Below are 55,830 nucleotides of genomic sequence, written 5' to 3'. Positions count from 1 at the left end.
CACGGTGGCGGAGGGCGTGGGCGAGGGTGCGCCGTACTCGTCCGTGGACTGGCCGAGCGCGGGGGCGGGCGGGAACTGCTGGACGGGCTGTCCCCGGAGGGCGGCGGTCATGTAGCCGGTCCACACCTCGGTGGGCATGTCGGCGCCGAAGACCTTGGCGTAGCCGCCGACCCCCTGCATGGACTGGAGGCCGGCGTTCTTCGGGTCCTCCTTGAACATGCTCACGGCCGTGGTGAGCTGCGGGGTGTAGCCGATGAACCAGGCGGACTTGTAGTCGTCGGTGGTACCCGTCTTGCCGGCCGCCGGACGGCCCAGGGCCTGGGCGTTGGTACCGGTGCCGTTCTTGACGACGTCCCGCAGGACGTCGGTGACGGTGTCGGCGGTCGAGGCGGGCATGGCCATGGTGCCCTTGGGCTTGTCGAAGCCGGGCAGCTGCCGGCCGTCGGCGACGACCTTGGTCACCGAGTACGGCTCGTGCTGGACTCCGCCGTCGTCGAAGGTGGCGTACGCGTCCGCCATGCGGATCGCCGACGGGGTGGACGTACCGATGTAGAAGCCCGGGGTGTCGTACTGCAGGCTCGGGCGCAGGAGCCCGGCCTTCAGGGCCTCGCCCTCCACGGCGTCGTAGCCGACGTACTCGCCGAGCTGGACGTACGGGGTGTTGACCGACTGCTCCATCGCCTTGCGCAGGGTGATGTAGCCCCACTTCGTGGTGACGTCGTTGCGCTGGTGCAGGAGTCCCGTGGGGTCCTTCGCGTCCGGCAGCTCCTGGCCCTGCTGGTTCTTGATGGTGATGCCGTCGTCGCCGTCGAACTTCGAGTCCGGGGTGATGGGCGAGGCCGGCTGCCCGGGTGAGAGGACGGCGCCGTGGTCGAGGGCGGCGGCCAGGTCGAGGGGTTTGAAGGTGGAGCCGACCGGGACGCCGGTCGCGTCGGCGTTGTCCGTCCAGTGCCCCTTGTTCCAGCCGGGCCCTCCGTACAGCGCGACGAGCGCGCCGGTGGACGGATCGATCGACGCCGCGCCGACCTGGACGTCCTTGTCGGCCGCGCGGTGCTGCGGATCCAGGTGCTTGCGCTCCATCGCCGTGACGGACGCCGACAGGGCGCCGACCTTCTTCTTGTCGAAGGTGGTGTAGATCTGGTAGCCGCCGTGGCCCAGCTGCTGGTCCGTGAGGGACGTGTGGGCCTCGACGTACTTCTCCGCGGCCTGCACCAGGTACCCGGTCTGCCCGGCCATGCCCGCCGAGGGCGCGTACGGCTTGGGCGTGGGGAACCCTGCCGCCAGGTACTGCTGTTCCTGGGCCGCGGTGATCTTGTGGATCTTGGCCATCCGGTCCAGCACGTACCTCCAGCGGGCCGTGGCCTGGGCCTTGGCCTGCGGGTCGGTGTCGGCGTGCATCAGCACGCTCGGCTCGTTGACCGTGGCGGCGATGAAGGCCCCCTGGCTGACGGTCAGCTGGAAGGCGTGCACGTGGTAGTAGGTGCGGGCCGCCGCTTCTATGCCGTAGGCGTCCCGGCCGTAGTAGCAGGTGTTCAGGTACCCCTGCAGGATCTGCTGCTTGGACATCTGCCCGCCGATCTTCAGGGAGATCATGATCTCCCTGAGCTTGCGGGTCACCGACTGGTCCTGGCTGAGGTAGGTGTTCTTCACGAACTGCTGGGTGATGGTGGACCCCGACTGCACCTCACCGCCCGTGGCCATGTGGTAGACGGCGCGGAGCATGCCCTGCGTGTCGACGCCCGGATCGGTGTAGAAGGTGGCGTTCTCCGCGGCGAGGAAGTCCCACTGCACCAGCTTCGGCACCTGGGCGAGCTCGACGTTCTGCCGGTTGGTGGACCCCTGGGTGGTCATCACCGAGCCGTCCGACCAGTAGTAGGTGTTGCTCTGCGCCTGGGTGCTGGGGTTCGCGCCGGGGATGGTCGTCGTGGCGTAGGCGTAGCCGAACAGGCCCAGCAGGCCGGCGGCGAACAGCAGGAAGGTGCCGGACACCAGCTTCCACGACGGCAGCCACCGCCGGAGGCCGCGTCGGCCGGCCCGCGGGTAGTCGATCAGGCCGCGTCGACGGGGGCGCCCGGCGTCCGCCTGCCGGGTAGCGACGGCTCGGCGGCCGCGCCCGTCCCGGGTCTGCGCGGCCCGGCGCGCCGCGGCCCGGCCGCCGTGTTGCGTGCCGTCGGGGCCGGGCGGTACGGCCCGCCCCGACGGTCGGCGCCGGTGTTCGCTCATTCTCGCCACTCCTCGGTCAGCGCCCGTCCCCGTCGGCGCCGGGAGGCGGCCCACGGAGTGCGCTCTTGACCTGCCGGGGCGCGCTCGCACCCCGGGCAGCTCCTACATGTTGTAAGACTAAGGTGCGCGGGTGCCGGGCAGGCAGCCGCCCCCTCGGCCGCGGGCGCGGGGCCGCGCCGTCTCCGGGGGCTCCGCGCCCCACGCCCGCGGGCCAGGACGCCGAGCGCGAGCGCCGCGACGAGCGAGACGGCGCCGCCCAGGACCAGGGTGAAGCGGGCTCCGAGCGTATCGGACACCAGACCGACCAGAGGTGCGCCGACGGGGGTGCCGCCGAGGAGGACGAGGAAGTACACGGACAGGACCCGGCCGCGCAGCGGTGGGTCGGCGTGCAGCTGGATCAGCGCGTTGGCGGTGGTGGTGACGGTCACCGCGGCGCATCCGGTGAGGAACAGCAGGAGCAGGAACGAGCCGTAGCCCGGCATGAGGCCCTGCGCGATCTCCAGTGCGCCGAAGCCGATCGCGGTGGAGGTCAGACGGCGCCGGGTGGGGGGCTTGCCGTGGTGGGCCCAGTAGAGCGCGCCGAGGAGGCCGCCCAGGGCGTAGGCGGCGGAGAGCCAGCCGAAGGAGGCGGCGCCCGTGTGGAACACCGTGACGGCCACGAGCGAGATGGTGACCTGGAAGTTGAGGCCGAAGGTGCCGACGAAGGCGACGAGGCCGATCGGGAGCAGCAGGTCCGGGGTGGTGGCGATGTGGCGGAGCGCCTCGCTCACTCGGGCGGGGCCCGCTCGGGCGGGGGCGGGGGCGTCCGGCGTGTCGGTACGGATGGTGATCAGGCCGTGCAGGACGGCCAGGTACGAGGCGGTGTTCAGGAGGAACACCGGGCCGGTGCCGAAGGCCGCGACGGCCAGGCCGGCGAGGGCCGGGCCGACGGCGCGGGCCACGTTGAACTGGGCGGCGTTCAGGCTGACGGCGCCGGCCGTGTGCTCACGGGAGACGAGTTCGCCGATGTAGGCGTTGCGGGCGGGACCGTCCACGGCGGTGGCGGCGCCGAGGACGAGGGCCAGCGCGTAGAGGGACGGCAGGTTCACCGCTCCGGTGACCGTGAGCAGTCCCAGCAGGAGCGACTGGGCGGCCATCGCCGTCTGGGTCAGGAGCAGGGTCCGTCGTTTGGGATACCGGTCGGCCAGTACGCCTCCGGTCAGGCCCAGCAGGGTCCCGGGCAGGAACTGCAGCGCGGTCACGATGCCGACCGCGCTGCCGCTGTTGCCGGTGGTGTGCAGGACGAGCAGGTCCTGGGCGGCGCGCTGCATCCACGTGCCGATGTTGGAGACCAGCTGTCCGATGAGGTAGCGCCGGAAGTTCCGGACGGCGAGCGCGTGCGTCGCCGGCGGGCGGACGACGGCACTCATGACGTCCGGCGGGCAGACATGCCGCCCGTGGCGGGCGCCTGGGCGTCGTCGAGGTGGTGGAAGGTCGGGTGCGGGTGCATGAGGAACGCGTGGTGGGAGATGTTCCACGCGTAGGCGCCGGCCATCGCGAAGGCGACCCGGTCGCCGACCCGCAGCCGTTCCGTCGTGATCCGGCTCGCCAGGACGTCCTTGGGCGTGCAGAGCTGTCCGACCAGCGTCACCGGCTCGTCCCTGATCTCGGGACGGTTCCAGGGCCGCGGCCAGGTCTCCCGGGGGATCACCTCGAAGGGCTGGTCGTGCTGTTTCGCGGCCGGGGTGCGCAGGTGGTGGGTGCCGCCGCGCAGGACGGCGAACGCGTGCCCCCGGCTGGACTTGAGGTCCAGGACTTCGGTGACGTACCAGCCGCAGTACGCCGTGACCGAGCGGCCGGGCTCGATCCGCAGAGTGAGGTGGGGGTGGCGGGCGAGGATCCGGCGCAGTCCGGCGCCCAGGGCGGGCCAGTCGAACACCCTGGGCGGGTGCGTGTAGTCGACGCCCATGCCGCCGCCGACGTTGACCTCGCGCAGCTCGACCCCGCGCTCGCCGGCCCAGCTCGCGGCCCAGGTGAGGATCTCGTCGACGAGCAGCAGCTGGGGCCGGGCCTGGAGGCCGCTGGCGAGGTGGAGGTGGAGGCCGCGCAACCGGACGCCCGGTACCGACCGCATCAGCTCCAGGCAGCGGTCCAGCTGTACGGGATCCATGCCGAACGGACCCCCGCCCATGGCCAGGGCGACCGGGCCCACGTCGACGGGCAGGTTGACGCGCAGCAGGACGTCCACGATCCGCCCGCCCAGCAGGGTGGTCAGCAGGCGGAGTTCGTGTTCGCTCTCGATGTGCAGGCGCCCGACTCCCGCGGCCAGCGCCCGGGTCAGCTCCTGCGAGGTCTTGCCGGGACCGCCGAAGGCGATCGGCGCGCCCGGGACGACGGCGCGGACGTGGTCCAGTTCGCCGCCGGAGGCCACCTCGAAGCCGTGGACGTGTGCGGTGAGCGTGCGCAGGATCCGGGGGTCGGAGTTGGCCTTGGCCGCGTAGAGCAGCTCGACGCGGTCCGGCAGCGCGGCCCGGATCGCGCGCACGTGGTCGCGCAGGCCGGGCAGGTCGTAGACGTAGGCGGGCAGGTCGTCGTCGGGCAGTGCCGCGACGAGATCGTACGTCTCGGGCCTCACCGGACCACCTCGCGGGGGAAGTCCGCGCCGAGCGGGCTGGGCAGCGGCACGTAGGTCGCGTGCCGGTCGGCCTTGCGGGACCAGCGCAGCAGCAGGTTGGCCTTGGCCGGCAGCGGCACGCCGGACAGCAGGGCACGCAGGCGCGGCGGTTCGGCGGCGGTGCGGGCGTACGCGGCGAGGTGGTCGCGGACCAGTCCCCACAGGGCGGGTTCCAGGGTCGGGTCGAGGTCGGCCAGGGCGCTGAGCACCTCGGCGGTGTGGTTGACGAGGAGGCAGTACGCGACCCGGTTCCAGCCGTGTTCGGGATCGTAGGTGAGGGGGCCGCGCACGGCGTCGGGGAGGTCCGCGAGGGCCTGCCGGTGGCGGCCCGGCAGGAGCTTGGTGCCCTCCAGGTCGCGGAAGAACATCTGCGCGGGCGTACCGTCGGCCCGGACGCCGACGACGACGTTCTGCAGGTGGGGTTCGAGGACGACGCCGTGCTCGAAGTAGGCGGCCAGGACCGGCGGCAGCAACAGCCCGAGATACGCGTCCCACCAGGCCAGGACGTCGCCGTCGCCGCGGGCGAGCAGCCGGGAGACATGGGCCGCGCCGGTCGGGTACTCGTCGGCCACCGCGGCGGCGAGCAGGGGCGTGACCCCGGGACGCAGATGACCGCGCAGGCCGGAGCGGACGATGACGCCGAAGCCCTCCAGGAGGGCGGTGTCGCCGGCCGGGTCGAGGGTGCGGTAGCCGGGCTCGGCCAGCAGCGCACAGCCCGGGAAGCGGTCGGTGAGCCGGGCGAAGACCGGCTGGAGCAGCCGGTTGAGGGCGACGGCCCCGGACAGTTCGTAACTCGCGTGCTTGCGGACGCAGTTGGTGAGGCGGACGTTGAGGCTGAACTTCAGGAACGTGTCGGCCTCCGGTGCGTACAGCGTCCGCACGGACGCGGTCGGCACCAGCTCCGGGCCGCCCGTGCCGGTGTCCACGACGTCCCCGGCGGCGACCGCCTCGCGCAGCCGGTCGTGGTCCTTCAGCAGCCGGTACTGCCAGGGGTGCACGGGGAGTACGGCGAACTCCGGGCCGGCCACCGGGTGCAGCGCGTCCAGCGCCTGCGGCTCGCCCTCCTCCCGTACGAGGTGGCGGCGCACGGCCAGGTAGCGCAGGCGGAAGCGGGTGCCGGTCTCCGGGCCGTACGCCAGCCAGTCCGCCGGGTCGCCGGTACGGGCCTTGGGCGTGGGATGGAAGCGGTGGCCGAACACCAGGGACTGCTCCGAGGCGACGTACGGGTCCGCGGGCGCGCGGGTCCCCGCCCGCTCCTCCAGCACGACGCGGATCGTCTCCCGGCTGTCCGCGACCTGGCCCAGGAACTCCTCGTTGGCCAGACCGGTGCGCTGTTCCAGTTCGTCCTGGATGCAGGCGGCCAGCTCGCGCCAGTCCACGCTCACCCAGGCGTCGCCGTCGAGCCGCTGCACCGAGCCCTGGAAGCGGTGCGCTCCGATCAGCGAGGTCCGCCGCAGCGCGGCCCGCAGCAGCAGGCCCCGGCGGGGCAGCCGGAGCAGGAGGTGGTCGTCGACGACCGTCACCTGGTGCTCGGGGGCGGACACCTCGCGGATCAGGCAGTTGAGCAGTGTGTGGGCCGTGACGAGGTCGGCCGTCCGTGACGGCTCGGCGGTCGGGGCGGGGGCGGTGGTGGTGCGGTCGGTGTGGGGGGCGGGGGCGGTGGTGGCACGGTCGGTGCCGGGGGCGGTGCCGGTGGTCATGTGGTCGCTCCTGGGGGAAAGCGGTCGGTGTCGGAGGTCAACGGCACAGCGCCAGGGGGTTGGGTACGGACGTCCATTGCGCGGCGCCCGGGTTGGCGGACAGGCGCATGGCGACGGTCGCCTTCAGCGGCATCGTGTCCCCGAAGAACGCCGCCGCGTCCTCCTGGTCCGGCAGGTCGGCGAAGACACGGCGGCCGGCCTCGGCGACCGTGCCCCACAGCGCCCGCGGCTCAGCCGCCCGGGTCCGGCCGAGGACGTCGACCAGCTCACTGAAGACGCCGCTGACCAGGCCGCCGAAGAGCTTGGTGCGCAGCGCGCCGATGTCGTCGCCGGCGCGGCTGCCGAGCAGCGGCGGCAGCGTGAAACCGCACCGGGCCAGGCGGCGCGGGCTGACCCGGACGCCGTCCAGGTCCCGGTACAGCACCCGCACCGGCCGTCCGTCCCGCAGGACGACCAGGGTGTTCTGGCCGTGTGCCTCGAGGGCCACCCCCATGGACAGCAGCGTCAGGGCCGGCGGCAGGACGAGACCGGCGAGGTCCGCCAGCCAGCGCACCGGGTCCCCCGACACCACGACGGCTCCGGTCGCGTGCACGGCTGTGAGCGGCACGGCGATCTCACCGGCGTCGAGGTGGCACTCGGTCGATTCGCGGATCATGGCCGTCAGGCTCGCGGACGGCTGCCCGTCCACGCGCACCGAGCCGCCGCCCAGCTCCCGCAGGACGCGCAGGCCGTCGCCGTGTCCGGCCTTGTCGAGGGCGGCCGCGACCAGCTCGGACAGCGGGGGCCCGTCGGCGACCTCGGCCGCGGAGATGGTGCGCCGGTAGTTGGTGACCTGGACGTCGAGCGCGGTCTTGACGTGGCAGCCGGGCAGGGCGCCGCCCACCGGTGCGAGGGTGCGCAGCGACAGCAACGGGCGGGCCGGGAGCGTCTCCTCGACGACTGCCAGGTCCCGGTGGTGCCGGAGCACGTGGTCGCGCTGCCAGGGGTGCACCGGCAGCAGGCGGGCGTCGCCGTCGCGCAGGGTCGCCGGCCAGTCGCCGGCGCCCTGCCAGCGGTCGGCCGGGACCCGGAGCAGCGCCAGCCGGACGACCGGGTGGTGTTCGGGCGCGTAGGCGAGCACGTCGGCGACGGACATGCCGGTGCGGGTCCGGCAGCAGGGGTGCTGCGGGTGGCCGTCGACGACCGCCTGCTCGGCCTCCGCCGAGTCGGCCGGAGCGGCCTTCCGGCCCGCGTTCGCGGCTCTGGCGAGGGCCAGGTTGACGACGCTGTTGTCGAGTTCGGCCGCCAGCCGCTGCGCCGCGGCGGTCCGCAGGCCCAGCTGTGCCAGCAGCCGGACCGGGTCGCCGATCGGTCCCTGCGGCCCCGACACGGCGAAGTCGGGCGGTACGTCGGCGAACGGCCGCGCCGCCGCCTCGGGCGCCGAGAGCGAACCGCCCCGTCGCAGGTGGACCACCAGGGATCCGGACGCACGGCGACGCGTGGCCACACCGGGCAGGGGTTCTCGTGCGAAGGCGCCCCACAGGCGGGACAGCACGGTGGCGCGTGCTCCCGGGAGCGCGGTCGCGAAGGGCTCCACCAGGTCCGGGCGGACGCGGCGCAGTTCGTCGATGGGCATGCGGTGTCCCTGGTTCTCGCGGTGGCGGGTGGTCCGGTGGTGCTCCGGTGGCACCGACCGCCCGGCCGACGCTACGGGAAGACGATCAAGGGAACTGCCAGAGCGAAGACAGCGAGAGGCTCGCGGACCCCCCTGAAACAGCGTTTCTCCCGGCGCGGTTCCGGCCGGACCGGCCGCACAGGACGCCGGGCCCCGCGAGCTGACTTTGGATCAGCATCCGCGCGTGACCTGGGAGACCGGGGGCGGGCGTCCGGCGTCTTAACTCTCGGCTTACGCCACGCTGGCCGGGCCCTTGATGTCGTCAGAAAACCGCGCCCCACCGCATGAGCCGGTCGTGGAAGATCACTGACTCGGGGGAGCTTGCGGCGTTTGCGCCACGCGCCGGGGCCGGCGTCTGTGAGCCTTTCGGCATGCGTGTCTTGCTGATCGAGGACGACGAGCGGGTGGCCGGGCCGCTGGCGGAGGGGCTGCACCGGTTCGGGTTCACCGTGGACCACGCCCGGACGGGGGCCGAGGGCCTCGCCGCGCCGGAGGCGGCGATGGTGCTGCTGGACCTGGGGCTGCCCGACATGGACGGCATCGACGTCTGCCGGGCGCTACGGTCCCGCTCGGCCGTGCCGATCATCATGATCACGGCCAGGGACGACGAGGTGGACCGGGTGCTCGGCCTCGAACTGGGTGCGGACGACTACGTCTCCAAGCCGTTCGGAGTGCGGGAGCTCGTCGCCAGGATCCGTGCCGTCACCCGCCGTGCCCGCCCGGCCCTCGCCGACCCCCCGGGTGGCTCGGCGCGGCCCGCCGACGGCCCTGATCGTCCCGGGACGCCCGGCGTCCAGCGGATCGGCCCGCTGACCATCGACTGCCGCACCCGGCAGGTACGCCTGCACCGGTCGTCCATCGCCCTCGCGCCCAAGGAGTTCGACCTGCTCGCCTGCCTGGCGGAGGACCCCGGCGCCGTCTGCTCCCGCCGGCAGATCCTCGACACGGTCTGGGAGCCGAACTTCTTCGGCCCCACCAAGACCCTGGACGTCCACATCGCCGCGCTGCGCCGCAAACTCGGCGACGCGTCCTGGATCGAGAACATCCGCGGAATCGGCTTCCGCCTCGTCCCCCCGGCAGAGATCCGGTGACCCGTCGCCTCCTGCTCAGCCACCTGAGCCTGATACTGCTCGTCCTGCTCGCACTCGAAGTGCCCTTCGGCGTCTTCTACGCCCGCAGCGAGCTGGCCCGCTTCTCCCGCACGGCGGAGCAGGGGGCGATGACGCTCGCCGAGGTGTGCGAGGACAAGATGGAGCACGGGCTGACGGCGGACCTGCCCGACCTCGCCCGCGCGTACGGGCGGCGGACCGGCGCCACCGTGCTCGTCGCCGACCGCCGGGGCCTCGTCCTCACCGACACCGCTGCCCACGCCCCGGTCGGCACGGACCTGTCCGCGGAGCCGGACATCTCCACGGCGCTGCGCGACCGCCCCGCCGTGGGCACGCGCCGGGACCCGTCCGCGGACGGTGGACTCCTCTTCGTCACCGTGCCGGGCGGCTCCGCCCCCACCGTGGCCTGTGTGGTGCGAACGGAGTACGCGCTGGGCCCGGTCAAGGACAGGGTGCGCACCACCTGGCTGGTCCTCGCCGCCGTCGGTCTCTCCGTCCTCGCCGCGGCCTCGCTGATCGGCTTCGCTCTCGCGCGTTCGATCACCCGCCCCGTGCAGGCCCTGGAACGCGCCACCGCGCAGCTCGCCGAGGGCCGGATCACCGATCCGCCGGCCACCGGCCACGGGCCACCGGAACTGCGCAGGCTCACCGCGTCGTTCACCCGGACCGCGACCCGGCTCCAGCACCTGCTCCAGGCTCAGCAGGCGTTCGCCTCCGACGTGTCGCACCAGCTGAAGACACCCCTGACCTCGCTCCGCCTGCGTCTGGAGAACTTCGAGCCGCACCTCGCCCCCTGCGCCCAGGACAGCCTCGACCAGGCGCTCGGGGAGCTGGAGCGGCTCAGCCGCATGGTGCAGGGGCTGCTGGCGCTGGCCCGGCTGGAGAACACGGAGATCCGGGCGGAACCCGCCGATCTGAACGCCGTCGTCTCCGGCCGCGCGGACATCTGGACGGCCTTCGCCGACGAACAGCAGGTCGACATCCGGGTGACCGGAGGCACGTCCGTGCCGGTGCTGGCGGTCCCCGGCGCACTGGAACAGATCATCGACAACCTGCTCTCCAACGCGCTCCGGGTGTCCGCACCGGGGACCGCCGTCACGCTGGCCGTCGTGGCCGCCCCCGCACGGGGAGCCCGTACCCCGGCCATGGCCGAGCTGCACGTGATCGACCAGGGTCCCGGCATGACCGAGGCCGAACGGCACCGGGCCTTCGACCGCTTCTGGCGTGCTCCGCACGCCGACCACGACGGGACCGGCCTCGGCCTGCCCCTGGTACGGCACCTCACCCGCGCGGGAGGGGGCGAGGTCACCCTGGAGGCGGCCCCCGGCGGTGGACTCGACGCCGTGGTCCGCCTCAGGCACGCCGCATGCCACGACCCGTGCCCCGTGCCGGTCGCGCACCCCGGGCATCCCGACCCGAGACTGTGCCCCTGACCGACCTCGCGACCGGTCGAGGGATCGTCCCGTCGGGGACACCGGGGCCGCGGTCGACGCCACACGCCTCGGTGCGCGCTGCGGGACTCGTCCACCCGGTCGGCGGCCCACAGGAGCACGAGCTCGCGCATGGACCCTTGTGCGGCTCACGGAACTCCAGCGCCTCTACGACTCCCACACCATCAGCGACACCACCCGCCGCAGGTTGCAGCGGTGGCTCGACCTGGAGGAGGCGCGGCTGTCGGACACGTAGCAGCCCGCCGGTGCGCACACCGTGCCCGGCGGGCGCCCCGTGCTGAGCTGCCCCGCCGCTACGGGCGGGGACCCGTCAGTGTTCCGTGCCGCCGTTCGAGGCGGACTGGGTGAAGCTGTCGTGCCAGGCCGCCTTCGCGCCCGAGTCGCCGATGCGGTAGACGTCCACCACGGCGCCCGCCGCCACCACCAGCGACAGGACCACCGCGGCCACCCGCAGGGGCGTGCCGGACCAGACGGAGGCGCCCGCCGCATCCGGGCCGGACGCCGCGGCCGACGACCGGCCGGCCCACCAGACCAGGGCCGCCAGCAGGAACAGGCCCAGGGCCCAGGGAAGCAGCCCGTCCCCGAGCTCGGCGTGCCGGCGCACCAGGGGGTCGTCGTCGACGTGGCGCTCCAGCCATTCACCGGCCTGCGTGGTGAGCGGCACCCCGATCAGCGTGACCAGCGCGAGCAGCGGCAGCACCACGCCCATGCGGCGGGCCGCCCGCGGCGAGACCGCCGCAGCCACGAGCGCCAACGCGGTCAGGGGGACGAGGACCACGACGAGGTGCACGAGCAGGACGTGGGCGGGCAGGCCGTTTATCAGGGTCATGAACAGGTCCTTGGGGGGAGTCGGTGAGGGGGTCGGTGGGACGCCTGGTGCGAAGGCGCGCCAGCGTTGCACAGAAACCTCTCAGTCACCTCTCAAGGGCGCCGTCGTCCGGTCAGGGCGCAGTGCACGTCGACGACGCCCGGTACGGACCGGGCCAGCAGGGTGGCCAGCGGGACGAGCACCGTGTCCTCGACGCGTCCGGTGAGCGTGACGACCCCGTCGCACACCTCGACGGCCACGGGTGCCGGGAAGGTGCCGAAGAGATGGCCGACCACCTGGCGGCGTACCTCCGCGGCGATGTCCTCGTCGTCGCGCAGGAAGACCTTCAGCAGGTCGGAGCGGCTGACGATGCCCACGAGCGCCCCGTCGTGACCGACCACCGGCAGCCGCTTCACCCCGCGGCGGGCCATCAGCCGGGCGGCGTGGGCGAGGGACGCCCCGGGCAGCACGGTGACGGCCGGGGCGGTCATCAGCTCACCGGCGGTCACCGCATCCGCCTTGCGGGCCTCGGCCAGGTGCCGCAGGTGCTCCCGGGGGTTCTCCGCGCCCTCCCGGTACACCTCCTTGGGCAGCAGGTCCGCCTCCGAGACGACCCCGGTGACGCGCCCGTCGCCGTCCAGCACGGGAAGGGCGCTGACGTGCCACTCCCCCATGGTCCTCACGATGTCCTTGAAGGTCGCGCCCGTGCGCAGGGCGACGACGGTGCGGGTCATCACGTCGCTCACGGTCGGCTCGGTGGGGTCGGTCGGCTTGGCGTCCACGTCTTCAGACTGCGCCGGCGGAACCGGGCACGGCTTGGGCCGACCGGCCCCTCGCCGGGTTCGTGCGGCCCATGCCCGCCAGGGTGGCGACCGGCCACGCTGGGAGCGAGGCCCGGCGAAGGGAGTCATCGTGACCGCTCAGCACATGGACGCGAACACGCTGACCGCACTCGTGGCCGACGCCACCACGGCGCCGTCGCTGCACAACGCCCAGCCGTGGAGCTTCCGTTACCTGGCCGCCGACGGCGTCCTGCGCCTGTACGCCGATCCCTCGCGCGCGCTGCCGCGCACCGACCCGGACGCCCGTGGCCTGCACATGGGGTGCGGTGCCGCGCTGTTCAACCTGCGGGTGTCCGCCTGCGCGGCCGGGTGGGCCCCGGTGGTACGGCTGCTGCCGGATCCTGCGGACCCCACGCTGCTCGCCGGGGTGTCCCTGGACGCCACCGCACCGCCCGACCCGGCGCTCGCCGCCCTGTACCCGGCGCTCCCCCGGCGCCATTCCAGCCGTCGTCCCTTCAGCGAGCGGCCGATACCGGCCGGCCTGCGGGAGCGGCTGTGCGAGGCGGCGGACGCCGAGGGTGCGCAGCTGGTCTTCCCCGGCACCTGGCACGTGGAGGAACTGCTGGAACTGGTGCAGGACGCCGAGGGCCGGGAAGCGGTCGACCCCGCCCTGCGCGCCGAAACGGCCCGCTGGGTCCGGTCCGGCCCCGCCGGCGCCGCCCCCGCGCCGGACGGCATCCCCGTCGAGGCGATCGGCCCCAGCCGGTACGGTCCCGCGACGCCGGTGCGGGACTTCGCCGCCGGGCACGCGGTGCCGGGACGCGGCTGGGCGGTGTTCGAGCGCAATCCCCAGCTCGCGCTGCTGGGTACCGGCCGGGACGGGCCGATTGACTGGCTGCGGGCGGGGCAGGCGCTGGAGCGGGTCCTGCTCACGGCCACGGCCGACGGGCTGGTCGCCTCCATGGTGTCCCAGACCCTGGAGTGGCCCGAGCTGCGACGGGTGACCCGCGACCCTGGTTCCGGCATGGCCCATGTGCAGATGGTGATCCGGCTCGGCTACGGCCCCCTCGGCCACCCCAGCCCCCGGCGTCCGGTGGCCGAGGTGCTCGACGTCGTCCCGCCCCCACCACCAGGAGGTGGCGTATGAAGGTGTCCGAGGCGATGACCGCCCCGCCGGTGACGGTGCCCCCTGACGTGGGACTGGCGGAGGCGGCCCGGCGGATGGCGGACGCCTCCGTCGGATCGGTGCTGGTCGTCGACGACGAGGGGGTGCTGCTCGGCATCGTCACCGACCGCGACGTCGCGGTGCGCGGACTGGGCGGCGGCCTCGACCGGGACGCGCGGGTGGACGCGGTCATGTCGGCCCGGGTGGTCACCGTCGACGCGGGCGACGACCTCCAGACCGCCTACCGTGCCTTCCGCCGCACCGGGGTGCGTCGGCTGCCGGTCCTGGAGCTGGGCCGGGCGGTGGGCGTGCTGACCGTGGACGACCTGTTCCTCGACGTCTTCCGCGGACTGGCCGACCTGCTGGGCCCGGTCGCCCGGACCGTGCTGCAAGAGCCGTCAGGACCCGGCACGACGGCCAACGGCCCCGGGGGACTGTGACCCCGCGGGGTCCCTCTCGGCGCCGACGGCACGCGGCGCGGGTCTCGGCCGCCCGCGAGCAGAGGCAAGGCGCGCGGGTCTCAGCCGTCGGCGAGACCGGTCGGCCCGTGCGGACCGTGCGGGGGGTGGTCGGCGGGGGGCGGGAGGACGAGGACGCAGGTCTCCCCCGGTTCGACGCACACCGTGCGGTCCGGCAGCCGGATGTCGATCGGCGACTCGTCGGACGCCGGCACGGTCACCTCCAGACGCCCGCGCCGCAGCCGCAGCCGTACGCCCCAATGCCCCCGGTAGCGGAGGGACATGCCGTACGACGACAGTTCCGGCAGCGGCACCGGGTCGGCCCAGAGCGCTCCCTCCCGGGTCTCCAGCCCGGTCAGCCCGCGCTGGACGAGGTCGAGGGTGCCGGCCATGGCGCCCAGGTGGATGCCCTCACCGGTGGTGCCGCCCTGGACGTCGGCGATGTCGCCGCGCAGCGCCTCCTGGACGAACGCCCAGGCGTCGGCACGCCGGTCGCGGGCCAGGACCCAGCCGTGCACCAGACCGCTGAGGGTCGAGCCGTGGGTGGTGCGGCACAGGTAGTGGTCGACCGTGCGGGTCCAGGTCCCCTCGTCGAGTTCATGACCCAACCGGGCGAACAGGGCCCGGAGTTCGGCGGGCGAGAAGAGATATCCGAGCATCAGCACGTCGGCCTGTTTGGAGGCCTTGTAGCGGTTGACGGTGTCCCCCTCGGCCTCCAGGATGCGGTCCAGCCTGCGGATGTCCCCGTACCGTCCGCGGTAGCCGTCCCAGTCGAGTTCGGCGAGACCGCCGTAGCCCTCGAACTGGCTGACGACACCGTCGTGGAAGGGCACGTGAAGGGTGCGTGACACCTCCTGCCAGCGGTGCAGCTCGGCGTCGTCCAGGCCGGTGCGCGCGGTGAGTTCACGGCGGCGCGGTTCGGGCAGGATGTCCAGCAGTTCCAGGGTGCGGGTGAGGACCCAGGCGGCGGTGACATTGGTGTACGCGTTGTCGTCGAGGCCGGGCCGGGGGGCGCCGGGGTAGGCGTCGTGGTACTCGTCGGGGCCGACCACACCGCGGATGCGGTGCCGTCCGAGGTGGTCGTCCCAGGTGGCCGAGTCCGCCCAGAACCGGGCGATCTCCAGGAGCATCTCGGCGCCCTTGGTGTGCCGGAACTCGGTGTCGCCGCTCGCCTCGCAGTACCGCCAGACGTTGTAGGCCACCGCCGAGCCGACGTGCCGCTGGAGGCGCGAGTGGTCCGGCAGCCAGCGTCCCGACCGCGGGTTGAGGTGCAGTGCCTGGGACTCCTCGCGGCCGTCGGTGGCGCTCTGCCACGGGTACATCGCGCCGCGCCGGCCGATCGCGCGGGCGGCGGCGCGGGCGCGTTCCAGGCGCCGGTAGCGGTAGTGGAGCAGGGCGCGGGAGACCTCGGGGAAGTGCAGGTCGAGGAAGGGCAGGACGAACAGTTCGTCCCAGAAGACATGACCGCGGTACGCCTCGCCGTGCAGACCCCTGGCCGGGACGCCGACGTCCAGGTCGGCGGTGTGCGGGGAGAGCGTCTGCAGCACGTGGAAGAGGTGCAGCCGCAGGATCTCGCCGGCCCGGCCGGGGACGTCCAGGGCGGTCCGGCGCCACAGCTGGTCCCAGGCCCGCCGGTGCGTCCGCAGCAGCGCGTCGAATCCGGGCGCGTCGCCGACCCTGTCGACGGCGGCCGCCACGGGGTCGGCGATCGCGGGGTCGCGGGAGGTGTGCACGGCGACGGTCTTGTCCACGGTGCGGGTACGGCCGGGCGTCAGCGGCAGCCGCAGCCGCTGTACGGCTCCGCGGGGGCCGTCGCCCTCCGGGACCGGGGCGCCCGGGCCGAGGCGGGCGGCCATGCCGATCCGGATGTCCGAGGTACGGGTACGGCAGCGCAGCCACACCGTGTCCGGGGCGGGGGTACCGGTGCGCACGCGGACCAGGTGACGGCCGTCCAGCTCGCGGTAGCGGGCCACCCCGGCGTTGCGGACGTCCGCGTCGAGCGCCGCCTCCACCTCCAGGTCACCGGTGAAGCCCTCGGCGGTGAACTCGGTGCGCAGCGCCGCCAGATGCGGGTCCCCCATGTGCACCAGCCGCTGCTGGCGCACGTCCAGCACCCGTCCGGCGCCGAGCCCGTAGCGGGTCCGCCGCTCCAGTACCCCGTCGGTCAGGCGCAGCACCTGCCGGTGCTCCAGCACCGGCTCGGTGTCCGGGGTCAGCCAGTGGCCGCCCGGCAGCCGGAACCGCAGCGGCAGCCAGTTCGGGAGGTTCACCAGGTCCTCGTTCTCGACCCGGTGCCCCGCGACCCGCGAGGCGAGCCGGTCGTAGCAGCCGGCCACGTAGGTGCCGGGGTAGTGCACCTCGTCCGCCGTGCACTCCGGCAGGGCGCCCCGGGTGGCGAAGTAGCCGTTCCCGAGCGTGCACAGCGACTCCCTGAGCCGCTCGTCGGCGGGTGCGTAACCGTCGTACTCCCATCTCACCTCGGTGCTCCCCTCACCACCGGCGGCGATCACACGGTGTGCGGTACGACGGCCACCGGGCACGCCGCCTGGTGCAGCACGGTGTGGACCACCCGGCCGAGCTGCAGGCCGTGGTGGCCGTGCCGGCGGCGGGCGCCCAGGACGACGAGGTCGGCGGCGGCCGAGCGGTGGACCAGGATCCGGTGGGCGGGCCCCTCGACCGTCACGGCGCGTACCCGCACGTCCGGGTACTCGGCCGCCGGTTCGCGCAGCAGCGCGTCGAGCAGCGCAGAGGCCCGCGCCTCGGTCTCCCGGGCGGGTGCCTCGGACGTGCCGGGCCGGCGCCAGGCGCGGATCACGTCCAGGACGCAGCCGCGCACCGCCGCCTCCCGGAAGGCGAAGCGCGCGGCCGCGCCGCCGGAGGCCGGGTCGGCGGCGCCGAGCAGGATCCGCTCGTGGGTGCCCGCCAGGCCGGCCGCGTCCCCGCGGACCACGGTCACCGGGCAGTGCGCCCGGCCCGCGACCGCCAGGCCGACGGAGCCGAGGAGCAGTCCCGTCAGCTCACCGCGGCCCCGTGACCCGGTGACGACCAGGGAGGCGTTGTTGCCCTCGTGCAGCAGGGCGTCCACCGCGTCCTCCGGGAGGATGTCGGTGGTGACCTTCACGTCCGGGGCGCGCCGGGCCGCGCGGTCCGCCGCGGAGGCGACGATGTGCTCGGCCAGCACGCGTTCGGACGGGCGCTCGGTACCCACCTCGGGGAGGCCGCCCTCGTAGCGCTCCCACAGGGACCCGTACACCAGCCGCAGCGGGACGTCGTGGCGGGCGGCCTCGTCCGCCGCCCAGTCGACCGCCTGCAGGCTGCCGTCGGACCCGTCGACGCCCACGACCAGGGGAAGCGTCATCGTCGTCATCGGCCCCACCGCCATTTCTCGGACTGCCGCCTCGCGCGGCAGGTGCATCCCCTCTCACCATCGCACCGGCGGCCGGCCGGCAGGAGGGGCCACCCGGCCCCCTCGGCCGCCCCGCTCAGCCCTGGTGCCCGGGCCGGACCGGGCCCACGCTGGGAGGAGATCCGAGGAGGCAACCATGCACGGCAGCCCGCACACCATCGGCGATGTGATGACCCGCAGTGCCGTCGCCGTCGGCCGTGACGCCCCGTTCAAGGACGTCGTCTCGTTGATGGACCAGTGGAAGGTCAGCGCGGTGCCCGTGCTGGAGGGCGACGGCAGGGTGATCGGCGTCGTGTCCGAGGCCGATCTGCTGTTCAAGGAGGAGTTCCGGGACAGCGATCCGGACCGGTTCGTGCAGCGGGAGCGGCTCGCCGACCTGACCAAGGCCGGCGGGGTGACCGCCGGTGAGCTGATGAGCGCGCCCGCGGTGACCGTGCACGCCGACGCCACCCTGGCCGAGGCCGCGCGCATCATGGCCAGGCGCGGCGTCAAGCGGCTGCCCGTGGTGGACGGCGTGGGCATGCTGGAGGGCATCGTCAGCCGGGCCGACCTGCTCAAGGTCTTCCTGCGGGAGGACGAGGAACTCACCGAGGAGGTGCGCCAGGAGGTCGTCGACCGGCTGTTCCCCCTCTCCGCCGACCACATCCGGGTCGAGGTCGACGAAGGAGTGGTCACCCTGTCCGGGTGGACCGACGGGACGGATCTGGCGCCGGTCGCCGAACGCCTGACCCGCGCCGTGGAGGGCGTGGTCGACGTGCGCTGCCGGCTGGCCCCCGCCTCCGTCAGGAACGACAACGGCTGAGGAGTGGCCCCATGCACGGCACGCCGCACATCGTCAGCGACGTCATGACGACGACCGTCGTCAGCGTCGGACGCGAGGCCTCCTTCAAGGAACTCGTCCAGCTGATGCGGGACTGGCGGGTCAGCGCCCTGCCCGTGGTCGAGGGCGAGGGCCGGGTCGTCGGCGTCGTCTCCGAGGCGGACCTGCTGCCCACGGAGGAGCTCCGGGACGGCGACCCCGACCGGTGTGCCCGGCCGCGCCGCGCCGACGCGCCGGCCGGGCCCGGTGCCCTCACGGCGGGTGAGCTGATGACCTCGCCCGCGCTCACCGTCCCGGCGAACGCCACGCTGGCGCAGGCCGCGCGCGTCATGGCACGGGCGAAGGTGAAGCGCCTGCCGGTGACCGACGGGGTGGGGGTCCTGCAGGGCGTGGTGAGCCGGGCCGACCTGCTGAAGGTCTTCCTGCGCGACGACGAGGAGATCGCCGAGGAGGTCCGCCGCGAGATCGTGTCGTACCTCTTCCCCGCCCCCGACTCGGTGCTGCGCGTGGACGTCCACGACGGGGTCGTGACGCTCGCGGGCCGGATCCGGGACACGTCCCTGGTGCCCGTGGGGGCTCGCCTGGTCAGGGCCGTCGAGGGCGTGGTGGACGTGGAGTTCGACCTGTCCCCGGAGCCGGTGGCCGCCGCGTCGGCCGGCCGGGAACGCACGGGTGGGGCCGGACGGCCCTAGTGCGTCCCGCCGCGCGGCGCGATGATCCTGCTGGGCAGCCCGCGGCCGGCCGGGTGGCCGCCGAGGACGAGAGGTCGTCATGACGGAGTCACGCACCTTCACGGAACAGGATCCGATCCGGGTGTTCCTGCTGGACGACCACGAGGTCGTGCGGCGTGGCATCACCGACCTCCTCGACGCGGAGCCGGACATCTCGGTCGTCGGCGACGCCGGTACGGCCCAGCACGCCCTCGCCCGGGGCCCGGCGCTGCGTCCGCACGTGGCCGTCCTCGACGTCCGCCTGCCCGACGGCGACGGCATCACGGTCTGCCGGGAGCTGCGCGACCGGATGCCCGGCCTGGCCTGCCTGATGCTGACGTCGTTCGACGACGAGGAGGCCCTGCTCGACGCGATCATGGCCGGGGCGTCCGGCTACGTCCTCAAGCAGATCAAGGGCTCCGACCTGGTCTCCGCGGTCCGCACGGTCGCCTCCGGGCAGTCGATGCTGGACCCCGCGACCACGGCCCGCCTGATGCGCTCCCTGCGCGCCGACCCCGCCGAGGCGCCCTCCGTGCCCGCGGAACTGGCGAGCCTGTCGCCCCGCGAGCGCGACATCCTGGCCCTGATCGGCGACGGCCTCACCAACCGCGAGATCGGCAAGAGGCTCTACCTGTCCGAGAAGACCGTCAAGAACCACATCTCCCGGCTGCTCGCCAAGCTGGGCGTACAGCGCCGGGTGCAGGCCGCGGTCCTCGCCTCCCACCTGGAGCAGCCGGCCACCGGCGGCCACCCGGCCAGGTGACACGGCGCCCATCCCGCGCACAAGACGGCCAACAGTGCGCCGTACCAGACAGGATCGGCCGGTCACGGCCAGTAAACGACTTCTCCCCGCCCGCGCGTGCCGCACGCGCTGAGATGACCGCAGCAACCGGCGGGAAAGGGGTGGGGCGGACATGGCCGGCTCCCTCGAGGACGAACGTGCGCGTGTGAGGATCACGACGGAGGCCGAGCGCTGCGGATGCGGCCGTGCCACGGCACCCGGGCAGGGGACCGGCGCCGCGGAGGAACGCTTCCGCGGTCTGCTGGAGGCCGCGCCGGACGCGATGGTCATCGTCGACGGCTCGGGCATCATCAAGCTCGTCAACGCGCAGACCGAGGCGCTCTTCGGCTACCGGCGCGAGGAGCTCCTCGAACGTCCGGTCGAGTTGCTGATACCGACCCGCTTCCACAGCCAGCACACCCGGCACCGGGGCGGCTACTCGGCCAACCGCCAGGTCCGGCCGATGGGCGCCGGCCTGGAGCTGCACGGGCTGCGCAAGGACGGCACCGAGTTCCCGGTGGAGATCAGCCTCAGCCCGATGGAGACGGAGGACGGGCTGCTGGTGTCGGCCGCCGTGCGCGACGTCAGCGACCGCAAGGCGGCCGAGGCCCGGATCAACGAGCTGGCGGCGCTCGTGGAGTCCTCCCAGGACGCGATCCTCGCCAAGACCCTCGACGGGTACATCACGTACTGGAACGCGGCGGCGCAGGACCTCTACGGCTACACCGCCGAGGAGGCCATCGGACGGCACGTGTCGATGCTCGCCCCGTCCGAACTGCGGGGGGACATCCGCGCCCTGCTGGCCCGGCTGCGGGGGGGCGAGAAGGTCGAGCACTTCGAGACGCTGCGCGTGACCCGTTCGGGCAGGCTGCTCGACGTGGACGTCACCCTGTGGCCGACGCGGGACACCCGCGGCCGGGTCGTCGGCGCCTGTGCCATCGTGCGGGACATCAGCGACCGCAAGCGCGCCGAGGCCGAGCTGACCGCCCTGTACGAGCAGCAGCGGCACATCGCCCTCACGCTGCAGCGCAGCCTGATGGGCACGCCGCCGGCGCTGCCCGGCCTGGCCACCGCCAGCCGCTACCGGCCCGCCACCCAGGGCGCCGGGGTGGGCGGCGACTGGTTCGACCTGATACCGCTGGGCGCCGACCGGGTGGGCGTGCTGATCGGGGACGTCATGGGCCGCGGGCTGGAGGCCGCCGCCGTCATGGGCCAGTTGCGCTCGGCGGCGCACGCGCTGGCGAAGACCGGGATGGAGCCCCGGCTGCTGATGCAGGCCCTGGACTCCTGCGTGGCCGACCTGGACGTCCCCGACCAGCTCGTCACCTGCTGCTATCTGGTCATCGCCCCCGACTCCGGGACCGTCACCGTGTGTTCGGCCGGTCATCTGCCGACGCTCGTCGCGGGCGCCGCCGACGGCGCGGTCGGCATCCTCGACTCACCCGTGAACGCCCCGCTGGGGGTGGGCGGCATCCTCTACGAGCAGTCCTGCTCGGCCGTCCCGCCCGGGGCGACCCTCGTCCTGTACACCGACGGGCTGATCGAGACCCCGGGCAGCGACATCGAGGTCCGGGTCGCCGAACTCACCGTCGTGCTGGAGAAGTTCTTCGCCGGCACGCCGAGCCTGGAGACCGCCGCCGACCATGTGCTGGCGAGTCTGCTGCCCGACGCGGAGAGCCACAACGACGACGTCACCCTGCTGCTGGCCCAGCTCCCGGCCGGGCCGCTGGCCGTTCTGAGCACCGATCTGCCGGCCTGCCCGTCCTCGGTGCCGGAGGGGCGGGCGTTCCTGCACCGGGCGCTCACCGCCTGGGACTGCGTCGCGGGCGCGGACGACGCGCTGCTGCTGCTGTCGGAGACCCTCACCAACGCCGTCCAGCACGGCGAGGGCCCGATCGGCCTGCACCTGCACCGCACCACCACCGACCTCACCGTCGAGATCAGCGACCGCAGCCCGCAGCTGCCCCGGCCGCGCCTGGCCGCCGAGGACGAGGAGTCCGGCCGGGGCCTGCTCCTCGTCCGTACGCTCGCCGCCGACTGGGGGGTGCGGGCCACGGACGAGGGGAAGACCACCTGGTTCACCCTGCGGCTGTGAGACGCCGGTGGAGGGTCCCGGGTCAGTGGGAGGTCGGGAAGTTGAACCCGGCGGTGTCCTGGTGCCTCGGTTCCGGCCAGCGGCTCGTGACGACCTTGGGCCGGGTGTAGAAGCGGACGCCCTCCGGGCCGTGGATCGGGGAGTCGCCGATGAGGGAGTCCTTCCAGCCGCCGAAGGAGTAGTAGGACATCGGGACCGGGACCGGCACGTTGATGCCGATCATGCCGACCTTGATCTTCCGCTGGAAGCGGCGGGCGGCCTCTCCGGAGCCGGTGAACAGCGCGGTCCCGTTGCCGTACGGGTTGGCGTTGATCAGGTCGATGGCCTGGTCGAGGGAGTCGGCACGGACGACCGCGAGGACCGGGCCGAAGAGCTCCTCCTTGTAGGCGTCCATCTCGGTGGTGACGTGGTCCAGGAGGGAGGGGCCGGTGAAGAAGCCGTCGGCGTACGCGGGATCGTCGAGCTTCAGGCCGCGGCCGTCCACGACGACGGTGGCGCCCTGCGTCGCGGCGACCCCGACCGCGTTCTCGACACGCTCCTGGGCCGCCTTGGTGACCAGCGGGCCCATCTCGGTGCCGGGCGCGTCGCCGGGGCCGACCTTCACCTCGTTCGCCTTGCGGGTGAGGATCTCCACCAGCCGGTCGGCCGCGTCACCGACGGCGACGGCCACCGACACCGCCATGCAGCGCTCACCGGCGGAGCCGTAGGCGCCGGCCGTGATGTGGTCGGCGGCGAACTCCAGGTCGGCGTCGGGCAGCACGACGGCGTGGTTCTTGGCACCGCCCAGGGCCTGCACCCGCTTGCCGTGCGCGGTGGCCTGCTCGTGGACGTACTTGGCGATCGGGGTGGAGCCGACGAAGGAGACGGCCTCGATGCCGGGGTGGGCGAGGATCGCGTCCACCGCGTCCTTGCCGCCGTGCACGACGTTGAAGACGCCGTCGGGCAGACCGGCCTTCTGGTACAGCCGGGCGACGAAGTTGGCGGCGGAGGGGTCGCGCTCGGACGGCTTGAGGAGGAACGTGTTGCCGGTGGCGATGGCGACCGGGTGCATCCACAGCGGCACCATCGCCGGGAAGTTGAACGGCGTGATGCCCGCGACGACACCGAGCGGCTGGCGGAAGTTGTGCACGTCCACGCCGCGGGAGACCTGGTCGGAGAACGAGCCCTTCAGCACGTCGCCCAGGCCGCAGACGTACTCGACGACCTCACGGCCGCGGGTGATCTCGCCGCGGGCGTCGTCGACGGTCTTGCCGTGCTCGGCGGAGATGATCCGGGCCAGTTCCTCCTCGTGCTCGACGAGCAGCTGGCGGAAGGTGAACATCACCTGGACGCGCTGGGAGAGGGAGGAGTCCTGCCAGGTCTCGAACGCGGTGGCGGCGGCCCGGACGGCGGCGTCGACGTCGGCGCCGCCGCCGAGGACGACCCGGGCCTGCTCGGCGCCGGTCGCCGGGTTGAACACGGGCTGAGTGGCGGTGGCGGCGCCCTGGGTGAGGGCGCCGTCGATCCAGTGCTGGATGGTGGTCACGGTGCGGGTTTCCTTTGCGGGGGCGGGAGTTACAGGTAGTGCCGCTGGGCGCGCTTGTGGTCCAGGTAGGTGGCGTGGGCTGCCCGGGTGGAGTCGAGGGCGGAGGTCTCGCCGACCGGGACGTCCCACCAGGCGTGGCCGGGCGGGTTGGGCCCGTACAGGTCGGTCTCCACGTGCACGACGGTGGTGCGGGTGGCGGCCTTCGCCTTCTCCATCGCGGAGCGGAACTCCTCGACGGAGCCGGCGCTCAGGACGTCCGCGCCCAGGGAGGCGGCGTTCGCGGCGAGGTCGACGGGGAGCACGTCGCCGTCGAGCCGGCCGGAACCGGCGTCGCGGTAGCGGTACTTGGTGCCGAAGCGCTGTGAGCCGAGGGACTCGGAGAGGGCGCCGATGGACGCGAAGCCGTGGTTCTGGACGAGGACGACGATGACCTTCAGGCCTTCGGAGACCATGGTGACGATCTCCTGGGCCATCATCAGGTACGAGCCGTCACCGACCAGGACGACGACCTCCCGCGACGGGTCGGCCATCTTGGCGCCGACGCCCGCGGCGACCTCGTATCCCATGCAGGAGTACGCGTACTCGACGTGGTAGGCCTTCGGGTCCCGGGCGCGCCACAGCTGCTGCAGGTCGCCCGGCATGGAGCCGGCCGCGTTGATGACCACCGCGCGGTCGTCCAGGACGTCGTTCAGCGCGCCGAGGATCTCGGTCTGCGCGGGCAGCGGGCCGTGCCCGACGTGGAAGCAGGCGTCCTCGATCTCCCGGGTGCGGGTGATGAGTTCACGGGTACGGCGCCGGTACTCCGGGGCGACCTCCCAGCCGTCCAGGGCTCCGGCCAGCGCCTGGATGCCGAGGCGGGCGTCCGCGACCAGCGGCTCGGCGGAGTGCTTGACGGCGTCCAGGCGGGCCACGTTGAGGTTGACGAACGCGACCTCCGGGTTGCCGAACACGGTGTGGCTGGCCGTGGTGAAGTCCGAGTACCGGGTGCCGATGCCGAGCACGACGTCGGCCTCGCGAGCCAGCTCGTTCGCCGCGTACGAACCGGTGGAGCCGGTGCCGCCGACCGCGCAGGGGTGGTCCCAGGCCACCGCGCCCTTGCCCGCGTGGGTGTCGGCGACCGGGATGCCGGTGGCCTCGGCGAAGGCCCGCAGCGCGGTCTCGGCACCGGAGTACACGGCACCGCCACCGGCGACGATCAGCGGCTTGCGCGCGCCCCGCAGCAGCCGGACGGCGCGCTCGACCGCGGCGGGCTCCGGGACGGGGCGGCCCACGTGCCACACCCGGCGCCGGAAGAAGTCGACCGGCCAGTCGTACGCCTCGGCCTGTACGTCCTGGGGCAGCGCGAGGGTGACGGCACCGGTCTCGACGGGGTCGGTCAGCACGCGCATGGCCGCCAGCGCGGCCGGGATCAGCTGCTCGGGCCGGGAGACGCGGTCGAAGTACTTGGACACCGAACGGAAGGCGTCGTTGACGGTGACGTCACCGCCGCGGGTGTCCTCCAGCTGCTGCAGGACCGGGTCGGCGGCGCGGGTGGCGAACATGTCCGAGGGCAGCAGCAGGACCGGCAGGCGGTTCGTCGTCGCCAGCGCCGCGCCCGTGATCATGTTGGTCGAGCCGGGACCGGTCGAGGCCGTGCAGGCGAAGGTGGCCAGCCGGTCCCGCATCTTGGCGTAGGCGACGGAGGCGTGGACCATGCCCTGTTCGTTGCGGGCGAGGTAGTAGGGCAGGTCGGCCTCGCCGGTGGTCGCGGCCTGGAGCAGGGCCTGCCCGATGCCGGCCACGTTGCCGTGCCCGAAGATGCCCCACACCCCGGGGACCAGCCGCTGTTCCTGGCCGTCGCGCTCGCTGTACTGGGCGGCCAGGAAGCGGACCAGCGCCTGGGCGGTGGTCAGTCGTACGGTGTTCATCGGTCCTCTCCGAAGGGCAGCCGGTCGTCCACGTCCTGGGTGTCCCAGGTCCCGCGCACCCAGCCGTGGGCCGGGTCGTCGCAGATCAGCCAGGCGCGGTCCTGGCCGGGACCCGCCATGACGTTGAGGTAGTAGAGGTCGTAGCCGGGCGCGGCGATCGAGGGGCCGTGCCAGCCGTGCGGGATCAGCACCGTGTCACCGGAGCGGATCTCGGCGAGCACGTCGATCGGCCGGTCCGGGGTGCCGTACACCCTCTGGTAGCCGAAGCCGCTCTCGCCGGCGACCTCGAAGTAGTAGATCTCCTCCAGCTGCGACTCGACCGCGGTGCCGTCCGCGTCCGTGCGGGCCTCGTCGTGCTTGTGCGGCGGGTACGAGGACCAGTTGCCGCCGGGTGTGAGCACCTCGCACACCAGCAGCTGCTCGGCGTCGAAGGTGCCGGGCAGGCAGTAGTTGTTGACCTGGCGTGAGCAGGCCCCGGCGCCGCGCAGTTCCACGGGGACGTCCTCCCTGCGCCCGTAGCGGGCCGGGTGACCTCCCCGCTCGGTACGGGCGGAGGGCAGCGCGAACCGGCCACCGGAGGCGCTGGCGATCACGGCCTCCGCCTGCCGGGGCAGGTAGGCGAAGTCGGTGGCCGAGTCGAACACGCCCGTGCGCCCGGCGAGTTCGAAGGTGCCGCCGTCCGTGGTGACGGTGCACGAGCCCGCCAGCGGCAGCACCAGGAACTCCGAGTCCCGGGTGGACAGGGCGTGCGACTGGCCCGGCCCGAGGGTCAGGATCCGCAGGCCGGAGTGTTCCCAGCCCGCCGACTCCGGCGTGACCAGGAGGTCGTAGGGGCCTTCGGCGGCGGTGCCGGCCGGCAGGTGGTGGGTACCGGTGTCGCTCACAGCAGGCTCACCGCCTTGTCGACGGCGCCGGCCACGTCGCCGCCCGCCGGGTAGAGCAGGGAGCGGCCGACGACCAGGCCCTGCGCGGTCGGCTGCCGCAGCGCCCTCCCCCAGGAGGCGAACGCCGCCTCGGCGTCCCGCACTTCGCCGCCGAGCAGCAGCGCGGGCAGGGTGGAGGCGGCCAGGACGCGCTCCATGTCGTCGACCACGGGGAGCTTCAGCCAGGTGTAGGCGGTGCGCCGGCCCAGTCCCGAGGCGATGGTGACCGAGGTGATCACGGCGTCGGTCGACAGGTCGTTGCGGATCCGCCCGTCCTGCCAGGTGGAGAGGAACGGCTCGACCATGGCGATGAGGTGCCGGTCGTTGAGCTCGTTGACCGCGCGGGCGGTGTTCTCCAGGACCGACGGGGTGGCCGGGTCGTCCAGCGCGATACGGGTCAGGGTCTTGCCGCCGTCGAAGCCCATCGCGGCGATGGTCTCGGCGTCGTACCCGGTGAACCGGTCGTCGATCTCGAAGACCGAACCCGCGAGCCCGGCGCGGTTCATCGAACCGAAGACGGACTTGCCGTCGAGGACGCCGAGCAGGAGCAGGTCCTCCAGGATGTCCGCGGTGCCGAGGACGCCGGTGACGCCCGGACGTTCCAGGGCGACGCACAGCCGGTCGAGGAGTTCGAAGCGGTCGGCCATGGCGTGGGGGTCGGCGCCCACCCCGTTCGCGCCGCGGGCCGGGTGGTCGGCGGCGATGATCATCGCCTTGCCGTGCTCGCCCAGCAGCGAGGTCGCCTTCACGCGGCGGGCGGCTGCCGTCGCGACCGCACCGGGGTCGTTGACCCGGGCGTGCACGATCCGGTTCAGGTTCTCAGGCAGCACGGGTCACCTCGTCGAGTTCGGCCTCGACCTCGGCCTCGGTCGGCATCGCGTCGGAGCAGGACAGCCGGCCGGCCACGATGGCCCCGGCCGCGTTCGCGAAGGACACCGTGCGCCGGGTGTCCCAGCCGGACAGCAGCCCGTGGCAGAGCGCGCCGCCGAAGGCGTCACCGGCACCCAGGCCGTTGACCACGTCCACCGGCACCGGCGGGATCTCGCTGGCGGTCCCGTCCCGGTCGACGGCCAGCACGCCCTTGGGGCCCTGCTTCACCACGGCCAGCTCGACACCGGCGGCCAGCAGCGCCCGCGCGGCGGCGTACGGTTCCCGCTCACCGGTGGCGACCTCGCACTCGTCGATGTTGCCGACCGCGACGGTCGCGTGCCGGAGCGCCTGCCGGTAGGACGACCGTGCCTCGGCCGGGTCGGCCCAGAACATCGGCCGCCAGTCCAGGTCGAACACCGTCGTGCCCGCCTTCGCCCGGTGCTCCAGCGCCGCCAGCGTCGCCGCGCGGCTCGGCTCCTCGCTCAGCCCGGTCCCCGTCATCCAGAACACGGTGGCCTCGCGCACCGCCGCCAGATCCAGCTCGTCCGGCCGGATGTCCAGGTCGGGAGCCTTCGGCAGGCGGTAGAAGTAGAGCGGGAAGTCGTCCGGCGGGAAGATCTCGCAGAACGTCACGGGGGTCGGCGCGATGTCCGACACCCCGACGAAGCGGGCGTCCACGCCGTAGCCGCTGAGGGCCGTGCGGACGAAGTCGCCGAACGGGTCCCGGCCGGTCTTCGTGATGACCGCCGCGGAACGGCCGTAGCGGGCGGCCGCCACCGCCACGTTCGTCGGGCTGCCGCCCAGGTACTTGCCGAACGAGGTGACCTCCGCCAGCCCCACCCCGGTCTGGAGCGGATACACGTCCACCCCCACGCGGCCCATGGTCAGCACTTCGAACGGCATCACGCAGGTGTCCCTTCACTCCGGAGCTGGCCCCTGCACGATGACTCATGTGCGAATGTCATGTCAATAGGTCAGGGTGGGCGGGCCGAGGGCGGGACGTGCCGGGCGTCGTAGTACCGCGGTACGACCCCGGGGCCCCCGTTCAGCCCCCGGTACCACCGGATCGGGGTGATCGCGGACTTAGCGTGGCGGAGAGGCGTCGGATGGGACGGGCGCCGAGTCCGAGTGAAGGAGCTCCGATGATCGACGCGCGGCAACTGACCAAGAGGTACGGCGACAAGACGGCCGTGGACGGCCTGGAGTTCGTCGTGAAGCCGGGTACCGTGACCGGCTTCCTGGGGCCCAACGGGGCGGGGAAGTCCACGACGATGCGGATGGTCGTCGGCCTGGACGCCCCGACCAGCGGCTCCGTCACGGTGAACGGCAGGCACTACGCGCAGCACCGGGCGCCCCTCCAGGAGGTCGGCGCCCTGCTGGAGGCCAAGTCGATCCACCCGGGCCGCTCGGCCCGCAACCACCTCAGGGCGCTGGCGCTGACGCACGGCATCCCGCGCCGCCGGGTCGACGAGGTCATCGAACTCGCCGGGCTGGGCAGCGTGGCCGCCAAGCGGGCCGGCGCCTTCTCCCTCGGCATGGGCCAGCGGCTCGGCATCGCGGCGGCCCTGCTGGGCGACCCGCAGACGGTGATGCTCGACGAACCCGTCAACGGCCTGGACCCCGAGGGCGTCCTGTGGATCCGCAACCTGCTGACGTCGCTCGCCGAGGAGGGGCGTACGGTCTTCGTCTCGTCGCACCTGATGAGCGAGATGGCGCTGGTCGCGGACCACCTGATCGTCGTCGGGCGAGGACGGCTGCTGGCCGACACGACCGTGCGGGACCTGGTGCGACGGGCCGGCGGCGACACCGTGCACGTGGCCACGCAGGATCCGGCGCGGCTGCGGGAGGCCCTGGCGGGCCCCGGCGTCGACGTCACCGGGCGCATCGGCTCCGAGGAGCTGGAGGTGACCGGGCTGAGCGCGCGGGAGATCGGCCTGAAGGCCGCCGAGCACGGCATCGCGCTGTTCGAACTGAGCACCCGCGAGGTCTCCCTGGAACAGGCCTTCATGGACCTGACCAAAGACGCCGTGGAGTACCACGGGTCCACGACCGCCGGCGAGACCGCCGAGTCCCTCGGGAGGACGGCATGACCACCACGCTCACCGCCACCACCGACACTCCCCCCGCCGTCGCGCGCCCCGCCTACCGGGTGACCGGCAGGCGCGTGCTGGCCTCGGAATGGGCCAAGCTCTGGTCGCTGCGGTCCACCTGGATCACCCTCGGGGTGGGCCTGCTGTTCCTCGTCGCGTTCGGGCTGATCGCGTCGAGCCGGTACAAGTCGGGGATCGGCTCCGCCCACATGGACCCGGACTTCGCCCGCTCGACCGCCGTGAGCCTGTCGTTGTTCGGTACGAACTTCGCGCAGCTCGCCCTCGGCGTCCTCGGCGTGCTGGTCACGGCGGGCGAGTACTCGACCGGCATGATCCGCTCCACGCTGGCCGCGGTGCCGCGCCGGCTGCCGGTGCTCTGGTCCAAGGCGGCCGTGTTCGGCCTGGTCGCGCTGGCCGTCGGCACGCTCGGCGTGTGCGTCGCCTTCTTCTTCGGCAGCCGTATCGTCTCCGGTACGCCCGCGGCCATGGGCTTCTCCCATGCCGGTGTCGTACGGAGCCTGCTGGGCGCCGGTCTCTACCTGGGGCTTGTCGCCGTGATCGGCACCGCTCTCGGCGCGCTGCTGCGGTCGGTGGCCGGTGGCATCTCGGTCCTGGTCGCCACGCTGATGCTGGTCCCCGGCCTGGTCTCGCTGCTGCCCAGCTCCTGGCGGGACGACATCAGCCGCTACCTGCCCAGCAACGCGGGCGAGTCGATGTTCGCCCTGACCCACGACTCCACGAGCCTGTCGCCCGGGGCCGGTCTGCTGGTCTTCGCGGGCTGGACGGTGCTGGCGCTGGCCGGGGCGGCCTACCGGCTGCTGCGCACCGACGTATGACACCCGCATGATGGGCAGGTGACCCCCGTGACCTCCGTGACCTCCCAGGTCACCGCGCCCGCCACCGCGACCGCCGACGACCTCGGCGGGATGGGGCCGCTGGTCGCCCGGTTCTCCCGGGCGGGCCAGCGGCTGCGGCATGCCGACCGGGCCCGTCCGTGGGTGCTGGACACCGCGGTGGTGACGCTGGTCTTCCTGCTGTTCTGCCTGCCGGACCTGCTGCGGGCCGGCGGCGGCCCCGACGGCGACGAGCCGCACCACCTGCGGCTGGCGTTCACCCAGCTGCCGGTCACGGCGATGCTCGCCCTGCAGGCCGGCCTGGTGCTGCCCCTGCTGTGGCGCCGGCGCAGGCCCGCGGCGGCCTTCGGCACCGTGGCCGCCGTCTTCGTGCTCCAGTGGTCGCTCGACGTCCTGCTGCGTGCGGACGTCGCGCTGGTCATAGCCCTGTACAGCCTCGTCCTGCACGGGCGGCTGCGGCAGCTGCCCTGGGCCTGCGGGGTCATGACGGGCGTGATGGCGCTGGTCGCGGCGCGGGTGTCGGCGGTGGTGCCGTTCTGGGACGCGCTGTTCTTCCTGCTGAGCACCGCGACCGCGGCGCTCGCGCTCGGCCTCGTGGTCCGCATCCGGCGAGCCCAGCTCGCGGCGCTGCGGGACCGGGCCACCCGTCTGGAGGTGGAGCGCGACCAGCGCAGCAGGCTGGCCGCCGCGGCCGAGCGCGCCCGGGTGGCCCGCGAGATGCACGACATCGTGGGCCACAACCTGGCCGTCATCATCACCCTCGCCGACGCCGGCGCCTACGCCACGGGCCACGCTCCGGACCGGGGCCGGGAGGCGCTGCGGCTGATCGGCGACACGGGCCGGCAGGCGCTCGGCGAGCTGCGACGTGTGCTCGGGGTGCTGCGGGAGGCGTCGGACGGCGCGCGGGGCGAACCCGAGCTCAGCCCGCAGCCTGGCCTGGCCGACCTCGACGCGCTGTGCGAGGGGGTGCGCGCCGCGGGGCTGGAGGTCCTCTACCGGACCGCGGGCGACGTCGACGCCCTGGACAGCGGCGTGCAGCTGACGATCTACCGCATCGTCCAGGAAGCCCTGACGAACACCCTGAAGCACGCCGGGGCCGACACCCGCGTGAACCTCGCGATCGTCGTGGACGAGTCGCGGCTGACCATCACGGTGCAGGACACCGGCCCTCCCGGGGCCGGCCGCCGTACCGGCCCGGTGAACGAGGAAGGACACGGTCTGGTGGGCATGCGCGAACGGGCGGCTCTGTACGGCGGGAGCCTCACGGCGGGCCCCGCCGACGCGGGATGGACGGTCGAGGCCGTCCTCGACCTCACCCCGCAGGGCGGTGGCCGGTGACGACCGTACTCATCGTGGACGACCAGCCGCTCCAGCGTTACGCCTTCCACCTGCTCCTCGACTCGGTCGCCGAGACGGACGTCGTGGGCGAGGCCGCGCACGGTACGGAAGCGGTCCGCATGGCGGCCGAGCTCCGTCCCGACGTCGTGCTCATGGACGTCCGGATGCCCGGCATGGACGGCATCGAGGCGACCCGCCGGATCACCGCCGCGGGCGACCGCTCCCGGGTCCTCGTGCTGACCACCTTCGACCTCGACGAGTACGTGCACGCGGCCCTGCGCGCGGGAGCCAGCGGTTTCCTCCTGAAGGACGCGCGCCCCGAGGAGCTCATCGCCGGCATCCGGGCCGTCGCCACCGGTGACGCGGTGATCGCGCCCTCCCTCACCCGCCGCCTCCTGCACGAGTTCTCCCGCCTCGTGCCGCCCCCGGCGGGCGATGCCGGTGAGAACCCGAGGCTGGGCGCCCTGACCGAACGCGAACGCGAGATTCTCGTGGCCATCGGCAAGGGCTGGAACAACAGCGAGATCGCCGCCCGCTTCGTGGTGTCGGAGTCCACGGTGAAGACCCATGTCGGCCGGGTCCTGGCGAAGATCGGCGCCCGCGACCGCGTCCAGGCCGTGATCTTCGCCTACGACCACGGCCTGGCCCGCCCGCACGCGGAGTGAGCCGTCGGAGCGAGCCGTCGGCGCTCCGACGGGGCCTACCGGGGCAGGCCGGGAACGCCGTGCTCGCGCAGCGGGCCCACCTGCCAGCCGCGGTCCCCGCAGGTGTCGAGGATGCGCGGCAGGGCGGCGAGGGTGGTGCGCCAGGAGCCGGTGGCGGAGGTGCAGTCGGAGTCGTGCAGCAGGACGGTGCCGCCGCCGCGCAGGTCGCGCAGGACGGTGTCCCGCACGGACCGGGGGGTGGCCCGGCCGCGCCAGTCCTCGCCCCAGCAGGTCCACAGCACGGGGGTGAGGCCGAGCCGCCGGCAGGCCAGGTGGGCGGCGGTGGTCAGCACGCCGTACGGCGGCCGGAAGAGCGTGGGTGGTTTGCCGGTGACGTCGGCCACGGCGTCCCGGGCGCGGGCGAGGTCGTCGTAGGTGGCGCGGGGGCCGCGCAGCAGCAGGGGGCGGTGGTGCCAGCCGTGGACGGCGATCTCGTGTCCGGCGGCGGCCATGTCCTTCGCCGGTCCGGGCGAGCGGGACAGCATCGAACCGAGCAGGAAGAAGGTGGCGCGCACCCGACGTGCTTCGAGGAGGGTGAGGAAGTGCGGGGTGGACAGGTGGTCCGGGCCGTCGTCGAAGGTGAGGGCGACGTGGTCGGGGCGGCCCTGCCCGGCCAGGCGGGGCATGACCCGGTTGCGCAGCGGGCCGAAGGTGGAGATCACGGGTGCGGCGTGCAGGGCGGCGAGGGCGGGCAGTGCCGCCGCCGAGGCGAGCGCGGTGCCGCGGGCGAGACGTGAGGGGGTCATCGTCCGGCTCCGTCCAGGTAGTGGGCCACGGCGGTGAAGCGGGCCGGGGTCTCGGTGAAGGCGTGGGCGAGCGGGGTGGCGACGCCCAGACAGAGCGTGGCGGCCACGGCGGCGGCCGTCAGGGCGCCGCGCCGGCGGCCTCGCGGGTGCTTCGGCGCGGGCCGGGCCGGTGGGGCGGGCGGGCTGGTCCGGGGGCCGGATCCCGGGCCCTTCTGGCGGATCCCCGTGACAGAAGGAGCGGCGTTCGGTGCGTGCGTGCCGGGCGTCGCGACGCCGCGGAGATCCGTCGGAAGGACCCTGGCGGCGATGGCGGGTACCGGTCCCGGGGCGGAGCGGTGCAGGGCGAGCCCGGACGCGCGCTGGGTCCGGCCGCGCGGTCCGGCCAGGAGTTCGGCCAGTACGGGTCCGAGGTCGGCCGGGTCGCGGATCCAGGGCGCCAGGCCCGCCTCCTCCAGGGCGGCGGCGTTGGTGTGGCCGTGACCGGGTATGCAGCGGTAGCTGAGCACCGGCAGCCCGGCGGCGAAGGCCTCCAGGGAGGTCAGTCCGCCGGCGTTCTGCACCAGCACGTCGCAGGCGTGCATCAGGCCGGGCATGTCGTCCACCCAGCCGAAGGCGTGCTCGACGCCGTCCCGGCGCAACTGTTCCGCGAGGCTCTGGTTGCGTCCGCAGACCACCACCGGGACCGCCGCTCCGGTCCGGCGTATCTCGGCGGCGGTGCGGCGCACGGCGCCGACTCCCCAGGAGCCGGCCACCAGCAGGGCCAGGGGCGTGTGCGCGGGCAGGGCGAACCGCAGCCGGGCGGCGGCTCGCCGGCCGGGGGCGGGCGGGGTGAAGCGCGGATCGGTGACCGGGCCCGCGACGGTGACGGCCGCCGCGCCCCGGGCGTGCGCCTGGGCGGCCGGTACCGGGTGGACGGCCAGATGGGCGTCGATGCCCGGGGCCACCCACAGGGCGTGCACGGAGAAGTCGGTCAGGTAGGTGAGGGCCGGAACGGTCAGCAGGCCGCGTCGGCGCAGCGCACCGAGGACCTGGCCGGCCCCGGGGTAGGTGGACACGACGGCGCGGGTGTCCGGCGCGAGGGCCCGCAGGGTGCGCGGCTCGGCGGCGCGGAACAACGCCCGCCACACGGCGCCGGGGCGGGCCGCCCGGTCGGTGGCCGCGTACAGGCGCTGGTAGCTCGCGGGAGCCCAGGTCAGCATGTAGTGGTAGGCGCCGCACAGCAGCCGGCCCGCACCGGCGGGCAGCAGGTCGAGGAAGTCGTACCGGTCCACCTGGAAACCCTGCGCGGCCAGCCGTGCCGCCAGTCCCGCCGCGGCGCCGTCGTGCCCCGCGCCGACACTCGCGGAGATGATCGCGATCCGGCCGCCGTCCGTCGTCCCCTGCGGCGGCGCGAGGGACGGCGGCGGTGCCGGATCCGGCACCGGATCGTCACAGTGGAGCACGGTCGATCAGCCTCCTGACGGACTTAGGGCTGGGGACTGCGGGGCATGGACCGCGACCGCGGTGGCACCGCGAGGTGAAGCTACTACATGATGTAGAACTTAGGGAACGCTCATCCGGGCGGGCGCCGGAACGGGCCGCCGCGCACCGGCCGCCCAACCCCTACAAGATGTAGTAGATTTACCGGGCGATCATCTCGACATCACCGCGACCACACCGGGATGTCACCGGCAGACGGAAGGACGTCCCGCTATGACCGCGGCCGCCACCGCACACCTGGCCCTCGACGGATCCGGCATCGACGGCTCGTGGTTCACCTCGGTCACCGACCTGGCCCGGGACACCAAGTGGCTCAACACCCCGATGGAGGTGTGGACCAACCTCGGTCTGGGAGTCTTCGCGGTCCTCATGGTCCTGGGCTGGTGGCGGGCCCGGCGCCGGGACGCGCGCGCGATGACCCTCGCGCTGGCCGCGCCGGTCGCCGTACTGACCGCCTTCGCCGCCGCCGAGGTCGTGAAGAAGATCGTGGCCGAGGTACGGCCCTGCCGCTCGTTGCCCCACGCCTACTTCGTGGACAGCTGCCCGGCGCCGAGCGACTACGCCTTCCCCAGCGGACACGCCACGGTCGCCGCCGCGAGCGTGGCCGCGCTGTTCCTGCTGGACCGCCGGCTGACCGTCGTCGCCGCCGGGTTCGCCGTCCTGGAGGGCTTCAGCCGGGTCTACGTCGGGGCCCACTACCCGCACGACGTCCTCGGCTCCGCCGTCCTCGCCCTCCCCGTCGCCTTCCTCGTCAGCCTGGCGCTCGGCCGCTGGGCCGCTCCGCTGATCGGCTCCCTGAGCCAGGGGGCGCTGCGCCCGCTGCTGACGGCCGGCCCCGCCGTCGTGCCGGGGACCGCCCCGCAGGCCGCTCCGGCGGCCGGCGACCCCCGCTGAACCGAGCGCCCCGCAGGCCGCTTCAGCGGGCGAGGTAGGCGTACACCCGGCCGTCCAGGTGGACCCGTCGCCAGTCCCGGCCGTACCGCGGTGGTCCCCCGTCCTCGGTGGTGAGGAAGGCGACCGGCATCCGGCCCGCGATCCGTACGAGGGCGGCCGGCGTGGTGTTCTCGTTGTTGCCGCCGGTGTCGGCGGAGGCGCACCCGGCGTAGAAGGCGACCGGTATCGAGGGGGTCGTCGGGTCGTTCCCGGTGAGCACACAGGGCGCGCGCACACCGTGGTCGTGCAGGGCCGCGGCCACCCGTGCCCAGCGCTGGTGGCCGGCGGTCGTACGGTCCACCAGGCGCTCCAGCACCACCGCCTGGACGGCCAGGTGCCCGGCGACGCCGACGGCCACCGCGGTGACGGCGAGCGTGCGCCAGTGGCCGCGCGGCGCCGACACCAGGAAGAGCAGCGCGCCGGCGACCGGCAGGGACAGCAGGGCGTAGGCGGGCAGCAGGAAGCGCGGGGCCGCGTAGCCGATCAGGAAGAGATAGGGGAACGCGCCCGTGGCCGCGCAGGCGCAGAGCAGCGCGGTGGGGGTGGCGCGGCGCGCCCGGACGGCCACCACCAGGCCGAGCACGGCGAGGACCGGCAGCACGAACCACCACAGGGTCACGGCCATGCTGGGCGCCGCCCCCGTGCACGGGCGGCACAGCGTACGACCGCTCAGGCTGCGTACCTGGTCGACGACGGCGTTGTGCCAGCCGAGGCCGCCCTGGACGTCGGAACCCGCGGAGAGCCGCCGGACGAGGCCGCCGTAGCTGACGTACGCCTCGATCACCCATTCCGCGGCGCCCGCCGCCAGTCCGCCGAGGAGCGCGAGGAGCGCCCGGCCGTGCCTCCACCGGGGTACCGCCACCAGCGCCGCCAGCAGCGGCAGGCACACCCACACGGCGTCCGTCGGGCGCATCAGCGCCATCAGGGCGGCGCTCGCGGCGAGCCCCAGGAGCGGCCCCGGGCGGCTCCGGTCCGCCTGCGTCCGCAGGAAGCACCCCACCGCGGCGAGCGCGGCGAGCGCGACCCAGAGGTTGGGCATGGCCTGCGGGCCGTAGAACAGCGTCACCCAGAGCGACGCGAACAGCCCGCCGCCCAGCACCAGCACGCGGACCGGCAGCAGGCCGCGCCAGGCGCGCAGGGCCAGGAACAGACCGAGGCCGGTCAGGACCGCGAGGTACACCCGCAGCAGGGGCGTCGACGACGACCAGGAGGCGACCGGCGCCACCAGCAGGGAGACACCCCGGGATCGGGGAGCGCTGAAGAAGGCGGCCGGGGCGTGCCCGCTGACCTGGCTGACATAGACGGACTCGTCCCAGCCGAGTCCCATCCCCGGGCGTACGAGGACGAGCTGGGCGATGGTGTACCCGGCCGCCACCGCGGCGAGCCAGGGCGCGTCCCGCCGGTACCACGGCGCGGCGTCGGACGGCCGGACGGCACGGGAGGCCGCCGCGTACGAGGTCCCTGGCATCGTCCCACCTTCCCCGACTACGAGGCGTAGATCCCCGGTCACCCTACCGGGTGGCGCACCGACGGCGCCTCGGAGCCTCCGGCCATGCTCGGTCGGCGGGCGCCCGTCCGCACGGCGGCGCGCAGGAGGGCGCGGCAGGAGGCAGCGGCGAGCGGGGGCGGCTCACAGGTGCCGCTGGGCGCGCTCCAGGTGGTCGCGGTCCACGCGGCAGCCGTCCGGGCCGTGCTCGTCGTCGTGAGCGTGGCCGGCCGGCGCGGCGGTGGCGGCGGTGCCGGCGGGGGCGTGCGCCGAGCACAGTGCCCACTGGGCGCTGTCCAGCATCCGGTCGCTGTCGGAGGCGGCGTTGGCCAGGCTCCCGCAGCAGACCGCCAGCAGCAGCCCGCCCGCGAGCAGGGGCAGGCTCCGGCGGGCGGGCGGCGGGGCCATGAGGGCCCGGACCCGCTGGGGCACCGCCCCGCCGGTCAGGGCCAGCGCGACGGGACGGGCCGCGCCCGCCGACGCCAGGGCGGCGCGGCCCACCGCGTGGGCGACCACCTCACGGCTCCCGACCCGCTCGGCGGCCTCCTCGTCGGCCCAGCGCTCCAGGACGAAGTCGCCCGCCACGGCCACCGGCCTCAGCAGGGGGGTGAGGGCGGCCGTGAGCCGCCACACGCTCTGGAAGACGTGGTGACGGCCGCGCAGATGCGCCCGCTCGTGGGCGAGCAGGGCCTCGCGGTGGTCGTCGTCGAGACAGCGGAGCATGCCCCGGGAGACCACGATCCGTCCCGGCGAGCCGGGCAGCGCGAAGGCCAGGGGGACGTCGTCGTCGAGCACGGCCAGTTCGGTCGCGCCGGGCAGCAGGGCGCACTCGCGCCGGGACCGGACCAGCCGCCGGCCCTGCCGGACGGCGGCGACGCCCAGTGCGACGACGCCCGCCGCCAGCACCAGCGTGCTGACGGCCGCCACGACCAGGTAGACGGGGTCCTCGGCGCGCAGCGCGGCAACGGACCAGCGGCCCTCCGCGGCGATCTGGGGAATCTGCGCCACCCCGGTGAACGCCAGCAGGGCGAGCGAACCCGCCCAGCCGACCGCCGTCACCAGTGCGGCGCAGGCCAGCGCCCAGGCCGCCGGGCGCGGCGGCAGCCGGCGGGCCACGGGAGGGGCGAGCACCGCGAGCGCGGCGGTGACGAGGAGCGGGACGTAGACGTTGACCAGCACCGGCTCACCGCTTCCCGTGCGGGCTCTTGCTCTCGGCGGGCGCCTCGGAGGGCCCGGACAGCAGCTGGTGCAGCAGATGCTCGTCGTGCTCGGACAGTTCCGAGACGAAACGGGCCAGCACCGCCTCGCGGTCGGAGCCGCCCGCGAGCAGCGAGTGCATGCGCTGGGCGGTGTGCGACGCCTCGTCGCGGGCCGGTTCGTAGGCGTAACCGCGGCCCTCGCGGTGCCGGACGAGCATGCCCTTGTCGTACAGCCGGGACAGGATGGTCAGGACGGTCGTGTAGGCGAGGTCACCCGGTAGCCGGTCCTGGACCTGGCGCGCGGTCTGCGGACCGTCGGCCGCCCAGAGCGCCGCGAGCACATCGCTCTCCAGTTCGCCCCGCGCCCGCCTGCCGGACGCCTCTCGGGCTTCCTCGTCCCCACGGCCCGTCACCCCACCGTCCGCCTTCCCTCGCCGTCGTTGCGGCAAGGCTACCCGGCCACCTCCTACTTGTCGTAGGACGAGCCCTCGCGGAAGCCCCTCGGGCGGCCCGGTGGTCACGAGGGCGACGCGGTGGGCAGCCGGGCCGTCGTGATCGTCATCGGGGTGCCGGTGACGGCGATGAGGTAGGTCCGGGCGTGCAGGACGCGGAAACCGCCCGGCGGGGTGACGACGTACTCGGCGGTGGCGTGCGGGCCGAGGGTGGCGGGGCCCGCGGTGACCTTCCACCAGTCGGAGGCGCCCTGACCGGTGCGGCTGGCGAAGTGCGGGGAGAGCCGGGCACCCGTCCTGTTGACCGCGCGGACCTCGACGGCGGTGACGCCCACGCGCGCGTGCCGGGTGGCGAGACGCGCGGCGAGGGTCATCCGCAGGGGCGGGGGGCTGGCGGCGGCGACCGCCACGCACAGCAGGGCCGGAGTGAGCAGCGCCGCGGCCAGTGCGGCCCGTGCGCGGCGGCCGGTGACCCGGGGCAGGGCGGGCTGCCAGGCGGTGGCGAACGCGGCGGGCGGGGCCGTGGCGGCGGCCGCCAGCCACAGCGGGGTCATCAGCAGGAAGTAGCCGTCCTGGGAGCGGGTGGCCAGGTAGAACGCGAGCCACGGCAGGACGGTGAGGGCGGGGCCGAGCCGGCGGACGAACAGCACGGTCGCGGCGAGCAGGCCGAGCAGGAGCAGCATGCTGCCGTAGGAGTAGTAGTCGAGGCGGCTGCTGCCGGCGGTGAAGTAGTAGGAGATGCCCATCACGCCCTGGCCGTGCAGGATCGCCTTCTGCTGGAGCGGCAGCAGGATGCCGTGCAGCCAGCCGGAGAAGTCCTGGACGGCGAAGTACGCGTTGACGGTGGCCCAGGCGAGGGCGGCGGTGCCCGCGTAGCGGAGGGTGACCGCCAGCGCCCCGCGGCGGCCGAGTTCGCCGCGCCGGACGGCGTAGAGGCCGATCAGGAGGAACGGCGCCAGGAACCAGGCGAGCTGCTGCGCGGCGCAGGCGGCGCCCAGGCAGACCGCCCGCAGGAGGCCGCGGGTGCCGAGCCGGCCGCCCGAGCCGGTGTCCGGCCAGCGGACCACCGCGGGCACGAGCAGGGCGAGGGCCGTGATCGCCGGATAGCCGTAGTAGGCGTACTGGGGCAGCAGGCCGAAGCCGAGGCAGACGGCGGTGGCCGCGGACCGCCACACGGCCGGGAGCAGGAACCACAGCAGGACCGAGGAGGCGAGCAGCAGGGCCGTGGTGACCAGGGTGGCGGCCGCCGTCGAGTGGACGACGGCGTGCACGGGGGCGGCGAGCAGGGCGGTGAGCGGCGGGTAGCCGTAGGTGTAGTCGGCGCCGCCCGACATGGTCTTGGTGATCCCTACTTGCGGGGTGCCGAAGAGCCACGGCCAGGGCTGACCGTAGACGGGGTGACCGCGCAGGATCTCGCTCGCGGCCTGGGCGGTCAGCACGCCCTCGTCGCTGCCCGCGTGGTCGAGCAGGTAGCCGCAGGTCACCAGGGCGACGGCGGTGGCGAGGACGACGGCGTCCACCCGGATCAGCGAGCGCCGGTCGCGCACCGTCAGGCACAGGACGCCGCAGACGAGGATCGAGGCGTAGCAGACGGAGATGGCCGCGGCCACGGGCGGGGCGGACGTCATCGCGGTGGTCCAGGCGGCCCGCGTCCCGATGAACAGGCTGATCGTCGCCAGCAGCGTCATCCCGCGGTGCAGCTGCCGGGGCCCGGCACCGGTGCCGCCGGGAGCCGGGAGCGGCGTCGCCCGGTCCGTCACCCTTCGCAGCCGTGCCCTGGTGCCGGCGCCGGCACCGTAGGCGTCGGCCATGACGCCCACCTCCCTCGCCTCGATACGACCAAACGGCAACTACATCATGTAGAGGTAGGCATACGGTGAGAGCGCGACAGGAACGCACCCGGTCGGCGTCTAGAGTTGCGTGTCGCGTCTACACACCTGTAGTCCTGCCGGCGTTTCCGTGCCGATGTCCACCCGGACGGCCCCGTCCCGGCCGAGGTACGAAGATCCGACGGAGGAAGACGGAGGAAGATGCGTCACAAGATCCTGGTCGTCGAGGACGATCACGCGTTGCGGGACGTCCTGCGCCGCGGCCTGGCCGACGAGGGGTTCGAGCCCGTGCCCGCCCCCGACGGCGCCACCGCCCTGCGGCTGGCCGCCGACGGCATCGGCGCGGTCGTCCTGGACGTCGGACTGCCGGACGCCGACGGGCGGGACGTGTGCCAGGCGCTGCGCGGCAACGGCTTCGACGCCCCGGTCATCTTCTTGACCGCGCGCCACCACCTGACCGACCGGCTGTCCGGGTTCTCCGCCGGGGGCGACGACTACCTGCCCAAGCCGTTCCACCTCGCCGAACTGGTGGCCCGGCTGCGGGTCGCGCTCCGCCGCTCCGGGCCGCCCGCCGTGGCGGCGACCGGCGACCTGGTCCTGGACGCGACCCGGCACGGCGTGCGGATCGGCGGCGTGGAGACCGGGCTCTCCCCGACGGAGTTCCGCCTGCTGGCCGCTCTGGTGGCGGCGGGCGGCGGCACCGTGAGCCGCCGGGACCTGGTCGGGGCCGCCTGGCCGGCCGGCGCCCACGTCAGCGACAACACCCTGGACCAGTACCTGAGCCGGCTGCGCCGCAAGCTGCGCGAGGCGGGCAGTCACCTGGTCCTGCGCACGGCCCGCGGGGTCGGCCACCGGCTGTCATGACGCACTTCCCGCGCCGCCCTGCCCCGCGTACCCTGCGCGGCCGGCTCTCGCTCGTGGCCCTCACCACCGCCGCGCTGCTGATGGCCGTGCTGACCGTGGTGTTCAACGTCGTGGTGGAACGGCACCTGCGGCACCAGGCGGACGACGAACTGCACACCCGGGCGGCCGCCGTCGCCACGACCGTCGACACCGGCGGCCGCCGGGTGCGGGTGCTGGAGACCGCGGGCGACGGCCTCCTCGACGCCAACGCGTGGATCTACTCCGGAGCACGGCTGCTGGAGAAGCCGCCGACGGCCCCGGCCGACGGCGCGCTGACCCGGGCCGCCGACCGGCTCGCCGCGGGCGGCCGCGCACGATGCACGACGGTCCGGGCCGAGGGCTCCCGGCACGTCCGCATGTGCTCCCGGCCCCTGTCCGGCCACGCCGGTGCGGCCGTGGTCGTCACGGCCCTGGACCTCGCCCCGTACCGCAACTCGGCCAGGACCCTGCTGCTGGGTTCCCTGGTCCTGGACGCCGTCATGCTCGCCTGCACCTACGCGCTGACCCGGCTCGCAGTCGGACGGGCGCTGCGCCCGGTGCGCACCATGACCGACCAGGCCACCGAGTGGAGCGCCGTGGGCTCCGACGAGCGTTTCGGCGGCACCGGCCAGCCGGCCGAGCTCGCCCGGCTGGGCGCCTCCCTGGACGGCCTGCTGGACCGGATCCGGACCGTGCTGCGGCACGAGCGGCAGCTGACCGGGGAACTGTCCCACGAGCTGCGCACCCCGCTCACCCGGATCGTCGTCGAACTCGACTGGTGGCGGGCCCGGCCGCGCACCGACGCGGAGACCCGCGCCACCCACGACGTGATCGCGGAGGCCGCCCGGTCCATGCGCGCCATCTGCGACACGCTGCTGAGCGAGGCCCGCGACGGCGCGCCGGACACCGCCACCGCCCCCGGTGCCACCGCGGTCCTGCCGGTCCTGTCCCGGCTGGCCGAAGGCCTCGGGTTCCGGACCGGGGTCGAGGTCGTCGTCGAGGCGGCGGATCCGGAGCTGACGGCCGGGGTCGCGCCCGCGCTCCTCGAACGCATCGTCAGCCCGTTGCTGGCCAACGCGGGCCGCTACGCCGGGTCCACGGTGACCGTGGGCGTGCGGCGCACGCCCGGCGGCGTGCGGATCAGCGTCGCCGACGACGGGCCGGGCGTGCCGGAGGAGTTCGTCGGTGAGCTCTTCCAGCCGGGCCGCCGCGCCGACCCCCACGACGGGCACGACGGCGCCGGCCTCGGGCTGCCGCTGGCGCGGCGGCTGGCGCGCGCCGCCGGGGGCGAGGTGTCCCACGACCCCGGGCCCGGTCCGGGCGCACGCTTCCTAGCCGACCTGCCCGCCGGCTGAGCGCGCGGAGCGCGGCCGTGCCCCTGCCGGCACGGCGCCGGTTCACCCGGTCGGGTCGTGATCGGGCGCGGGGTGAATGCCGGGCGCGGCGCCGGGGGAGCATCCTCGCGGTCCACGACGATCGGTTCGCGGCGGCAAGGTGAAGGAAAAGGCGATGGCCCAGGGCACAGTGAAGTGGTTCAACGCGGAGAAGGGATACGGGTTCATCACTCCGCAGGACGGCAGCGCCGACCTGTTCGTGCACTACTCGGAGGTCCAGGGGACCGGCTTCCGGACCCTGGAGGAAGGGCAGCACGTGGAGTACGAACTCGGCCAGGGCACCAAGGGCCCGCAGGCCGTGGGGGTCCGGACGGTCGGCTGAACCGTCACCGGCCGCCGCCGGGGCCGGGTCGCCGTCGGCTGCTGGGCTCCTCTCCCGCACCGCGGCTTCCACCTGCATGCCGGGCCACGAGAGGTTCGTGGCGACGATGCTGGCCGGGGTCGGCCCGGTGCCCGCCGTGCTGTTCGTGGTGGCCGCCGATCAGGGCCGGCAGCCGCAGTCCGAGGAGCACCTGGCGATCCTCGACGCCCTCGGGGCCGGGTGGCCGGACGCGCCCGCCACGTCCGGCTGCGGACCGGACAGCAGGTTCCGGTGGCCGGGATCCGGCCGTGCCCCGCGGGTCGCGTCGGCGGCGCCGCTGTCGGTCATGACTCGGCCTCCTCCGCGTGTCGTCCCGCTCGTCGCACTCCCCCGGGAGCCGCTCGTACGAGTCCCACGCGACGGCGCCGCCACGCGCCGACCGGCGACGGGAGCCGCCGCTCGTCGGACACCACCACGCCCTGCTCGCCTTCTGCCGCCGAACCCCTTGCCCGATGTGCTTTCGAGCCTGGCACGGGTGCCCTCGCGCCGCGCGCCCGAAACGGCCTGCCGGGTTTCGCCCGGCGCCGTGCAGCTCGCCGAGACCACCGCTGACCGGTTACGGGCCTGCGCGGGGACCGGGTGGTCCGTGCACCGAGGAGCCGGCCGCGCTGATGGCGGGCGCCCACGACGGTCAGCGTGACGTGATCTCGCGCGGTTCCAGTGGCCGGACCGCCGGGCCCTGGAGGATGCGGCCGTCGGGGTCGAAGCGGGAACCGTGGCAGGGGCACTCCCAGGCCCGCTCCGCGCGGTTGAAGGCGACGAGACAGCCGAGGTGGGTGCAGCGGGCCGAGACGGCGTGCAACTGGCCGCTGTCGTCCCGGTGGACGGCGCACTGGTGGCCGTCCACCCGCAGGACCGCGCCGTCCCCGGGAGCGAGGTCCTCGGGCGCGGGTGAGGTCACCGACGGCAGCCGGTCGCCGACGAAGTGCTTGGCCACGTGCGCCTGGTTCTTGAGGAAGGTCCCGCCCTCGCGGACCACGGAGGCCAGCCGGCGGGGGTCGTACAGACCGGCCCACTCGGGCTCCCGGCCCTCCACGAGGTCGGCGATCAGCCGGCCGGCCATGATGCCGCCGCTCAGGCCCCAGCCGCCGAAGCCGGTGGCCACATAGGTGTGCCGGCTGCCGGGATGGAGGCGCCCGACCAAGGGGACGGAGTCGGTGGAGTCGTTGTCCTGGGTGGCCCAGCGGTGGGTCGGGGTCAGGCCCGGGAAGCGGCTCTGGGCCCAGGCGGTCAGGCGGGCGAAGCGTTCCTCGACGTCCGCGGCGCCGGGGGCGCCGGGCGTGAAGTGCTCCCCGGTGACGACCAGCAGACGGGTGCCGTCGGCGTGGGGGGCGCTGCGCACGGAGCGGGTGTTCTGCTCGGTCGTGATGTACATGTCGCGGGGCGCCCGGTCCGCGTCGATCGGGCCGGCGACGACCAGCTCGCGGCGCGGGGAGAGCCGGGTGAAGAGCAGGGCACGGTCGAAGATCGGGTAGTGGGTGGCGACCACCACCTCGCGCGCCTGCACCGACACTCCGGTGTCGGTCTCCAGGACGCAGGGTTCGCCTTCGGTGAGACCGGTGACGCGGGTGCCCTCGTAGACGGTGCCGCCGTGCCGTTTCAGGTCGTCGGTGAGGGCACGCAGGTACTTCACGGGATGGAACTGCGCCTGGCCGGTCACCCGGACCGCCCCGGCCACCGGGTAGGGCAGCTCGGTCCCGGTGACGAACTCGGCCGGCAGGCCCGCCTCACGTGCCGCCTCGGCCTCCGCGCGCAGGGCCTCGACGTGCTCGGGGGCCTCGGCGTAGGTATGGGCCGCCGCTTCCTCCCAGTCGCAGTCGATCCCGAGGTCGGCGACGACCTCGGCGGCCCGGCGGAGCGCGGCCGACTGCGAGTCGGCGTACAGCCGGGCGCCCTCGCGGCCGCGGGTGCGGCGCAGGTGGTCGTAGACGAGCGTGTGCAGCACCGTCAGCTTGGCGGTGGTGTGACCGGTGACGCCGGCGGCGATCTGGTCGGCCTCCAGTACGGCCACCTCCCGGCCCCGGCGGGCCAGCTCCCAGGCGGTGCTGAGGCCCGCGATCCCGCCGCCGACCACGGCCACGTCGACGGAGACGTCCCCTGCGGGCGGTGGGGCGGGGGCGCCGCCCGGCGCGGTTTCCAGCCAGTACGATCCCCGGATCTCTCGCTCGGCGTTCATGGCAGCCGAGTTCCCGCCACGCCGGAACGACACCCGCCCCCTGCCCACCGCACCGGGACGCGCCTCCGCACGGGTGGGAGAGACACGGCCCCGGGCGGCAGGCGCTGCCCCGAACGGGTGGACGGGGGGCTTGAGGGAACCCGGTGGTTGAGCGGTACGCGGTACGAAGGGGACGGACGGCGGACAGGGGGCCCTGCCCGCGGGGCTGCCGTACCCCCCTGGGAGGCGGTGTGAGCCGAGACGCGGCGCGGTACGACACCGCGACCGAGACGCTGGACGCCGCCCTGCTGGAAGTGGTCCGGCAGAGCGGGGCCTCCAGAGGGCTGCTCTACGTCCTGCCGTACGGCGGTGACGCGCTGTGGCTGATGACGCTGACGGGCGCACCGCGCGAGATGGCCGTGCCCTGGACCCGGGTCGGTCTCGCCGACCGGGTGGCGGTGGCCGACGCGGTCCGTGAGGGCCGGCTGGTGTGGGTCGGTGACCTGGAGGAGATGGCGCGCCGCTACCCCCGCACGGCGCTCGTGCTCCCCTACGACTTCGCGCTGGCCGCCGCGCCGCTCGTCGACCGCGGCGCGCCGGTGGGCGGTCTGGTGCTGCTGTGGCCGGGTGGCCACGCGCCGCGGCTCAGTGCCGGCGAGCGCGCCGCCGTGGACGCCGGCTGCCGCCGGCTCGGCGGGCTGCTGGCGTGGGCGCACCAGAAGCGGGAGCGTCCGCCCTCGCGGCCGCGCATCCTGCCGCATCCCTCGCATCCGCGGGCGCTGCCCGCCGAGGCGGGCGAACTGGCCGCGTTCATCGACCGGCTGCCCGGCGGGGCCTGCGCCCTGGACGTGACCGGCCGGTTCACGTTCGTCACGCCGGAGGCGGCCCGGCTGCTCGGGGCGGACGTGGCCGAACTGATCGGCGCCCCGCCCTGGGAGGCGCTGCCGTGGATGGACGTGCCCGACGTGGAGGACCGCTACCGCCACGCCGTGATGAGCGGGCGGCCCATATCCTTCAGCGCCACGCGGCCGCCCGGCGCCCTGCTCGTCTTCGACCTCTATCCGGACCCCTCGGGCATCAGCGTGCGGATCCTGAGCGCCGACCCCGGCGGTGATCCGCTCCCCGCGCCGTCCGGGACGCCGGCCGCCCCCGTCGACACCGCAGCGGGCCCCGGCCGGGCGAGTCTGCTCTACCACCTCATGCACCTGGCCGGCACCCTCACCGAGGCCGTCGGTGTCCAGGACGTGGTGAACCAGGCCGCCGACCAGCTGATGCCCGCGCTAGGCGCCACGGCGATGGCCCTGATGGCGCCCCGTGACGGCCGGCTCAGCATGCTCGGCCACCGCGGCTACGACCCCGGCCTGATGGCCTGCTTCGACGACCTGCCGCTCAGCGAGGACGCCCCCGCCGTACGCGTCCTCGACACCGGCAGCGCCCAGTTCTTCAGGAGCTTCGAGGAGCTCCAGGAGCGCTACCCGCACGCCGAACACCTGGACGACAAGGTCTCCTGGGCGTTCCTGCCGCTCATCGCCTCCGGCCGAGCCGTCGGCTCCCTGGTCCTCGCCTACGACCGGCCCCAGCACTTCCCGCCCTCCGAGCGGGCCGCGCTCACCGCGCTCGTCGGACTGGTGGGCCAGGCCCTCGAACGAGGCCGCCTCTACGACACCCAGTACACCGTCGCCCACCGGCTCCAGGCCGCCCTGCTGCCCCGGCGCCTGCCGTCCGTGCCGGGGCTGGACGCGGTGGCCCGCTACCGTCCGGCCGGACACGGCCTGGAGGTGGGCGGCGACTTCTACGACCTGATCCGTCTCGACGAGCACCGCGCCGCCGCCGTGATCGGCGACGTCCAGGGCCACGACATCGACGCGGCGGCGCTGATGGGCCAGGTCCGCGTCGCCGTGCACGGCCACGCGACGGCCGGGGCCGCTCCCGGCGAGGTGCTGGCCGCGACCAACCGGCTGCTCGGCGACCTCGACTCCGACCGGTTCGCCAGCTGCCTGTACCTGCACCTGGACCTCGCCCGCCGGCGGGTCTGCCTGGCCAGCGCGGGGCACCCGCCCGCCGTGCTCCGGCATCCGGACGGCCGCGCCGAGGTGCTGCGGGTCCCCGCCGGGCTTCTCCTCGGCATCGAACGGGAGGCCGGCTACCCGGCCGCCGAACACCGGCTTCCGGCCGGCTGCGTCCTCGTCCTGTACACGGACGGGCTGATCGAGCGCCCCGGCCTCGATCCGGACGCCGCGGTCGAGGCTCTCGCCCGGCTCGTCGCCCGCACGGACCCCGCCGACCTGGACCGCATGGCCGACCGGCTGCTCGGCCACGCCTCCGACCCGGCCGACGACGTGGCGCTGCTCCTCCTGCGTCCGGACGCGGCGGCACCGGACGGCGGCGGCACCGGCTGAGCCGCCCGCGCCCGGATCGGTCGCCGGATGTGCGAGTCGACCTCCCCGGGCCGGGTACGCGGTCGAGACCATGAGCGCCGACGGCGCGGGAGGCGCTGTACAGGCTTCGCGTCCGGCGTCTCATCCCCGGTCCGCGGCGCCCCCCGGCGGGTGCGACGGCCGGGTGGACGACGGTTTCACGGCATGACCCGGGTCGCGCCACGGTGCGCGTCCCCAGGCGAAGGGCTGGTACCCATGGGCGAGAGCAATCCCCTCAAGCGAGCGGCCGAGAAGGTCTCCGACGCGCTGCGCGGCGACCACACGGGCCCCGTCGGCGACGTCCCCGGCAAGCCGGGGCCCGAGTCTCCCCCGGTCGCGGAACCGACGGAGGCACGTGGTCCGCTGCCGCCGAAGCCGGACCAGAGCGGCCCGGACACCTACTCTCCGACCGGGCAGCCCACCGGGGCCGACCGGGACCGGATGGCGCAGGCGGGCCGCTGTCTCACGGACGCCCAGGGACACCGCCGCCCCGACACCGACCACTCGCTGAAGGCGGGCCCGCGCGGCCCGGTCCTGCTGCAGGACCACCATCTGCGCGAGAAGATCATGCACTTCGACCACGAGCGGATCCCGGAGCGGGTGGTGCACGCCCGGGGCGCGGGCGCGCACGGCGTGTTCCAGAGCTACGGGACGGCGGCGTCGGTGACGAGGGCGGCGTTCCTCGCCAAGGACGTCGAGACACCGGTCTTCGTACGGTTCTCCACCGTGCTCGGGTCCCGGGGATCGGCCGACACGGTACGGGACACCCGCGGCTTCGCCACCAAGTTCTACACCAGCGAGGGCGTCTTCGACCTGGTCGGCAACAACATGCCGGTCTTCTTCATCCAGGACGCCATCAAGTTCCCGGACGTGGTGCACGCCGCGAAACCGCACCCGGACCGGGAGATCCCGCAGGCGCAGAGCGCGCACGACACCTTCTGGGACTTCGTCACCCTGCACACCGAGGCCACCCACCACACGCTGTGGAACATGTCCGACCGGGGCATCCCGCGGTCGTACCGCACCATGGAGGGCTTCGGCGTCCACACCTTCCGCCTGGTCGACGCCGAGGGCGCGACCACGCTGGTGAAGTTCCACTGGAAGCCGAAGCTCGGCGTGCACTCCCTGGTGTGGGAGGAGGCGCAGCTCATCAATGGCGTCGACCCGGACTTCCACCGCCGGGACCTCGCCGACGCCATCGAGGCGGGCGCCTACCCCCAGTGGGAGTTCGGCATCCAGACCTTCCCCGACACCGAGGACCAGACCTTCGAGGGCATCGACCTCCTCGACCCGACCAACCTGGTCCCCGAGGAGCTCGCGCCGGTGCAGCCGATCGGGCTGCTGACCCTCAACCGCAACCCGTCGAACTTCTTCGCGGAGACCGAGCAGGTCGCCTTCCACGTCGGCCATCTGGTGCCCGGCATCGACGTCACCGACGACCCGCTGCTCGCCGGCCGCCTCTTCTCCTACCTCGACACCCAGATCACCCGTCTCGGCGGCCCGAACTTCGGCCAGTTGCCGATCAACCGCACGCACGCGCCCGTCAACGACATGCTGCGCGACGGCATGCACCAGACGGCCGTGCACCGGGGCGTCGCCCCCTACCGGCCCAACTCCCTGGACGGCGGCTGCCCGTTCGCGCCGGGCGCCGACCTCGGCGGGTACGTCGAGACGCCCGTGCCGGTGCCGGCGGCGCACAAGGTGCGGGAGGCGCCCGAGTCGTTCGCGGACCACTTCAGCCAGCCGCGGCGGTTCTGGCTCAGCATGAGCCCGGTGGAACGCGAGCACATCATCGGCGCCTACACCTTCGAACTCGGCAAGTGCTACGAACCGGCCGTCCGGGAACGCGGGCTGCACGTGCTCGCCAACATCGACCCGGAACTGTGCGCACAGGTCGCGGCCGGCCTGGGGCTGCCCGCGCCGGAACCGACCGTGCCGCTCGCCGACGTGGCACCCAGCCCCGCGCTGTCGCAGGTCGGCCGGACCTGGCCCACCGAGGGCCGGATCGTCGGCATCGTCACCGGCCCGGACGGCGACCTCGACGGCGTACGCGCCGTGCGGGACGCCGTCACCGAGGCGGGCATGGTGCCGCTGGTGGTGGCCCCGACCGGAGGGTTCCTGGGGAACGGCGACGGCGAGCTGCCGGTGCACCGCACCTACGCCACCGCCCGGTCCGTGGAGTTCGACGCCGTCCTGGTCGCCGGCGCGCCGGGCCTGGGCGACGACGCGTACGGCGCCCGGGACGCCAAGGCGGGTACGGGCAACGGCGGTCGGCCCGGCCAGGATCCCAGGGTGGCGCTGCTGCTGAACGAGGTCTTCCGGCACGGCAAGGCGATCGGTGGCTGGAAGGGCGCCGAGGACGCCCTGGAAGGGGCGGGCGTGCCCGCCGACGCGCCGGGCGTGATCGTGGGTGACGGCGGCCCGGAGACCCTTCAGCAGGTCATCGCCCTCCTCGGCGAACACCGCGTCTGGGAACGCTTCCCCGCCCAGGTGTGACACCCCGTCGGCGGGCCCCGCCCCGGGGCCCGCCGACTCGGGGCGGACGCGGGGCGAAGTGCCCGCGTGGCCGTTCCGATGTGCGTGGTCGGGTACTCGTGCGGGGCCGTCGCATCGTGCGGGCGGCAGGAAGCGAGGCAGCGAGCCATGACGACATCGATGCCGGGGACCCGCCCGGGGACCCACCGGGTCCGCACGGACCTGCTCGGGATCTACCTCAACGACCACCTCGCCGGCGCCACCGTCGGGACCGGACGCGCCCAGTTCATGGCCAGGTCGCACAGTGACCCGCCGTTCGCGGAACCGCTGCGGAACCTCGCGGGCGAGATCACCGAGGACCGTACGAGTCTGCTGCGCATCATGCGCGCCCTCGGCATACCGGCACGCCGGTACAAGCTGGCGACGGCCGGTGTGGCCGAGCGGCTCGGGCGGCTCAAGAGCAACGGGCGCCTCGTGCGGCCGTCCCCTCTGACACTGGTCGTCGAACTCGAGTTCCTGCGGCTGGGGGTCAAGGGCAAGGAGCTCGGCTGGCGCACCCTGCGGTCCCTGGCCGAGGCCGACGACCGCCTCGACGAGGGGGAGCTCGACGGGCTGCTCGCACGGGCCGAACAGCAGATGAGCACCCTGGAGGAGCTGCGGATCACGGCCGTGGGGAAGGTGTTGCTCACCGGCTGACGGCGGCGTCGGAGCAGGCCCGTTCCAGAGCCGCGAGCAGGTGTCCGGAGGCGCTGAGCAGCGATGCCTGTTCGGGGTCGAGGGCGCCTGGTGAGGCGAGGCGCTCGTCGAGTTCCCGGTGGGCCCGGCGTGCGGCGTCGAGCCCGGCCGGCTCGCCGTCGTCCGGGCCCTGCTCTCCTCGGGGCCCCACCGCGCGGGCGGCGCCGCGCAGGAAGGCGAGGAGCGGATCGAGGGCGTCCGGCGGGATGGCCCCCGGGTGCGTCTCGACGTCCAGGAGGGAGCGCATCAGGGCGAGCAGCCGGTCGGTGATGTCGTACCACGCGGTGTCCGCCACGGCGGGCGGCGGTGAGACCGCCGGTTCGCGGTCCGGGTGGTGCCGCAGCCGACGCAGGGGGTTGAGCCGGAGGCTTTCGTCGGACCAGCGGCGGGCCGCCCGCAGATCGGTGAGGACGTCGCCCAGCCAGCGCGCCCGGTCGTCCCAGTCGTCCGGCTCGTCCGCCGCCTCCCTCTCGGCCAGCCGGTCCGCGGCATCGGTGAGCAGCCGCGCGCTCTCGGCGGCCAGCTGGTGCCGCAGCCGGCGGACCCGGCGGTCGTGGACGGGGGGCAGCACGAGGGCGTTGACGCTCAGGCCCACCGTGGCGCCGAGGGCGGTCTCCAGCAGCCGGTGGACGATGTCCATCGGCCCGTAGGTGCCGTAGGCGATGACGAAGAGGGCGGCGGTGGGGGCGTAGAGACCCTGGGCACCGAAACGGGCGTACGTGCCCAGGAGGACCGTCGCCGGCAGGGCGAGGGCGAGCGCGGCCAGGGTGTCGCCGGTGACGATCCCCGCGAGGGCGGCCAGCAGGGTGCCCAGCACGACCACGGCGAACTGCTGCAACGCCGAGACGAGGGAACGGTAGACGGTGTCCTGGACGAGGAAGAGGGCGGTCCAGGGCGCGAGCAGGGCGAACGGGGCGTGCCACCACCAGCCGGCCAGTGCCCAGGCGAGGATCCCGGCGGCCGCCGCCTTCAGCGACTGCACCGCCGTCTCCCGCTCCGGGCCGCGCTCGGTCACCGACCTGCGGACCGAACGGCCGACCGCACGCAGCTCACCAGCGGTGAAGCGAACGAAACTCATGGACCCCCGGTACCTCGCCTGGGCCGAGACAACCACCGGTCCGCGCGGGTCGGACGGAAGCTTCGGGGAACTCGGGACGTCGACGCGTCCGCAGTGAGGCGGACGGCGACGACAGCGCGAAGGGAGAAGCGTGATGCCTGCCGGATCGAGTCCCAAGCGGGAACGACAGTACGAGCACATCAAGAAGAGCGCCCAGGACCGGGGCGAGTCCACCGGGCGGGCCGAGGAGATCGCCGCCCGGACCGTCAACAAGGAGCGCGCCCGGTCCGGCGAGGCGAAGAGCGCGAGCAGGACCTCCACCCGTGACCCCAAGTCCGCCTCCCAGCGCGGCGGGGAGCGCTCGCACAGCGGCGCCCAGGGCCCGACCAGGGACCAGCTGTACGAAGAGGCCAAGAAGCGCGACGTCCACGGCCGTTCCTCGATGACCAAGGAGCAGCTGCGGAAGGCCCTCGGCCGCTGAGCCCCGGACAGGCCCGACCGCCCGCGGCCGCGGGCGGCATCCGGCCGGCGGCGCCGGGAGAGCCCTGCGGAGGGGGCATCGGCCGCCGGAATGCGGGCACTCGCCTGCCGGCATCACCTGCCGCGGCTTGGGCACGGGTGCCGTCATGTCCGCAGGCACAGGCAGGCACAGGCAGGCACAGGGAGGTTCCGTCATCGTGGCGGAGAGCACGGGTCCTTCGAACGACGTTCGGCTTTCGCTGGTGGAGCGGCTCGCCTGGTTGCGGATCGAGGCGGAGCTGCGACGCGACCGTCGTTTCGCACGGCGGATGCGGCGCGGCAGCGGCGAGCCGCCGGCCCGGTTCTGGCTGCGGTCCGTCGTCGCCCTGTCGACGGTGGCCTCGGTGGTCCTGGCGGTCGTGGGCATCCGCACCTCGGACCCGGTGGTGCTGTGGTGCTTCGCGGCGGTGTGGCCGCTGACCCTGCTCCTGGGGGCACGGCTGCTGTGCCGCGCGAGCCGCGACAGCAGGCGTCGGGACCGGCCATGGGCCTGAGAACGGACCGGCCATGCGCCTGAGCACGAGCGACCCGCGCGCCCCGGGATTCACCCGCCGACCCGGCACAGCGGGAGCGGATCAGGGACCTGGTGATCCCGCCGGCCTGGACGGACGTCTGGATCTGTACCGCCCCCAACGGGCACATCCAGGCGACCGACACCGATGCCGCGGGCCGGGGGCCGCGGACAGTACCTCTACCACCGGCGGTTCCGCGAACAGCAGGAGAGGGCCGAGCACGACCACGTACTGACCGTGGGCTCTGCCACGACCGGGTCCTCGGCTGGAAGCGCCGTCTCCGCCCCGGCGGAGGAGGAGTCACCCCGGCGGTGTGCCGGGCCCCGTACATCAACGGCAGGGCCGCACCATCGCTCCGGTCCTCGGCTCGCTGGGCGCAGGCGACCGCGGTGGCCGGTGTTTGGTCGCGGGGCAGGGGGCAACCCGGCGGAACAGGCAACGCAGAGGAAGAAGATGAGACGCCGTGACCAGGCGAACCGACGAGAAGCAGTCCCTCCGAGTGACGCAGACCGGCTGGGCCAAGGCGCGTCGCCTCCCGCGCAAGAGGGTGCGTACGTGCGTCGCGGCGGTGGCCGACGAGAGCGCCTCACCGGCCGCGCACACCGGCGCCGAGGGGAACATCGTCAGGGGTGAGGACTGAGTCCCGGCCTGCGCGTGCCGCCCGTCACGAACCCGGATCCGGACGTCAGCCTCGGGGCGGGTCGAGCGCGGGATCGTTGGGGTGTTCGCTCAGCGGCGTCGTCGTCGTGGTGAGCCACGGCGCCTGCGGCAGCGAGTCCAGGAGGGTCCGCAGTTCGGCGGCGCCGCGGGCCCGCCACAGGCCGAGCGCCCGGTCGGCGGAGGTCCGCCACAGCCGCACCAGGTGGCCGTCCCGTGCCAGTTCCTTCGCCCGGGCCGCCTCCGCCGGGGCCGCGGCGGCGAGCGCCTGGGAGACCGGGCCGTCCGGGGCGAAGGTGACCAGGAACTCCTTTCCCGGTGCCGGTGTCGAGGCCGGTGCCGGACCCGGGTCGTCCGGGTGCGGGTCGTTCGGGTGCGGATCGTTCGGGTGCGGGGTGAGGGGCGTGACCTCGTCGCTGCGCCAGACGCGCAGCGGCATGGCGGCGAGGACCTCCTCCAGGCGCTCCGCGTCCGGCGCGGCGAACAGGCCGAGGGTGCGCCACTCGCCGGGTTCCAGCGGTGGCCGCCACAGCCGCAGCAGCAGGCCTGCCGCGGCGAGCCCGCGGGAGTGGGCGGCCTCCCGGGCGCGGATGTCGTCCACCGCCTCCGGAGGGGTGCCCTGCGGGACGTGGGTGGTCATGGTGACGAGGTATTCCATGGTGCATCGTCCTTTGCCCTGGCTCGTGCCGCTGCCGACACCGTCTCGCAGGCGGGCGCCCGGCGCATCCGTGCCTCCCGGGTCAGCCCCGGAGGGTGGTCGCGGGGCTGGTGCCGTAGGCCGCTCGGTAGCGGACCGCGAAGCGGCCGGGGTGGGCCAGGCGATGGGCGTCGTCGTCGCGTACGCCCGGGTGGGGGCCGACACGGCCTGGGAGATCCTGCGGGAGGTCTCTCGGCACACCGACACCAGGCTGCGCGAGATCGCGGAACACGTCGTCCAGTGGCCGCGCTGCGGATGGCTCCCGCAGGAGGTGCGCGGCGCCCTGGACACGGCCGTGCTCCGGAGAGCCGCGGAGGCCGCCCGCCCCCCTTCGGCGCCCCGAACACCCCGGACGCCCCGGACGGACTTCCCGGTGACGGGCCCGGGGGCCCGGTGCGTGTCTTACGAAGTGGTGACCTGAGGGCGTGGGCGCGTGGCCCGAGGGCCGGGCGGACCTAGCGTGGCCGTATGCGTGTACTGGTCACCGGCGGTGCCGGGTTCATCGGGTCCCATGTGGTCGAGGCGTTGGAGGCGCGCGGACACGAGGCGGTGGTGTTCGACGTGCGGCACGGACCCGGGGCCGACGTCCGCGACCCGATGGCGGTCGGGCGGGCGCTGGCGGGCGTGGACGCCGTCTGCCACCAGGCCGCCATGGTCGGACTCGGGACCGGCTTCGGGGACGCGGCCGAGTACGTGTCCCACAACGACCTCGGCACGGCGGTGCTGCTCGCCGCGATGGCCGACGCGGGCGTACGGCACCTGGTGCTGGCCGGTTCGATGGTGGTGTACGGGGAGGGCCGGTACGAGTGCCGGCGGCACGGCGTCGTGCGGCCCGGCCCGCGTGCCGTCGCCGATCTGGACGCCGGCCGGTTCGAGCCGGCCTGCCCGGTGTGCGGCGCCGACCTGTCCCCCGGGCTGGTCGGCGAGGACGCCCCGGTCGACCCGCGCAACGTGTACGCCACCACCAAACTGGCCCAGGAGCACCTGGCCGCCGCCTGGGCGCGGGCGACGGGCGGCTCGGCGGTGTCGCTGCGCTACCACAACGTGTACGGCCCCCGGATGCCCCGGGACACCCCCTACGCGGGCGTCGCCTCCTTCTTCCGGTCGGCGCTCGCCCGCGGCGAGGCCCCCCGGGTGTACGAGGACGGAGGGCAGCGCCGGGACTTCGTGCACGTCCGGGACGTGGCCGCCGCCAACGCGACGGCCCTCGAGGCGCGGTCGGCGACGGGCGCGCTGACCGTGTACAACACCGGCAGCGGGGAGCCGCACACCGTCGGGGAGATGGCCCGTGCGCTGGCCGAGGCCCACGGCGGCCCGATGCCGGTGGTCACCGGCGAGTACCGGCTCGGCGACGTGCGGCACATCACGGCCGACTCGGCGCGGCTGCGGGCCGAGCTGGGCTGGAAGCCGGAGGTCGGGTTCGCGGACGGCATGGCGGAGTTCGCGCGGGCCGGGATGCGGGACGCGTAGTCCCGAATGGACCGGTGGTGCTGCCCGCGATCAGGAAGCGGTGGTGGGCAGCACCACCTCGAAGCGGCAGCCGCCGGGGATGTTGTGCACGGTGGCCGTGCCCCGGTGGGCCTCCACGATCCCCCGGACGATGGCGAGACCGAGGCCCGCGCCCGCCGGGGGCGTACGCGCGTGGCTGCCGCGCCAGCCGGTGTCGAAGACCCGGGGCAGGTCGTCCTCGGGGATGCCGCCGCAGCCGTCGGTGACGGACAGGACGACACCGTCGGGACCGCGTTCGGCGGCGACCGCGACCGTGCCGTCCGGGGGTGTCCGGCGGATCGCGTTCACCAGGAGGTTGCCCAGCACCCGG

The 55,830-nt window shown here is 74.2% G+C and carries 49 protein-coding genes and 2 pseudogenes (2 of these 51 only partly in view); 26 read left to right on the top strand and 25 right to left on the bottom strand.

The genetic code is table 11. From position 1 onward, the window contains the following. The 5 genes in view from ACZ3KP_RS12755 to ACZ3KP_RS12735 are tightly spaced (at most 37 nt apart) and all read right to left on the bottom strand, a layout consistent with a single transcriptional unit that may run on beyond the window. A protein-coding gene (locus ACZ3KP_RS12755) for a transglycosylase domain-containing protein (RefSeq protein ID WP_467498864.1) crosses the window boundary here: on the bottom strand, positions 1-2,223 show its 5' portion. Its footprint begins 261 nt before the window's first position; only the first 2,223 of its 2,484 coding nucleotides appear in the window; the start codon lies at positions 2,221-2,223; its stop codon lies beyond the left edge, outside the window. Next, complete coding sequence (locus tag ACZ3KP_RS12750) at positions 2,220-3,632, bottom strand: MFS transporter (protein ID WP_467498862.1); 1,413 nt, start codon at positions 3,630-3,632, stop codon at positions 2,220-2,222. The genes ACZ3KP_RS12755 and ACZ3KP_RS12750 overlap by 4 nt, the downstream gene beginning before the upstream one ends. Next, positions 3,629-4,837 (bottom strand): type III PLP-dependent enzyme, encoded by a 1,209-nt coding sequence (locus ACZ3KP_RS12745; RefSeq protein ID WP_467498860.1) that lies wholly within the window; start codon positions 4,835-4,837, stop codon positions 3,629-3,631. Before ACZ3KP_RS12745 ends, ACZ3KP_RS12750 begins: the two co-directional genes overlap by 4 nt. Continuing rightward, complete coding sequence (locus ACZ3KP_RS12740; RefSeq protein WP_467498858.1) at positions 4,834-6,576, bottom strand: IucA/IucC family protein; 1,743 nt, start codon at positions 6,574-6,576, stop codon at positions 4,834-4,836. Before ACZ3KP_RS12740 ends, ACZ3KP_RS12745 begins: the two co-directional genes overlap by 4 nt. Positions 6,577-6,613: 37 nt before the next feature. Further along, positions 6,614-8,191 (bottom strand): IucA/IucC family protein, encoded by a 1,578-nt coding sequence (locus ACZ3KP_RS12735; protein WP_467498856.1) that lies wholly within the window; start codon positions 8,189-8,191, stop codon positions 6,614-6,616. A gap of 410 nt (positions 8,192-8,601) precedes the next feature. Between ACZ3KP_RS12735 and ACZ3KP_RS12730 the strand changes: the two genes are divergently transcribed. Together ACZ3KP_RS12730 and ACZ3KP_RS12725 are read left to right on the top strand one after the other, a co-directional pair. Further along, complete coding sequence (locus tag ACZ3KP_RS12730; RefSeq protein ID WP_467498854.1) at positions 8,602-9,321, top strand: response regulator transcription factor; 720 nt, start codon at positions 8,602-8,604, stop codon at positions 9,319-9,321. Beyond that, complete coding sequence (locus tag ACZ3KP_RS12725) at positions 9,318-10,772, top strand: sensor histidine kinase (RefSeq protein ID WP_467498852.1); 1,455 nt, start codon at positions 9,318-9,320, stop codon at positions 10,770-10,772. Before ACZ3KP_RS12730 ends, ACZ3KP_RS12725 begins: the two co-directional genes overlap by 4 nt. 328 nt (positions 10,773-11,100) lie before the next feature. Here ACZ3KP_RS12725 and ACZ3KP_RS12720 read toward each other — a convergent pair whose 3' ends face one another. Further along, complete coding sequence (locus ACZ3KP_RS12720) at positions 11,101-11,619, bottom strand: DUF2231 domain-containing protein (RefSeq protein ID WP_467498850.1); 519 nt, start codon at positions 11,617-11,619, stop codon at positions 11,101-11,103. 92 nt (positions 11,620-11,711) lie between these two features. Continuing rightward, entirely contained in the window at positions 11,712-12,332 is a 621-nt protein-coding gene (locus ACZ3KP_RS12715; protein ID WP_467499262.1) for a CBS domain-containing protein, read from the bottom strand. A 178-nt stretch (positions 12,333-12,510) separates the two neighbouring features. Between ACZ3KP_RS12715 and ACZ3KP_RS12710 the strand changes: the two genes are divergently transcribed. Further along, positions 12,511-13,527 (top strand): Acg family FMN-binding oxidoreductase, encoded by a 1,017-nt coding sequence (locus ACZ3KP_RS12710; RefSeq protein WP_467498848.1) that lies wholly within the window; start codon positions 12,511-12,513, stop codon positions 13,525-13,527. Further along, positions 13,524-13,985, top strand: a complete 462-nt coding sequence (locus tag ACZ3KP_RS12705; RefSeq protein WP_467498846.1) for a CBS domain-containing protein — start codon at positions 13,524-13,526, stop codon at positions 13,983-13,985. Before ACZ3KP_RS12710 ends, ACZ3KP_RS12705 begins: the two co-directional genes overlap by 4 nt. Before the next feature lie 80 nt (positions 13,986-14,065). Here the strand turns inward: ACZ3KP_RS12705 and ACZ3KP_RS12700 are convergent, their stop codons facing one another. Both ACZ3KP_RS12700 and ACZ3KP_RS12695 read right to left on the bottom strand, forming a co-directional pair. Beyond that, positions 14,066-16,480, bottom strand: coding sequence for a glycoside hydrolase family 65 protein (locus tag ACZ3KP_RS12700; protein ID WP_467498844.1), 2,415 nt, complete (start codon positions 16,478-16,480; stop codon positions 14,066-14,068). Between the two features lie 29 nt (positions 16,481-16,509). Then, a complete protein-coding gene (locus tag ACZ3KP_RS12695) occupies positions 16,510-17,361 on the bottom strand; it encodes a universal stress protein (RefSeq protein ID WP_467499260.1) in 852 nt (283 codons plus the stop codon). A 184-nt stretch (positions 17,362-17,545) separates the two neighbouring features. Here ACZ3KP_RS12695 and ACZ3KP_RS12690 point away from each other — a divergent pair, with 184 nt between their 5' ends. The 4 genes from ACZ3KP_RS12690 (at position 17,546) to ACZ3KP_RS12675 (ending at position 21,815) form a co-directional block, all read left to right on the top strand. Next, on the top strand, positions 17,546-18,211 hold the full coding sequence (locus ACZ3KP_RS12690; protein ID WP_467498842.1) for a CBS domain-containing protein: 666 nt from the start codon (positions 17,546-17,548) through the stop codon (positions 18,209-18,211). An 11-nt stretch (positions 18,212-18,222) separates the two neighbouring features. Further along, positions 18,223-18,921 carry a CBS domain-containing protein gene (locus ACZ3KP_RS12685; RefSeq protein ID WP_467498840.1) on the top strand — a complete coding sequence of 233 codons (699 nt, stop codon included), beginning with the start codon at positions 18,223-18,225 and terminating at the stop codon, positions 18,919-18,921. Between the two features lie 79 nt (positions 18,922-19,000). Beyond that, positions 19,001-19,702, top strand: coding sequence for a response regulator transcription factor (locus ACZ3KP_RS12680; protein WP_358976550.1), 702 nt, complete (start codon positions 19,001-19,003; stop codon positions 19,700-19,702). Positions 19,703-19,892: 190 nt separating this feature from the next. Next, entirely contained in the window at positions 19,893-21,815 is a 1,923-nt protein-coding gene (locus ACZ3KP_RS12675; RefSeq protein WP_467499258.1) for a PAS domain S-box protein, read from the top strand. A gap of 22 nt (positions 21,816-21,837) precedes the next feature. Here ACZ3KP_RS12675 and ACZ3KP_RS12670 read toward each other — a convergent pair whose 3' ends face one another. The 5 genes from ACZ3KP_RS12670 to iolC are packed head-to-tail and all read right to left on the bottom strand — an operon-like array spanning position 21,838 to position 27,943. Continuing rightward, positions 21,838-23,340, bottom strand: coding sequence for a CoA-acylating methylmalonate-semialdehyde dehydrogenase (locus ACZ3KP_RS12670; protein WP_467498838.1), 1,503 nt, complete (start codon positions 23,338-23,340; stop codon positions 21,838-21,840). Between the two features lie 29 nt (positions 23,341-23,369). Next, a complete protein-coding gene (iolD, locus tag ACZ3KP_RS12665) occupies positions 23,370-25,247 on the bottom strand; it encodes a 3D-(3,5/4)-trihydroxycyclohexane-1,2-dione acylhydrolase (decyclizing) (protein WP_467498836.1) in 1,878 nt (625 codons plus the stop codon). Beyond that, positions 25,244-26,131, bottom strand: coding sequence for a 5-deoxy-glucuronate isomerase (gene iolB / locus ACZ3KP_RS12660; RefSeq protein ID WP_467498834.1), 888 nt, complete (start codon positions 26,129-26,131; stop codon positions 25,244-25,246). The genes iolD and iolB overlap by 4 nt, the downstream gene beginning before the upstream one ends. Continuing rightward, positions 26,128-26,997: a Cgl0159 family (beta/alpha)8-fold protein gene (locus tag ACZ3KP_RS12655; RefSeq protein WP_467499256.1), complete on the bottom strand. Its 870-nt coding sequence runs from the start codon at positions 26,995-26,997 to the stop codon at positions 26,128-26,130. Before ACZ3KP_RS12655 ends, iolB begins: the two co-directional genes overlap by 4 nt. Next, the gene (gene iolC, locus ACZ3KP_RS12650) at positions 26,990-27,943 is read right to left on the bottom strand and encodes a 5-dehydro-2-deoxygluconokinase (protein WP_467499254.1); all 954 of its coding nucleotides are present in this window, start codon (positions 27,941-27,943) and stop codon (positions 26,990-26,992) included. Before iolC ends, ACZ3KP_RS12655 begins: the two co-directional genes overlap by 8 nt. Before the next feature lie 239 nt (positions 27,944-28,182). Between iolC and ACZ3KP_RS12645 the strand changes: the two genes are divergently transcribed. The 4 genes from ACZ3KP_RS12645 to ACZ3KP_RS12630 all read left to right on the top strand — a co-directional run bounded on the left by ACZ3KP_RS12645 (position 28,183) and on the right by ACZ3KP_RS12630 (position 31,987). Then, complete coding sequence (locus tag ACZ3KP_RS12645) at positions 28,183-29,130, top strand: ABC transporter ATP-binding protein (RefSeq protein ID WP_467498832.1); 948 nt, start codon at positions 28,183-28,185, stop codon at positions 29,128-29,130. Next, entirely contained in the window at positions 29,127-29,966 is an 840-nt protein-coding gene (locus ACZ3KP_RS12640) for an ABC transporter permease (protein ID WP_358976530.1), read from the top strand. Before ACZ3KP_RS12645 ends, ACZ3KP_RS12640 begins: the two co-directional genes overlap by 4 nt. Positions 29,967-30,056: 90 nt before the next feature. Continuing rightward, positions 30,057-31,322, top strand: a complete 1,266-nt coding sequence (locus tag ACZ3KP_RS12635; RefSeq protein ID WP_467499252.1) for a sensor histidine kinase — start codon at positions 30,057-30,059, stop codon at positions 31,320-31,322. Continuing rightward, complete coding sequence (locus ACZ3KP_RS12630; protein ID WP_467498830.1) at positions 31,319-31,987, top strand: response regulator; 669 nt, start codon at positions 31,319-31,321, stop codon at positions 31,985-31,987. Before ACZ3KP_RS12635 ends, ACZ3KP_RS12630 begins: the two co-directional genes overlap by 4 nt. A gap of 35 nt (positions 31,988-32,022) precedes the next feature. On the opposite strand, the gene ACZ3KP_RS12625 is transcribed toward ACZ3KP_RS12630, so the two are convergent. After that, positions 32,023-32,772, bottom strand: coding sequence for a polysaccharide deacetylase family protein (locus ACZ3KP_RS12625; protein WP_467498828.1), 750 nt, complete (start codon positions 32,770-32,772; stop codon positions 32,023-32,025). Next, complete coding sequence (locus tag ACZ3KP_RS12620) at positions 32,769-34,214, bottom strand: MGDG synthase family glycosyltransferase (RefSeq protein WP_467498826.1); 1,446 nt, start codon at positions 34,212-34,214, stop codon at positions 32,769-32,771. Before ACZ3KP_RS12620 ends, ACZ3KP_RS12625 begins: the two co-directional genes overlap by 4 nt. A gap of 250 nt (positions 34,215-34,464) precedes the next feature. Here ACZ3KP_RS12620 and ACZ3KP_RS12615 point away from each other — a divergent pair, with 250 nt between their 5' ends. After that, positions 34,465-35,145, top strand: a complete 681-nt coding sequence (locus tag ACZ3KP_RS12615) for a phosphatase PAP2 family protein (RefSeq protein WP_467498824.1) — start codon at positions 34,465-34,467, stop codon at positions 35,143-35,145. A 22-nt stretch (positions 35,146-35,167) separates the two neighbouring features. Here ACZ3KP_RS12615 and ACZ3KP_RS12610 read toward each other — a convergent pair whose 3' ends face one another. From ACZ3KP_RS12610 to ACZ3KP_RS12595, 4 genes are all read right to left on the bottom strand, one after another. After that, positions 35,168-36,652, bottom strand: a complete 1,485-nt coding sequence (locus tag ACZ3KP_RS12610; RefSeq protein WP_467498822.1) for a hypothetical protein — start codon at positions 36,650-36,652, stop codon at positions 35,168-35,170. A gap of 162 nt (positions 36,653-36,814) precedes the next feature. Continuing rightward, positions 36,815-37,849, bottom strand: coding sequence for a M56 family metallopeptidase (locus tag ACZ3KP_RS12605; RefSeq protein WP_467498820.1), 1,035 nt, complete (start codon positions 37,847-37,849; stop codon positions 36,815-36,817). A gap of 4 nt (positions 37,850-37,853) precedes the next feature. After that, positions 37,854-38,282 carry a BlaI/MecI/CopY family transcriptional regulator gene (locus ACZ3KP_RS12600; protein WP_467498818.1) on the bottom strand — a complete coding sequence of 143 codons (429 nt, stop codon included), beginning with the start codon at positions 38,280-38,282 and terminating at the stop codon, positions 37,854-37,856. Between the two features lie 104 nt (positions 38,283-38,386). Then, positions 38,387-40,132: a hypothetical protein gene (locus tag ACZ3KP_RS12595; protein WP_467498816.1), complete on the bottom strand. Its 1,746-nt coding sequence runs from the start codon at positions 40,130-40,132 to the stop codon at positions 38,387-38,389. Between the two features lie 219 nt (positions 40,133-40,351). On the opposite strand from ACZ3KP_RS12595, the gene ACZ3KP_RS12590 reads away from it, so the two are divergent. The 4 genes and pseudogenes from ACZ3KP_RS12590 to ACZ3KP_RS12575 form a co-directional block, all read left to right on the top strand. Next, positions 40,352-41,014 carry a response regulator transcription factor gene (locus ACZ3KP_RS12590; protein WP_467498814.1) on the top strand — a complete coding sequence of 221 codons (663 nt, stop codon included), beginning with the start codon at positions 40,352-40,354 and terminating at the stop codon, positions 41,012-41,014. Then, entirely contained in the window at positions 41,011-42,387 is a 1,377-nt protein-coding gene (locus ACZ3KP_RS12585) for a sensor histidine kinase (protein ID WP_467498812.1), read from the top strand. The genes ACZ3KP_RS12590 and ACZ3KP_RS12585 overlap by 4 nt, the downstream gene beginning before the upstream one ends. 154 nt (positions 42,388-42,541) lie before the next feature. Next, on the top strand, positions 42,542-42,748 hold the full coding sequence (locus tag ACZ3KP_RS12580; protein ID WP_132889969.1) for a cold-shock protein: 207 nt from the start codon (positions 42,542-42,544) through the stop codon (positions 42,746-42,748). 76 nt (positions 42,749-42,824) lie between these two features. Beyond that, a pseudogene (locus ACZ3KP_RS12575) lies at positions 42,825-42,962 on the top strand (GTP-binding protein); the annotation flags it as partial. On the opposite strand, the gene ACZ3KP_RS12570 reads toward ACZ3KP_RS12575, so the two are convergent. Further along, a complete protein-coding gene (locus ACZ3KP_RS12570) occupies positions 42,908-43,075 on the bottom strand; it encodes a hypothetical protein (RefSeq protein ID WP_467499281.1) in 168 nt (55 codons plus the stop codon). The pseudogene ACZ3KP_RS12575 and the gene ACZ3KP_RS12570 overlap by 55 nt on opposite strands. Positions 43,076-43,418: 343 nt before the next feature. After that, positions 43,419-44,963 carry an FAD-dependent oxidoreductase gene (locus tag ACZ3KP_RS12565; protein WP_467498809.1) on the bottom strand — a complete coding sequence of 515 codons (1,545 nt, stop codon included), beginning with the start codon at positions 44,961-44,963 and terminating at the stop codon, positions 43,419-43,421. 230 nt (positions 44,964-45,193) lie between these two features. Between ACZ3KP_RS12565 and ACZ3KP_RS12560 the strand changes: the two genes are divergently transcribed. The 3 genes from ACZ3KP_RS12560 to ACZ3KP_RS12550 all read left to right on the top strand — a co-directional run bounded on the left by ACZ3KP_RS12560 (position 45,194) and on the right by ACZ3KP_RS12550 (position 50,530). Beyond that, the gene (locus ACZ3KP_RS12560; RefSeq protein ID WP_467498807.1) at positions 45,194-47,341 is read left to right on the top strand and encodes a SpoIIE family protein phosphatase; all 2,148 of its coding nucleotides are present in this window, start codon (positions 45,194-45,196) and stop codon (positions 47,339-47,341) included. A gap of 234 nt (positions 47,342-47,575) precedes the next feature. Then, the gene (locus tag ACZ3KP_RS12555) at positions 47,576-49,855 is read left to right on the top strand and encodes a catalase (RefSeq protein ID WP_467498805.1); all 2,280 of its coding nucleotides are present in this window, start codon (positions 47,576-47,578) and stop codon (positions 49,853-49,855) included. 147 nt (positions 49,856-50,002) lie between these two features. After that, a complete protein-coding gene (locus tag ACZ3KP_RS12550; RefSeq protein ID WP_467498803.1) occupies positions 50,003-50,530 on the top strand; it encodes a hypothetical protein in 528 nt (175 codons plus the stop codon). Here ACZ3KP_RS12550 and ACZ3KP_RS12545 read toward each other — a convergent pair. Beyond that, positions 50,520-51,647 (bottom strand): FUSC family protein, encoded by a 1,128-nt coding sequence (locus tag ACZ3KP_RS12545; protein ID WP_467498801.1) that lies wholly within the window; start codon positions 51,645-51,647, stop codon positions 50,520-50,522. The genes ACZ3KP_RS12550 and ACZ3KP_RS12545 overlap by 11 nt on opposite strands. A 133-nt stretch (positions 51,648-51,780) precedes the next feature. Here ACZ3KP_RS12545 and ACZ3KP_RS12540 point away from each other — a divergent pair, with 133 nt between their 5' ends. From ACZ3KP_RS12540 to ACZ3KP_RS12525, 4 genes and pseudogenes are all read left to right on the top strand, one after another. After that, entirely contained in the window at positions 51,781-52,107 is a 327-nt protein-coding gene (locus ACZ3KP_RS12540) for a plasmid stabilization protein (protein ID WP_358976471.1), read from the top strand. A gap of 196 nt (positions 52,108-52,303) precedes the next feature. Further along, complete coding sequence (locus ACZ3KP_RS12535) at positions 52,304-52,639, top strand: DUF3040 domain-containing protein (RefSeq protein WP_467498799.1); 336 nt, start codon at positions 52,304-52,306, stop codon at positions 52,637-52,639. A 59-nt stretch (positions 52,640-52,698) separates the two neighbouring features. Next, positions 52,699-52,906: pseudogene (locus ACZ3KP_RS12530) on the top strand (DNA topoisomerase IB); the annotation flags it as partial. Positions 52,907-53,120: 214 nt separating this feature from the next. Continuing rightward, positions 53,121-53,297, top strand: coding sequence for a hypothetical protein (locus ACZ3KP_RS12525; protein WP_467498797.1), 177 nt, complete (start codon positions 53,121-53,123; stop codon positions 53,295-53,297). A 45-nt stretch (positions 53,298-53,342) separates the two neighbouring features. On the opposite strand, the gene ACZ3KP_RS12520 is transcribed toward ACZ3KP_RS12525, so the two are convergent. Continuing rightward, positions 53,343-53,972 (bottom strand): muconolactone Delta-isomerase family protein, encoded by a 630-nt coding sequence (locus ACZ3KP_RS12520; RefSeq protein WP_467498795.1) that lies wholly within the window; start codon positions 53,970-53,972, stop codon positions 53,343-53,345. Between ACZ3KP_RS12520 and ACZ3KP_RS12515 the strand changes: the two genes are divergently transcribed. Together ACZ3KP_RS12515 and ACZ3KP_RS12510 are read left to right on the top strand one after the other, a co-directional pair. After that, a complete protein-coding gene (locus ACZ3KP_RS12515; protein WP_467498793.1) occupies positions 53,905-54,432 on the top strand; it encodes an ANTAR domain-containing protein in 528 nt (175 codons plus the stop codon). The two genes, ACZ3KP_RS12520 and ACZ3KP_RS12515, sit on opposite strands and share 68 nt — an antisense overlap. Before the next feature lie 47 nt (positions 54,433-54,479). Next, positions 54,480-55,481 carry an NAD-dependent epimerase/dehydratase family protein gene (locus tag ACZ3KP_RS12510; protein WP_467498791.1) on the top strand — a complete coding sequence of 334 codons (1,002 nt, stop codon included), beginning with the start codon at positions 54,480-54,482 and terminating at the stop codon, positions 55,479-55,481. A 30-nt stretch (positions 55,482-55,511) separates the two neighbouring features. Here ACZ3KP_RS12510 and ACZ3KP_RS12505 read toward each other — a convergent pair whose 3' ends face one another. Continuing rightward, positions 55,512-55,830: the end of a sensor histidine kinase gene (locus ACZ3KP_RS12505; protein WP_132889991.1), read on the bottom strand. It continues 794 nt past the right edge of the window; 319 of the gene's 1,113 nt are visible here — the last part of the coding sequence; its start codon lies off the right edge, out of view; the stop codon is at positions 55,512-55,514.

The sequence above is a fragment of the Streptomyces sp. NPDC020958 genome (genome assembly GCF_055562175.1).
This window is presented reverse-complemented; position numbering and strand designations above follow the sequence as displayed.

What these genes read in the sequence shown, in the direction of transcription:
- ACZ3KP_RS12750 (WP_467498862.1), bottom strand. Translation starts at nt 3,632, where the DNA reads ATGAGTGCCGTCGTCCGCCCGCCGGCGACGCACGCGCTCGCCGTCCGG.
- ACZ3KP_RS12740 (WP_467498858.1), bottom strand. Translation starts at nt 6,576, where the DNA reads ATGACCACCGGCACCGCCCCCGGCACCGACCGTGCCACCACCGCCCCC.
- ACZ3KP_RS12735 (WP_467498856.1), bottom strand. Translation starts at nt 8,191, where the DNA reads ATGCCCATCGACGAACTGCGCCGCGTCCGCCCGGACCTGGTGGAGCCC.
- ACZ3KP_RS12730 (WP_467498854.1), top strand. Translation starts at nt 8,602, where the DNA reads ATGCGTGTCTTGCTGATCGAGGACGACGAGCGGGTGGCCGGGCCGCTG.
- ACZ3KP_RS12720 (WP_467498850.1), bottom strand. Translation starts at nt 11,619, where the DNA reads ATGACCCTGATAAACGGCCTGCCCGCCCACGTCCTGCTCGTGCACCTC.
- ACZ3KP_RS12715 (WP_467499262.1), bottom strand. Translation starts at nt 12,332, where the DNA reads ATGACCCGCACCGTCGTCGCCCTGCGCACGGGCGCGACCTTCAAGGAC.
- ACZ3KP_RS12705 (WP_467498846.1), top strand. Translation starts at nt 13,524, where the DNA reads ATGAAGGTGTCCGAGGCGATGACCGCCCCGCCGGTGACGGTGCCCCCT.
- ACZ3KP_RS12695 (WP_467499260.1), bottom strand. Translation starts at nt 17,361, where the DNA reads ATGACGCTTCCCCTGGTCGTGGGCGTCGACGGGTCCGACGGCAGCCTG.
- ACZ3KP_RS12690 (WP_467498842.1), top strand. Translation starts at nt 17,546, where the DNA reads ATGCACGGCAGCCCGCACACCATCGGCGATGTGATGACCCGCAGTGCC.
- ACZ3KP_RS12685 (WP_467498840.1), top strand. Translation starts at nt 18,223, where the DNA reads ATGCACGGCACGCCGCACATCGTCAGCGACGTCATGACGACGACCGTC.
- ACZ3KP_RS12680 (WP_358976550.1), top strand. Translation starts at nt 19,001, where the DNA reads ATGACGGAGTCACGCACCTTCACGGAACAGGATCCGATCCGGGTGTTC.
- iolD (WP_467498836.1), bottom strand. Translation starts at nt 25,247, where the DNA reads ATGAACACCGTACGACTGACCACCGCCCAGGCGCTGGTCCGCTTCCTG.
- iolC (WP_467499254.1), bottom strand. Translation starts at nt 27,943, where the DNA reads ATGCCGTTCGAAGTGCTGACCATGGGCCGCGTGGGGGTGGACGTGTAT.
- ACZ3KP_RS12645 (WP_467498832.1), top strand. Translation starts at nt 28,183, where the DNA reads ATGATCGACGCGCGGCAACTGACCAAGAGGTACGGCGACAAGACGGCC.
- ACZ3KP_RS12640 (WP_358976530.1), top strand. Translation starts at nt 29,127, where the DNA reads ATGACCACCACGCTCACCGCCACCACCGACACTCCCCCCGCCGTCGCG.
- ACZ3KP_RS12635 (WP_467499252.1), top strand. Translation starts at nt 30,057, where the DNA reads ATGGGGCCGCTGGTCGCCCGGTTCTCCCGGGCGGGCCAGCGGCTGCGG.
- ACZ3KP_RS12625 (WP_467498828.1), bottom strand. Translation starts at nt 32,772, where the DNA reads ATGACCCCCTCACGTCTCGCCCGCGGCACCGCGCTCGCCTCGGCGGCG.
- ACZ3KP_RS12615 (WP_467498824.1), top strand. Translation starts at nt 34,465, where the DNA reads ATGACCGCGGCCGCCACCGCACACCTGGCCCTCGACGGATCCGGCATC.
- ACZ3KP_RS12610 (WP_467498822.1), bottom strand. Translation starts at nt 36,652, where the DNA reads ATGCCAGGGACCTCGTACGCGGCGGCCTCCCGTGCCGTCCGGCCGTCC.
- ACZ3KP_RS12595 (WP_467498816.1), bottom strand. Translation starts at nt 40,132, where the DNA reads ATGGCCGACGCCTACGGTGCCGGCGCCGGCACCAGGGCACGGCTGCGA.
- ACZ3KP_RS12590 (WP_467498814.1), top strand. Translation starts at nt 40,352, where the DNA reads ATGCGTCACAAGATCCTGGTCGTCGAGGACGATCACGCGTTGCGGGAC.
- ACZ3KP_RS12585 (WP_467498812.1), top strand. Translation starts at nt 41,011, where the DNA reads ATGACGCACTTCCCGCGCCGCCCTGCCCCGCGTACCCTGCGCGGCCGG.
- ACZ3KP_RS12580 (WP_132889969.1), top strand. Translation starts at nt 42,542, where the DNA reads ATGGCCCAGGGCACAGTGAAGTGGTTCAACGCGGAGAAGGGATACGGG.
- ACZ3KP_RS12570 (WP_467499281.1), bottom strand. Translation starts at nt 43,075, where the DNA reads ATGACCGACAGCGGCGCCGCCGACGCGACCCGCGGGGCACGGCCGGAT.
- ACZ3KP_RS12565 (WP_467498809.1), bottom strand. Translation starts at nt 44,963, where the DNA reads ATGAACGCCGAGCGAGAGATCCGGGGATCGTACTGGCTGGAAACCGCG.
- ACZ3KP_RS12555 (WP_467498805.1), top strand. Translation starts at nt 47,576, where the DNA reads ATGGGCGAGAGCAATCCCCTCAAGCGAGCGGCCGAGAAGGTCTCCGAC.
- ACZ3KP_RS12550 (WP_467498803.1), top strand. Translation starts at nt 50,003, where the DNA reads ATGACGACATCGATGCCGGGGACCCGCCCGGGGACCCACCGGGTCCGC.
- ACZ3KP_RS12545 (WP_467498801.1), bottom strand. Translation starts at nt 51,647, where the DNA reads ATGAGTTTCGTTCGCTTCACCGCTGGTGAGCTGCGTGCGGTCGGCCGT.
- ACZ3KP_RS12540 (WP_358976471.1), top strand. Translation starts at nt 51,781, where the DNA reads ATGCCTGCCGGATCGAGTCCCAAGCGGGAACGACAGTACGAGCACATC.
- ACZ3KP_RS12515 (WP_467498793.1), top strand. Translation starts at nt 53,905, where the DNA reads ATGTCGTCCACCGCCTCCGGAGGGGTGCCCTGCGGGACGTGGGTGGTC.
- ACZ3KP_RS12520 (WP_467498795.1), bottom strand. Translation starts at nt 53,972, where the DNA reads ATGGAATACCTCGTCACCATGACCACCCACGTCCCGCAGGGCACCCCT.
- ACZ3KP_RS12510 (WP_467498791.1), top strand. Translation starts at nt 54,480, where the DNA reads ATGCGTGTACTGGTCACCGGCGGTGCCGGGTTCATCGGGTCCCATGTG.